The 57018-nt window shown below is 63.7% G+C and carries 47 protein-coding genes and 5 pseudogenes (1 of these 52 only partly in view); 36 read left to right on the top strand and 16 right to left on the bottom strand.

Translation table 11 applies throughout. The features are described 5' to 3' along the window. The 6 genes and pseudogenes from E4Q23_RS03665 to E4Q23_RS03635 all read left to right on the top strand — a co-directional run. On the top strand, positions 1 to 263 hold the 3' portion of the coding sequence (locus E4Q23_RS03665) for a porin (protein ID WP_169065371.1). It extends 928 nt beyond the left edge of the window; only the last 263 of its 1191 coding nucleotides appear in the window; the start codon falls outside the window, past its left edge; its stop codon occupies positions 261 to 263. A 374-nt stretch (positions 264 to 637) separates the two neighbouring features. Beyond that, positions 638 to 1765: pseudogene (locus E4Q23_RS03660) on the top strand (porin). Positions 1766 to 1941: 176 nt separating this feature from the next. Next, entirely contained in the window at positions 1942 to 2208 is a 267-nt protein-coding gene (rpsT, locus tag E4Q23_RS03650) for a 30S ribosomal protein S20 (RefSeq protein WP_169065369.1), read from the top strand. 308 nt (positions 2209 to 2516) lie between these two features. Further along, the gene (locus E4Q23_RS03645; protein WP_169065413.1) at positions 2517 to 3170 is read left to right on the top strand and encodes a protein-L-isoaspartate O-methyltransferase family protein; all 654 of its coding nucleotides are present in this window, start codon (positions 2517 to 2519) and stop codon (positions 3168 to 3170) included. 18 nt (positions 3171 to 3188) lie between these two features. Beyond that, positions 3189 to 3542, top strand: coding sequence for a rhodanese-like domain-containing protein (locus E4Q23_RS03640; RefSeq protein ID WP_169065368.1), 354 nt, complete (start codon positions 3189 to 3191; stop codon positions 3540 to 3542). Positions 3543 to 3559: 17 nt separating this feature from the next. Beyond that, positions 3560 to 4903 carry a TolC family outer membrane protein gene (locus tag E4Q23_RS03635; RefSeq protein ID WP_169065367.1) on the top strand — a complete coding sequence of 448 codons (1344 nt, stop codon included), beginning with the start codon at positions 3560 to 3562 and terminating at the stop codon, positions 4901 to 4903. A gap of 39 nt (positions 4904 to 4942) precedes the next feature. On the opposite strand, the gene waaA is transcribed toward E4Q23_RS03635, so the two are convergent. Beyond that, on the bottom strand, positions 4943 to 6292 hold the full coding sequence (gene waaA, locus E4Q23_RS03630) for a lipid IV(A) 3-deoxy-D-manno-octulosonic acid transferase (RefSeq protein ID WP_169065366.1): 1350 nt from the start codon (positions 6290 to 6292) through the stop codon (positions 4943 to 4945). Then, positions 6292 to 7245 carry a lipopolysaccharide heptosyltransferase I gene (gene waaC, locus E4Q23_RS03625; RefSeq protein ID WP_169065365.1) on the bottom strand — a complete coding sequence of 318 codons (954 nt, stop codon included), beginning with the start codon at positions 7243 to 7245 and terminating at the stop codon, positions 6292 to 6294. Before waaC ends, waaA begins: the two co-directional genes overlap by 1 nt. Before the next feature lie 235 nt (positions 7246 to 7480). On the opposite strand from waaC, the pseudogene E4Q23_RS03620 reads away from it, so the two are divergent. From E4Q23_RS03620 to E4Q23_RS03605, 4 genes and pseudogenes are all read left to right on the top strand, one after another. Next, positions 7481 to 8901, top strand: a pseudogene (locus E4Q23_RS03620) (mannose-1-phosphate guanylyltransferase/mannose-6-phosphate isomerase). A gap of 99 nt (positions 8902 to 9000) precedes the next feature. Then, positions 9001 to 10068 carry a dTDP-glucose 4,6-dehydratase gene (rfbB, locus tag E4Q23_RS03615; protein ID WP_169065364.1) on the top strand — a complete coding sequence of 356 codons (1068 nt, stop codon included), beginning with the start codon at positions 9001 to 9003 and terminating at the stop codon, positions 10066 to 10068. Between the two features lie 10 nt (positions 10069 to 10078). After that, positions 10079 to 10978, top strand: a complete 900-nt coding sequence (gene rfbD / locus E4Q23_RS03610) for a dTDP-4-dehydrorhamnose reductase (RefSeq protein WP_169065363.1) — start codon at positions 10079 to 10081, stop codon at positions 10976 to 10978. Positions 10979 to 11073: 95 nt separating this feature from the next. Beyond that, positions 11074 to 11874: a sulfite exporter TauE/SafE family protein gene (locus E4Q23_RS03605; RefSeq protein WP_169065362.1), complete on the top strand. Its 801-nt coding sequence runs from the start codon at positions 11074 to 11076 to the stop codon at positions 11872 to 11874. Positions 11875 to 11913: 39 nt separating this feature from the next. Here E4Q23_RS03605 and E4Q23_RS03600 read toward each other — a convergent pair whose 3' ends face one another. Beyond that, entirely contained in the window at positions 11914 to 12693 is a 780-nt protein-coding gene (locus E4Q23_RS03600) for an enoyl-CoA hydratase/isomerase family protein (RefSeq protein ID WP_169065361.1), read from the bottom strand. Next, a pseudogene (locus E4Q23_RS03595) lies at positions 12690 to 13362 on the bottom strand (GntR family transcriptional regulator). The gene E4Q23_RS03600 and the pseudogene E4Q23_RS03595 overlap by 4 nt, the downstream one beginning before the upstream one ends. A gap of 210 nt (positions 13363 to 13572) precedes the next feature. On the opposite strand from E4Q23_RS03595, the gene scpA reads away from it, so the two are divergent. From scpA to accC, 4 genes are all read left to right on the top strand, one after another. Then, a complete protein-coding gene (scpA, locus tag E4Q23_RS03590; RefSeq protein ID WP_169065360.1) occupies positions 13573 to 15747 on the top strand; it encodes a methylmalonyl-CoA mutase in 2175 nt (724 codons plus the stop codon). Positions 15748 to 15773: 26 nt separating this feature from the next. Then, positions 15774 to 16772 carry a methylmalonyl Co-A mutase-associated GTPase MeaB gene (gene meaB, locus E4Q23_RS03585; RefSeq protein WP_169065359.1) on the top strand — a complete coding sequence of 333 codons (999 nt, stop codon included), beginning with the start codon at positions 15774 to 15776 and terminating at the stop codon, positions 16770 to 16772. 92 nt (positions 16773 to 16864) lie between these two features. Then, positions 16865 to 18397 (top strand): acyl-CoA carboxylase subunit beta, encoded by a 1533-nt coding sequence (locus tag E4Q23_RS03580; protein WP_169065358.1) that lies wholly within the window; start codon positions 16865 to 16867, stop codon positions 18395 to 18397. 19 nt (positions 18398 to 18416) lie between these two features. After that, positions 18417 to 20405, top strand: a complete 1989-nt coding sequence (accC, locus tag E4Q23_RS03575; RefSeq protein WP_169065357.1) for an acetyl-CoA carboxylase biotin carboxylase subunit — start codon at positions 18417 to 18419, stop codon at positions 20403 to 20405. A gap of 229 nt (positions 20406 to 20634) precedes the next feature. On the opposite strand, the gene E4Q23_RS03570 is transcribed toward accC, so the two are convergent. The 4 genes from E4Q23_RS03570 to polA all read right to left on the bottom strand — a co-directional run bounded on the left by E4Q23_RS03570 (position 20635) and on the right by polA (position 26405). Then, complete coding sequence (locus tag E4Q23_RS03570; RefSeq protein WP_291995796.1) at positions 20635 to 21219, bottom strand: DUF2242 domain-containing protein; 585 nt, start codon at positions 21217 to 21219, stop codon at positions 20635 to 20637. Between the two features lie 153 nt (positions 21220 to 21372). Next, a complete protein-coding gene (locus E4Q23_RS03565) occupies positions 21373 to 22053 on the bottom strand; it encodes a glutathione S-transferase family protein (protein ID WP_169065411.1) in 681 nt (226 codons plus the stop codon). A gap of 89 nt (positions 22054 to 22142) precedes the next feature. Continuing rightward, the gene (locus tag E4Q23_RS03560) at positions 22143 to 23540 is read right to left on the bottom strand and encodes a glutamate decarboxylase (RefSeq protein WP_169065356.1); all 1398 of its coding nucleotides are present in this window, start codon (positions 23538 to 23540) and stop codon (positions 22143 to 22145) included. An 81-nt stretch (positions 23541 to 23621) separates the two neighbouring features. Further along, the gene (polA, locus tag E4Q23_RS03555; protein ID WP_169065355.1) at positions 23622 to 26405 is read right to left on the bottom strand and encodes a DNA polymerase I; all 2784 of its coding nucleotides are present in this window, start codon (positions 26403 to 26405) and stop codon (positions 23622 to 23624) included. A gap of 260 nt (positions 26406 to 26665) precedes the next feature. Between polA and E4Q23_RS03550 the strand changes: the two genes are divergently transcribed. The 10 genes from E4Q23_RS03550 to E4Q23_RS03505 all read left to right on the top strand — a co-directional run bounded on the left by E4Q23_RS03550 (position 26666) and on the right by E4Q23_RS03505 (position 33966). Next, the gene (locus tag E4Q23_RS03550; protein WP_169065354.1) at positions 26666 to 27016 is read left to right on the top strand and encodes a DUF2782 domain-containing protein; all 351 of its coding nucleotides are present in this window, start codon (positions 26666 to 26668) and stop codon (positions 27014 to 27016) included. A 103-nt stretch (positions 27017 to 27119) separates the two neighbouring features. Continuing rightward, positions 27120 to 28085 (top strand): homoserine kinase, encoded by a 966-nt coding sequence (locus tag E4Q23_RS03545; protein WP_169065353.1) that lies wholly within the window; start codon positions 27120 to 27122, stop codon positions 28083 to 28085. A gap of 33 nt (positions 28086 to 28118) precedes the next feature. Beyond that, the gene (locus E4Q23_RS03540) at positions 28119 to 28856 is read left to right on the top strand and encodes a BPSS1780 family membrane protein (protein WP_248595217.1); all 738 of its coding nucleotides are present in this window, start codon (positions 28119 to 28121) and stop codon (positions 28854 to 28856) included. 17 nt (positions 28857 to 28873) lie between these two features. Beyond that, positions 28874 to 29653 carry a BPSS1780 family membrane protein gene (locus tag E4Q23_RS03535; RefSeq protein WP_169065351.1) on the top strand — a complete coding sequence of 260 codons (780 nt, stop codon included), beginning with the start codon at positions 28874 to 28876 and terminating at the stop codon, positions 29651 to 29653. Next, the gene (gene nadD / locus E4Q23_RS03530) at positions 29646 to 30320 is read left to right on the top strand and encodes a nicotinate-nucleotide adenylyltransferase (protein WP_169065350.1); all 675 of its coding nucleotides are present in this window, start codon (positions 29646 to 29648) and stop codon (positions 30318 to 30320) included. Before E4Q23_RS03535 ends, nadD begins: the two co-directional genes overlap by 8 nt. 7 nt (positions 30321 to 30327) lie before the next feature. Beyond that, on the top strand, positions 30328 to 30711 hold the full coding sequence (gene rsfS, locus E4Q23_RS03525; protein WP_169065349.1) for a ribosome silencing factor: 384 nt from the start codon (positions 30328 to 30330) through the stop codon (positions 30709 to 30711). After that, positions 30708 to 31178 carry a 23S rRNA (pseudouridine(1915)-N(3))-methyltransferase RlmH gene (gene rlmH / locus E4Q23_RS03520; protein WP_169065348.1) on the top strand — a complete coding sequence of 157 codons (471 nt, stop codon included), beginning with the start codon at positions 30708 to 30710 and terminating at the stop codon, positions 31176 to 31178. Before rsfS ends, rlmH begins: the two co-directional genes overlap by 4 nt. Further along, positions 31178 to 31804 carry a Maf family protein gene (locus E4Q23_RS03515; protein WP_169065347.1) on the top strand — a complete coding sequence of 209 codons (627 nt, stop codon included), beginning with the start codon at positions 31178 to 31180 and terminating at the stop codon, positions 31802 to 31804. The genes rlmH and E4Q23_RS03515 overlap by 1 nt, the downstream gene beginning before the upstream one ends. Before the next feature lie 39 nt (positions 31805 to 31843). Beyond that, positions 31844 to 32506 carry a response regulator gene (locus tag E4Q23_RS03510; RefSeq protein ID WP_169065346.1) on the top strand — a complete coding sequence of 221 codons (663 nt, stop codon included), beginning with the start codon at positions 31844 to 31846 and terminating at the stop codon, positions 32504 to 32506. Further along, on the top strand, positions 32506 to 33966 hold the full coding sequence (locus tag E4Q23_RS03505) for an ATP-binding protein (protein ID WP_169065345.1): 1461 nt from the start codon (positions 32506 to 32508) through the stop codon (positions 33964 to 33966). The genes E4Q23_RS03510 and E4Q23_RS03505 overlap by 1 nt, the downstream gene beginning before the upstream one ends. Before the next feature lie 204 nt (positions 33967 to 34170). Here E4Q23_RS03505 and ubiB read toward each other — a convergent pair whose 3' ends face one another. Then, positions 34171 to 35718: a ubiquinone biosynthesis regulatory protein kinase UbiB gene (gene ubiB / locus E4Q23_RS03500; RefSeq protein ID WP_169065344.1), complete on the bottom strand. Its 1548-nt coding sequence runs from the start codon at positions 35716 to 35718 to the stop codon at positions 34171 to 34173. A gap of 138 nt (positions 35719 to 35856) precedes the next feature. Here ubiB and argS point away from each other — a divergent pair. The 4 genes and pseudogenes from argS to E4Q23_RS03480 all read left to right on the top strand — a co-directional run bounded on the left by argS (position 35857) and on the right by E4Q23_RS03480 (position 39933). After that, positions 35857 to 37640, top strand: a pseudogene (gene argS / locus E4Q23_RS03495) (arginine--tRNA ligase). 30 nt (positions 37641 to 37670) lie between these two features. Beyond that, on the top strand, positions 37671 to 38405 hold the full coding sequence (locus E4Q23_RS03490; protein WP_248595216.1) for an SPOR domain-containing protein: 735 nt from the start codon (positions 37671 to 37673) through the stop codon (positions 38403 to 38405). Positions 38406 to 38471: 66 nt separating this feature from the next. Further along, positions 38472 to 39119 (top strand): thiol:disulfide interchange protein DsbA/DsbL, encoded by a 648-nt coding sequence (locus E4Q23_RS03485; RefSeq protein WP_169065342.1) that lies wholly within the window; start codon positions 38472 to 38474, stop codon positions 39117 to 39119. Positions 39120 to 39153: 34 nt separating this feature from the next. Then, a complete protein-coding gene (locus E4Q23_RS03480) occupies positions 39154 to 39933 on the top strand; it encodes an SDR family oxidoreductase (protein WP_211203627.1) in 780 nt (259 codons plus the stop codon). Between the two features lie 40 nt (positions 39934 to 39973). Here the strand turns inward: E4Q23_RS03480 and E4Q23_RS03475 are convergent, their stop codons facing one another. After that, complete coding sequence (locus E4Q23_RS03475; RefSeq protein WP_169065340.1) at positions 39974 to 40699, bottom strand: SDR family NAD(P)-dependent oxidoreductase; 726 nt, start codon at positions 40697 to 40699, stop codon at positions 39974 to 39976. 37 nt (positions 40700 to 40736) lie between these two features. Here E4Q23_RS03475 and E4Q23_RS03470 point away from each other — a divergent pair, with 37 nt between their 5' ends. The 5 genes and pseudogenes from E4Q23_RS03470 (at position 40737) to E4Q23_RS03450 (ending at position 45263) form a co-directional block, all read left to right on the top strand. Next, positions 40737 to 41543, top strand: coding sequence for a helical backbone metal receptor (locus E4Q23_RS03470; protein WP_169065339.1), 807 nt, complete (start codon positions 40737 to 40739; stop codon positions 41541 to 41543). A gap of 97 nt (positions 41544 to 41640) precedes the next feature. Next, positions 41641 to 42653 (top strand): annotated as a pseudogene (gene ubiU / locus E4Q23_RS03465) (ubiquinone anaerobic biosynthesis protein UbiU). A gap of 110 nt (positions 42654 to 42763) precedes the next feature. Then, on the top strand, positions 42764 to 43699 hold the full coding sequence (locus E4Q23_RS03460; RefSeq protein ID WP_169065409.1) for a U32 family peptidase: 936 nt from the start codon (positions 42764 to 42766) through the stop codon (positions 43697 to 43699). A gap of 97 nt (positions 43700 to 43796) precedes the next feature. Beyond that, positions 43797 to 44258, top strand: coding sequence for a ubiquinone anaerobic biosynthesis accessory factor UbiT (ubiT, locus tag E4Q23_RS03455; protein WP_169065338.1), 462 nt, complete (start codon positions 43797 to 43799; stop codon positions 44256 to 44258). A 24-nt stretch (positions 44259 to 44282) separates the two neighbouring features. After that, a complete protein-coding gene (locus E4Q23_RS03450) occupies positions 44283 to 45263 on the top strand; it encodes a DMT family transporter (RefSeq protein WP_291995783.1) in 981 nt (326 codons plus the stop codon). An 85-nt stretch (positions 45264 to 45348) separates the two neighbouring features. Here E4Q23_RS03450 and crcB read toward each other — a convergent pair whose 3' ends face one another. From crcB to E4Q23_RS03420, 6 genes are all read right to left on the bottom strand, one after another. Further along, complete coding sequence (gene crcB, locus E4Q23_RS03445) at positions 45349 to 45735, bottom strand: fluoride efflux transporter CrcB (protein WP_169065337.1); 387 nt, start codon at positions 45733 to 45735, stop codon at positions 45349 to 45351. Between the two features lie 189 nt (positions 45736 to 45924). Then, positions 45925 to 46425, bottom strand: coding sequence for a hydrogenase maturation protease (locus E4Q23_RS03440; RefSeq protein ID WP_169065336.1), 501 nt, complete (start codon positions 46423 to 46425; stop codon positions 45925 to 45927). Positions 46426 to 46444: 19 nt separating this feature from the next. Continuing rightward, positions 46445 to 47938, bottom strand: coding sequence for a Ni/Fe hydrogenase subunit alpha (locus E4Q23_RS03435; protein WP_169065335.1), 1494 nt, complete (start codon positions 47936 to 47938; stop codon positions 46445 to 46447). A 10-nt stretch (positions 47939 to 47948) separates the two neighbouring features. After that, positions 47949 to 48515, bottom strand: a complete 567-nt coding sequence (locus E4Q23_RS03430; protein WP_169065334.1) for an NADP oxidoreductase — start codon at positions 48513 to 48515, stop codon at positions 47949 to 47951. Position 48516: 1 nt separating this feature from the next. Then, on the bottom strand, positions 48517 to 49245 hold the full coding sequence (locus E4Q23_RS03425) for a 2Fe-2S iron-sulfur cluster-binding protein (RefSeq protein WP_169065333.1): 729 nt from the start codon (positions 49243 to 49245) through the stop codon (positions 48517 to 48519). Further along, the gene (locus tag E4Q23_RS03420; RefSeq protein WP_169065332.1) at positions 49242 to 51095 is read right to left on the bottom strand and encodes an NAD(P)H-dependent oxidoreductase subunit E; all 1854 of its coding nucleotides are present in this window, start codon (positions 51093 to 51095) and stop codon (positions 49242 to 49244) included. The genes E4Q23_RS03425 and E4Q23_RS03420 overlap by 4 nt, the downstream gene beginning before the upstream one ends. Before the next feature lie 212 nt (positions 51096 to 51307). Here E4Q23_RS03420 and E4Q23_RS03415 point away from each other — a divergent pair, with 212 nt between their 5' ends. From E4Q23_RS03415 to E4Q23_RS03405, 3 genes are all read left to right on the top strand, one after another. Then, positions 51308 to 52726, top strand: a complete 1419-nt coding sequence (locus E4Q23_RS03415; protein WP_169065331.1) for a bifunctional enoyl-CoA hydratase/phosphate acetyltransferase — start codon at positions 51308 to 51310, stop codon at positions 52724 to 52726. A gap of 471 nt (positions 52727 to 53197) precedes the next feature. Next, a complete protein-coding gene (locus E4Q23_RS03410; protein ID WP_169065330.1) occupies positions 53198 to 56083 on the top strand; it encodes an adenosylcobalamin-dependent ribonucleoside-diphosphate reductase in 2886 nt (961 codons plus the stop codon). Positions 56084 to 56227: 144 nt separating this feature from the next. Then, positions 56228 to 56476, top strand: a complete 249-nt coding sequence (locus tag E4Q23_RS03405) for a hypothetical protein (protein WP_169065329.1) — start codon at positions 56228 to 56230, stop codon at positions 56474 to 56476. Positions 56477 to 57018 lie beyond the last annotated feature (542 nt).

The raw sequence follows: 57018 nt of genomic DNA, 5'->3' as shown, positions 1-57018 counted from the left end.
CTGCCAGCAATGTACTCCTGACCTATGGTCAGCTCGAGATGGATGCAGGCCCACGTGGTTCCAGAGTTGACGGCAAGAGCAACACCGCAACTCTCGCCTGGACGACCGCCATGTCCAAGCGCACCACCCTGTACGCCGGCTATGTCTGGGTCGACAACGACAAGATGAGCCTGCCGATCCGCTTCTCTGGCGTTCCTGCCGGTGTTGGCCAGGTCAACGAGACCAACAACACCTTCGCCGCTGGTGTTAACCACACGTTCTAATTCGACTTCGGTCAGTTAGTTTGAGAAACGGGCGCTTCGGCGCCCGTTTTTTTTCGCCCGCGTTCGGGTACAGCCGCTCGTCGATCCTTACAACGCCTGTCGCGGAGCAGTTCCGCGGACAAATGCTGAACGACGGACGGGGAGCGCCTTGCGCCAAGCTCCCATGGCCGGCAGCAAAGCGTATTTCGGCGACCCACCTGTGACAAAAATGCAACAACCGCCGTCAGGGCGCCGAAATGGTGGCCAGCACGCTTGCTCGTAGTCTGGCCGTCTGCGATGATCGTTGCCAGCACATCGCAAAATTCTCTTGCCAATGAATCAATCTGGCGGAGCAGATTTAATCTTGGCGTTTCTGGAAAATAAGGAGATTCATCATGCAAAGGAAAATTATCGCACTGGCTGTTGCCAGCCTGGCTTCGGGCGCCGCCCTCGCGCAGACCAACGTCACCGTGTACGGCGTCGTGGATGCCGGCTACCTTTACTCATCGGGCAACCAGCCGGGTGGGGGTTCCAACACCTTCAGCGGCCTTTCTTCCGGCATCAGTGCTGGCAACCGTATCGGCTTCAAGGGCTCGGAAGCGCTGGGCAATGGCCTGAGCGCTGTGTTCACGCTTGAGTACGGCCTGGACATCGATAGCAACCAAGGCATCGGTACCGGCGGCCTCAACGCCCGCCAGCAATTCGTCGGCCTCGCCAGCGACAAGCTCGGCACCGTCGCTCTCGGTCGTCAATATGCCCCGGGCTTCAACGCCTCGGCACGCAACTCGGCCCTCGACGCAACCAACCTGGCCATCCAGTCGAACCTTAGCGTTCTGTCCGGCATGTCGATCACTCCGAACAGCCCCGCGCGCTTCAACAATGCCATCACCTATACCAGCAACAACTACTCCGGCCTTAGCTTCAGCGCGATCTACGGATTCGGTGAAGAAGGTGTCGAGAACAGCACGAGCGACGGGGGCAAGTATGGTGTTGGCGCCAACTACGCCAATGGTCCGATCAACGTCGACCTGGTATACCAGGGCCGCCAGGACGTCGTGATTCCCGCGACCGACACCACACCCAAGAACCCTACGGGCAAGGACATCAACGAGTGGTATCTCGGCGGTAGCTACGATTTCAAAGTCGTCAAGCTGTTCGCCAGCTATCAGGAGCTGTATAGCTAGACCACCCAGGCGACGCCCACTTTTAAAGGGAGCGATCTCTGGACGGTAGGCATCAATGCACCGATCGGTGCCGGCACGGCCTCCCTGAGCTACGGCGAACTGTCATTGGATAACACGAAGATGAAGGACGGCAGCAGCTGGGGAGCGGGCACCATGTACAGCTACCCGCTGTCGAAGCGGACCTCTGTATATGCCGCATACAGCTACTTCAGCAACGACAAGTACTCGCTGCCCATGCAGACGCAATTGGCGCCAATCACCGGCGGTGGCCAGATCGGCATCGGCGCGGTCGGCGAGAGCAACTATGCCATCGGTGCGGGCATGACGCACAGCTTCTAGGTTCTTTGGGTCGCAGAAGGAACGGGCGCCTGGCGCCCGTTTTTTTTGCTTCCCGGCTACGCCTCCTTATCAGGATCCTGACATCCAGGGCTCGGCCCCTTGCGTCGCCGTGCCTGACTCTGTACAATCCTCGCCTTTCAAGTTCTTCATCAGCTTTTTCATAGGGACAAACATTCATGGCCAATAGCGCACAAGCTCGCAAGCGAGCCCGCCAAGGCGTCAAACAACGCATCCACAACGCCGGCCTGCGCTCGACGCTGCGGACCGCCGTGAAGCGCGTTCAGAAAGCGATCATCGCTGGCGACAAAACGGCGGCTCAGAGTATTTTCCAGGAATCAGTCGCGGTGATTGACCGCATCGCTGACAAGAATATCATTCACAAGAACAAGGCCGCTCGGCAGAAGAGCCGGCTCTCGGCTCAGATCAAGGGCCTGGCCGCTTAGTCCAGCGGCAGGGCAGCAGAAATAGCGGAAGCGGCACCTCAGGGTGCCGTTTTTTTTTTGCCTGCGAGTCCGCTGCTGCTGCCATCTTGATGCGACTTTCGGCGACCCAGAACGTCGCGCGAAACCACGCGGCAGGCGGAATCTATAGCTTCCATACGGCGTGCAACACGACACTGGCGCCCAGCCGTGCGCGACAAAGGCTTCGCCGCGACCGTCGGCAGATACCGGGGTATAATCTCGCTGCAGATCGAATATTAGATCGCACTAATATTGCAATTGTGATGGGGAATGCTATGACAGCGGTGACGATGGATATGGAACAGGCTCGCTTCAACATGATAGAGCAGCAGATCCGCCCCTGGGAGGTGCTGGATCCGGAAGTACTGGCAGTTCTTGATGCGGTCAAGCGTGAACACTTCGTGCCAGCGGCCCACCAGATGCTGGCGTTTGCCGACATCGAAATGCCCATCGGCAATGGCCAGACCATGCTGCAACCGAAGATCGAGGCACGCATTCTCCAGGAGCTGGGCGTCAAGAACACCGATATCGTGCTTGAGGTCGGTACCGGTAGCGGCCACATGGCCGCCCTTCTGGCGACCAAGGCGGAGTACGTTTATAGCGTCGAGATCGATCCGCTCCTGGCCGAAACCGCCAAGCGCAATCTGCAACAGGCGGGCGTCGCCAACGTCAGCGTCGAAACTGGCGACGCCTCCGAGGGCTGGCCTGCGCACGGCCCCTATGACGTGATTGTCATCTCCGGTTCCCTCTCCGAGCTACCCGAAGCTTTCCTGCAGCAATTGAAGATCGGTGGCCGTCTAACGGCGTTCATCGGTGAAGCACCGGCGATGCAGGCCCGCTTGACGACGCACAGCGACGAGAATGCCTTCAACACCATCAATCTTTTCGAGACCGTCGTCGCACCACTACGAACGGCAAAGCCGCGCCAGCGCTTCGTTTTCTGACACCCGGGCGACGACGCGATGCAGCAGCTCTCGGCGACTCAGTTGGCAGAATGGTTGGCAGCCAGCAGTGCGGCCCCCGAAAGTGGTGCTGGCGGCTGGCGACAACGACCGCTGCTGCTCGATGTCCGGGAACCCTGGGAGTTCGAGCTGTGCCACCTTGACGGCTCTCGCCTGCTGCCAATGCAGAGCCTGGCCGCGCGCATCGATGAACTCCCGATAGATGCCGATATCGTCGTCATCTGCCATCACGGCGTGCGTAGTCGACAGGTCGGCGGCTTTCTGGAGCGACAGGGCTTCAGTTCAATCTACAACCTCAGCGGCGGCGTCGACGCCTGGGCGAATGACGTCGATCCGGCAATGCACAAATATTGAAAGCGAGTTCAGAAAAGATGCCTGTAAAACCCCGCCCCCTCAAGCTCGGCCTCCTGCTGGCGGCTCTCCTTTCTGCAGCTCCCGGATACGCCACCGACCTGCTGCAGCTGTATCACGATGCCCTGAGCTACGACGCGCAGTACGCGGCTGCACGCGCCACCGCGGCTGCCGGACGCGAGAAAGAGCCGCAAGCACTGGCCGGTTTGCTGCCAACCATTGCGGCGACGGGCAACACCTTCTGGAACGACACCGACTACAGGGTCAGGATCGACTCAAGCAGGGAATCGTATAGCAACAAGTACAATAGCAACACCTATGGGGTGAACCTGACGCAGCCGCTGTTCCGCTGGCAGAATTTCGTTCAGTACGACCAGTCGAAGCTGCTGGTCATGCAGAGCGAGGCCAATTTCGCTCAGGCCGGCCAGGATCTGATCCTGCGCGTCGCGCAAGCCTACTTCGATGTCCTCTTCGCCATCGAGAACCTGCGCGCGGTGCAGGCCAACAAGACAGCGATTGCACAACAACTGGCACAGGCCAAGAAGAACTTCGAGGTCGGCATCGCCACGGTCACCGATACCTACGAGTCGCAGTCGCGCTTCGACCTGGCAACCGCGCAGGAGGTTGCCGCCGAAAGCGAGCTTGCCGTCAAGCGTTATGCGCTGAGCGTGGTCGTCGGCAAGGAAACCGGCGAGTTGAACCGGCTCAAGCCGCAGGCGGTAATGCAACCGCCGCAGCCGGCAAACATGGAGCAATGGGTGACGGCTGCCGAAGAGGACAGCTTTGTCGTCCAGGCGCAAAAGGCAGCTGCCGAAGCGGCCGCCAAGGCGGTAGAGGTGAGCAGGGCGGGGCACTATCCGACTCTGGACATGGTCGCCAACGTCAACCAGAACAACGGCCCGGGCCAGTTTGGTGTCGGCTCGATCGATAACCGCACCAATCAGATTGGTCTGCAGCTCAATATCCCGATTTTTCAGGGCGGTTCGGTGAACTCGAAGACTCGCGAAGCGATCGCCAGGCTTGACGCCGAAAAGGCTGCGCTTGACAATGCCCGGCGCACGTCGACGCTCAACGCACGTCAGTCCTATCTGGGGGTCGTCAATGGCCTCTCCGGCGTACGAGCCCTGGAAGCGGCACTGGTTTCCGGCCGCAGTTCGCTGGAATCGAACCGGCTCGGTTACGAGGTTGGCGTACGCATCAACATCGACGTGCTCAACGCCGAGAATCAGGTCTTCGTCACCCGCCGCGATCTGGCCAAAGCGCGTTTCGACACCCTGCTTTCCCAACTCAAACTGAAAGCCGCAGTCGGCGCGCTCGCTGAAACCGACCTGGAGCAGATCAACAGCCTTTTCGAGGCGCCATGAAGGTGATGACCGTCGAGACAACCCAGATCATGAAAGCCATCACCGTTCCCCTCTTCCCCTGACCCTTCTCCCGCAAGGGGAGACGGGAGTTTCGTGAGTCGCTTGCGCGACTTTCACATTAAGCCCTTCGATCAGCGCCACGGTACGCGCCGTGGCGCCGCGGTGCGCCTGGCTGAACGCAGTCGCCGCGGCGCGCATGACGAGCAGGTCCGCCGGCTGCGCGAAGAGCGCGTGCGCCGCCAGCGCTGCCTGACGGGCGTCAGGCACGCGCCGGCCAGCACCACAGGCGATCGCATCCGCACTGGCCTGGGCGAAATTGAAAGTGTGCGGACCAAGGAGCAGCGGACAGCCACAGGCCGCCGCCTCGATCAGGTTCTGGCCGCCAAACGGCAACAAGCTCCCGCCCATCACAACCAGGTCCGCCAGCGCATAGTAGGCGGCCATTTCACCCATGCTGTCGCCCAGCCAGACCTGGGTCTCGCTACCCGGCAGTTCGGCTGAGCTGCGCCGGCAGAAGCTCAGGCCGCGACTGGCAAGCAGGGCGGCGACCTCGGCAAATCGTTGTGGGTGCCGGGGAACCAGCACCAGCAATAGATCGGCAACAGCCACCGTGGCCAAGGCATCGAGCAGCAGCGCTTCCTCGCCTTCCCGGCTACTGGCCAACAAGCACACCGGCCGCGGCCCAATGGCTTGCCGCCAGTCTGCGCCGAGCTGCAACTTGTCTGCGGCCGGCGTGACGTCGAATTTCAGATTCCCGCATACCGTTGGCTGGCGGGCACCAAGCTGCTGCAGGCGCTCGGCGTCGGCGGTCGTTTGCGCGGCAACGGCACTCAGCGACGCCAGCGCCGGTCGGATCAGGGTGCGCAGGCGCATATAGCCACCTAGGGAGCGCGCCGACAAGCGCCCGTTGATCAGCGCAAGCGGCAGCTGCCGCCTTCTCGCCGCGGCGATCAGGTTTGGCCACAGCTCGGTTTCCATCAGCAGCCCGATGCGCGGCTGAAAGTGATCGAGGAAACGTCCACAGGCATCGGGCAGGTCATAGGGCAGGTAAGCCTGCGTCAGGCGTTCAGGGCGAGCCGCCAGCAGCTCGCCGCCCGTTTCGCGGCCGGTAGGCGTCATATGGGTCAGCAACAGGTCATGGTCCGGATAGGCCTCCAGCAGCGCATCGATCAGCGGCACGGCCGCACGTGTCTCACCGACCGAAACGGCATGCAACCAGATCAACGGCCGCTGCCCACAGCGCAGCGCTTGTCGATAGAGCGCGTGGCGCTCGCCAAAATGTTGTCGATACGCCGGCTGCCGACGTCCTCGCCAGAGCAGCCGCAACCAGACCAGGGGCATTGCCAGGTAGAAAAGCAGCGAATAGGCCAGAAGTGCCAGACGCGCCATCACCGCAGCGCCTGCTCGGCAACGGTCAGCACCTCGGCGGTCGACGGCGGCGCGCCACAGCGGCCGAGATTGCGCACAAAGCCACGGCCATAGACGCCGGTCAAAGCGGGATCTGTCGCTACGTAAAGGGCGATCACCGGCACCCGTAAGGCAGCCGCGAGGTGTGCCAGGCCGGTATCGACGCCGACCGCCAAATCTGCCCGTGCGATCAGGGCGGCGACCTGCGCTAACGGCAGCGGCGGCGGCACAATAGCCCCTGGCAAGGCGGCAGCGATACGCTCGGCACGCTGCCGCTCGAGCGCATTGCCGGCCGGAAGGACCGGCGTCAGGCCGCGCTCGAGCAGGGCTCGACCAAGGACGCGCCAGTTCGCCTCATCCCACAGCTTGTCGTCGCGACTGGTCGCCGTCAGCAGAATGACCAGCCGCTCTGACGACCGGCAAGCGTCGTCGATTGGCGGCGCCGAAATACCGTAGTCAAGGGCCAGGTCGACCGGATAATCGAAGGCTGCGGCGGCCAGCCAGCGGTTGCGTTCGACAGCGTGCGCATTGCGCGGGATGACAAAAGTCTCCTCATAAAAGCGCGCCGCGACCGGCTCACGCGCCGATTCGGCAGCATAGCCGTAGCGCCTGCCTTGGGCTTGCCGGGCAATCAGCGCGCTCTTCAGCAAGCCCTGCGTGTCGAGCACGGCGTCGTAGCTCGGGGCACGGATGCGGGCGCGGAAGTTGCGCACTTCGCGCCACGTGGCCAGACTGCCAAGCGTTTTCCGCCAGCGCCTGACGGCCACCGGAATGACCTGGTCGACAGCCGGGTGCAGGCGCGGAATATCGGCAAAGCCTTCCTCGACACACCAGTCGATTGCCGCTTCCGGAAAACACTGCCGCAAATCACTGAGCACCGGCAGATTGTGGATTACGTCACCAAGCGACGAGGTTTTTACCAATAGGATGCGCATCGGTGGGCCAGTTCCGGGGAAGATGGGCGGCAAGCAGGAAGAGCGCATTATAGAAGATGGCGCGCACAGCCACCCGCCTTGCGTGGCTCGGCAAACGGCAGGCCTTTGGCGAGCGCTGACCGCTCGCCGCCGCCCACTGCCGGCATCAGCGCCTACCGGCAATCCACGGCGGCGGTATAATGCCGTCCCTCAAAGCCCCATGGCGGCAAGCCTGCACCTACTGGAGACCGTTTAAATGAACACCTCTGTCATTCGCCCGGTAATTCTCTGTGGAGGGTCGGGCACCCGTCTGTGGCCGCTGTCGCGGACGCATTACCCGAAGCAGTTTCTCCGCCTGGTCGACGACTTTTCGCTGCTGCAGAACACGCTGCGCCGCCTCGACGGGGTCTCCGGGCTGGGTGAAGCCATTGCCGTCGCCAACGAAAACCACCGCTTCCTGGTTGCCGAACAGCTTCACGAAATCGGCCAGAAGGCCGACATTCTCCTCGAACCGGCCGCACGCAACACCGCACCGGCCGTCGCCGCAGCCGCGGTGCACGCCCTCCGCACCGGCATTCACCAAGAGCCGCCGCTACTCCTCGTCCTGCCATCGGATCATGTCATCGCCAACGTGCCTGCTTTCCAGAAGGCGATCAGTGCGGCGATTCCACACGCCCGCGCGGCGCCCTGGTCACCTTTGGCGTCGTCCCCGATCGTGCCGAAACCGGCTACGGTTACATCCGTCGCGGTGAGGTCGTCGAGGGTGGTTATGCGCTCGACCGCTTCGTCGAGAAGCCCGACGCGGAAACTGCGCAACGCTACCTTGATTCCGGCGACTACTACTGGAACAGCGGCATGTTCCTCTTCGGCGCCAACACCTACCTCGAAGCCCTCGACCGCTATGCGCCGGGAATCCGCGAGTGCGTGACTGCGGCCGTCGCCAGCGAACGCTGCGACCTGGACTTCGTGCGCCTCGATCACGCGGCTTTTCTCGCCAGCCCGTCAAAATCGATCGACTATGCCGTCATGGAGAAAACCGACCATGGCGTCGTCATTCCGCTCGATGCGGGCTGGAACGACATCGGCGCCTGGGATGCAATGGCTGCGCTTGGTCAGGCCGACGACAACGGCAACACGCAGCGCGGTGACGTACTGAGTATCGACACCCACGATTCGATCCTTCTCGCTGACGGGCAATTGCTGGCCACCGTCGGCGTCAGCGGACTGATCGTCGTTGCCACGCCAGATGCGATCCTGGTAGCCGACAAAGCGAAGGCGCAGGAAGTCAAGGCGCTGGTCGAGGCCTTGAAGCGTTCGGCGCGCAGCGAAACCGAACTGAGGCACATCGTCCATCGCCCCTGGGGAAGCTACGAGGGGCTGGCGCATGCGCCGCGCTATCAGGTCAAGCGCATCCTGGTAAAAGCCGGTGCCAGCCTCAGTCTGCAAAAACACCATCACCGTGCCGAGCACTGGGTCGTCGTCAAGGGCACGGCGCTGATCGTCCGTGGCGAAGAAACGCTGTTGCTCTCCGAAAACCAATCGACCTATATCCCGCTCGGCGTCGTCCATCGTCTGGAAAATCCGGGCAAGATCGACCTCGAAATGATCGAGGTCCAGTCCGGCAGCTATCTTGGCGAGGATGACATCGTCCGCCTGCAGGACAGCTACGGCCGCTGACCCGATGAGCGTCGCGCCGGCCGCACGCTGGCGGTGCCTGATGGCTGACTACGCTGAGCCCTCTTTGCCTCTCCACCCTCCCTCTGAAAAGGTCCGCACATGATTCTGGTCACCGGCGGCGCCGGCTTCATCGGCGCAAATTTCGTGCTCGACTGGCTGGCACAATGCGACGAGGCGCTGCTCAACCTCGACAAACTGACCTACGCGGGCAATCGCGAGAACCTCGCGTCGCTGCTCGACGACCCGCGGCATATCTTCGTGCACGGCGACATCGGCGACAGCCAGCTCGCCACCAGCCTCCTGGCGCAATACCAGCCACGGGCGATCGTCAACTTTGCTGCCGAGTCGCATGTCGATCGCTCGATCCATGGTCCCGAGGACTTCATCCAGACCAACATCGTCGGCAGCTTCCATCTCCTTGAAGCGACGCGCGCCTATTGGGGGACGCTGGCTGGCGAGGCCAAAGAGCGCTTCCGCTTTCTGCACGTGTCGACGGACGAGGTCTATGGTTCCCTGGCCAGCGATGAGCCGGCTTTCAGCGAAACGCACGCCTATGAACCGAACAGCCCCTACTCGGCAAGCAAGGCCGCGAGCGACCATCTGGTGCGCGCCTACCACCACACTTACGGGCTGCCGGTGCTGACCACCAACTGCTCGAACAACTACGGTCCCTATCATTTCCCGGAAAAACTGATCCCGCTGATGATCGTCAATGCCCTCGCCGGCAAAGCCCTGCCGGTGTATGGCGACGGCCAGCAGATTCGCGACTGGCTGTACGTCAAGGATCACTGCACGGCAATCAGGCGCGTGTTGGAAGCCGGCCGCCCAGGCGAGACCTACAACGTCGGCGGCTGGAACGAGCAGCCCAACCTCGATATCGTGCACACCGTCTGCGACCTGCTCGACGAACTTCGCCCACGTTCGGACGGCCGCCCCTACCGCGAGCAGATCACCACGGTTGCCGACCGCCCCGGCCACGACCGGCGCTACGCCATCGACGCGCGCAAGATCGAAAACGAGCTGGGCTGGAAACCGGCAGAGACTTTCGCCACCGGCATTCGCAAGACCGTCCTCTGGTACCTGGAGAATCAGCAGTGGGTACAGCACGTGCAATCCGGCGCCTACCGCGATTGGGTCGAAAAGAACTATGGCGGGCGCAAGCCATGAAAATAAAGCGATGAAAATACTGCTCTTCGGCAAGCGCGGACAGGTCGGCTGGGAATTGCAACGCAGCCTGGCTCCGCTCGGAACCGTGATCGCCCTGGATCACGAAGGCGATGGCCCACTGTGCGGCAGCTTCACTGACCTCGCCGGCCTGGCAGCCTGCGTGCGCGCGGTTGCACCGGACGTGATCGTCAATGCCGCCGCCCACACGGCGGTCGACAAGGCCGAATCGGAACCCCAACTGGCGGGAACGCTCAACGCCCTGGCTCCCGGCGTGCTCGCCGAGGAAGCCAGCCGCCTCGGCGCCTGGCTGGTGCACTACTCGACCGACTACGTATTCGCAGGCAGCGGCGAAAAGCCCTGGCAGGAATGCGACGCGACCGCGCCCCTGAGCGTCTACGGTAAAACCAAGCTCGCCGGCGAACAGGCGGTCGCCGCAGCCTGCACCAAGCACCTCATCTTTCGCACCAGTTGGGTGTACGCCGCGCGCGGCAACAACTTTGCGCGCACCATGCTGCGCCTGGCGAGCGAACGCGATCAGCTCAAGGTAATCGCCGATCAGATAGGCGCGCCGACCGGCGCCGAATTGCTGGCCGACGTGACTGCGCACGCCATTCGCAGCGCCTGGCAACAACCAGCGCTCGCCGGCCTCTACCATCTGGTGGCTGGCGGCGAGACCAGCTGGCATGGCTACGCCCGGCACGTCATCGACTTCGCCCGGCAAGCCGGCGAGGCCATCCGCGTCGCGCCGACAGCCATCGAGGCGGTGCCAAGCAGCGCCTACCCCTTGCCCGCCCCACGCCCGCACAACTCCCGCCTGGACACGCGCAAGCTGCAAGCTGCCTTCGATCTGCGCCTGCCCGACTGGCAGGTCGGCGTGAACCGCATGCTCGTCGAAGTTCTCGGGCAATGAGCCCTGCGACGTCGCTACTGGCACCGAACGGCTGTGAGGCACCGAATCGTGGGATGATGGAGCCCTCGTTGCACAGATCCTGAAGGGAGTCCGCGTTGCTCTGGTGGCTGGCATATATCGCGCTGGGTCTGTTTACCGGCTTGTTCGCCGGCATGCTCGGCATCGGCGGCGGACTGCTCATGGTCCCGACCTTGACCATGATGTTTGCCGCGCAGGCGGGATTTCCGGCGACCGAGGTCCTGCATCTGGCGCTCGGCACATCGATGGCCGCGATCCTGTTTACGTCGCTTGCCAGCCTGCGCGCCCACCACCAGCATCAGGCCGTGCTGTGGAAGGTGGTTGGCCAGATCACCCCCGGGATTCTCGCCGGCACGCTGATCGGCACACTGTTCGCCGGCAGCGTGCCGTCCAGACCTCTGGCGCTCTTCTTCATGGTCTTCGTCTGCGTGGTCGCGGTGCAGATGATCCTTGACCTGAAACCCAAGGCCTCGCGCGAGTTACCCGGCGCGTTCGGCGTCTTTGGCGTCGGCACCGGCATCGGCGCGCTGTCGGCGCTGGTCGCCATCGGCGGGGGGTCCCTCACGGTACCCTTCCTGACCTGGTGCAACGTCCGCGTGCAGCATGCAATAGGAACGTCGGCGGCGGTCGGCTTCCCGATCGCCATCGGCGGTTCGCTGGGTTACATTTTCAACGGCTGGGAGCACCCCGGCCTGCCACCGTGGAGCGTCGGCTACGTGTACCTGCCGGCGCTGCTGTGGCTGGTGCCATCGAGCATGCTCATCGCACCCCTCGGCGCCCGCCTGGCGCACCGCTTGCCGGTGGCCACCCTGAAGCGTCTTTTCGCCGCCATCCTGATTCTCCTGGCAGCCAAGATGATGTGGGGTCTGTCCGTTTGATGTGCGGGTCGCAGGCCCCTTTCACGGCAAAGGCGGCGATCAGCGGCCTCTGAATTCCGGCTTGCGCTTCTCGATGAATGCCGACAGGCCTTCGCGATAGTCCTCGGTCGCGAGAAAGGCGAACGAAGCACGCAGTTCCTCGTCACTCAGCGGCGCACCCTGCTGCAGTCGACGCAGCCATTGCTTGTGCCAACGGGCAACCAGCGGCGCGCCGGCGCAAATGCGGCGAGCACTGGCGTAAGCCTCGTTAACCACTTCGTCCTCCGTCACCACCCGGGTAAGGAGGCCTTTGGCGAGCGCCTCATGCGCACCGAGAATGCGCCCTTCGAGCAGGATTTCCAGCAGGCATGCTGGTCCGGCCAGACGCAGCAGACTGGCCATCTCCGCGGGATACATCGAAAAACCGAGCTTGTTGATGGGCGCACCGAAACGCGACGACTGCGCGGCGATGCGCAGGTCGCACTGCGCGGCAATCTCCAGCCCACCACCGATGCATGCTCCCTGCAGCAACGCGATCGTCGGCTGACGACAGTCGGCCAGAGCTTGCAGAGCGGCGCCCGCCTGCGCATGGTAGGCCATTGCGCGCTCTACTGTGTCGCGCCTGCTGAGAAACTCGTCGATGTCGCCACCGGCGGCGAACGCTTGATCACCGTCGCCACGGACCACTACGCAGCGTATCTCTTCGTCGCCCGACAATTCAGCGACGATCTCGGCCAGGCTCTGCCACATGGCAAAGTCGATGGCGTTGAGTTTGCCCGGATTCGAAAGGGTCACTGTGGCGACCCTTTCGGCGTGCGTGCATAGAATACGCCCGCTCATGTCGGCAGTTCTTGAGTGGCGTTGCTCCTGGCCAGCGCCTGGCGTCCGGAAAGAATGTGATCGTGCATCGCGACTTGCGCGCCCGCCGCGTCGCCGGCCTTGATCGCCGCCAGGATGATCGCGTGTTCGGCGAGCGACTGCTGCACACGACCGTCGATGCTCAGCGAAAACCGGCGCGTCAGTTTGAGCACCTTGCGCAGGTCCTGGATCACCTGACGCAACCTGCGGTTTCCCGACATTTCCTGGATCTGGTAGTGAAACGCCTGATTGACCTCAAAAAAAGTGCTCGATCTCCTTAGTCTCGGCAAAGCGCTGTAGTTCCGCGTGCAGCGCATCGAGCCTGGCCAGATCGTCGGGCTGTGCCCGGGTCGTCGCCTCGAGTGCGCAACGCCCTTCGAGCATGGCCATCAAGGGAAAAATGTCATCCAGGTCCTGCTCCGAGATTTCGGTGACGAAGCAGCCGCGACGTGGCCGCAAGGTCACCAGGCCTTCGGCGGCAAGGACCTTCAGCGCTTCGCGTAGCGGCGTGCGGCTGATCCCGTAATCGGTTGCCAGAGCCTGTTCGTCGATTCTGGCTCCCGGGGCTAACTGATGCGCGAAAATTCTCTGCCGTAGTCTTTCAGCGACCTCCTGGTAGAGGGCCGTCTGGGCGATTTGACTGGGATCCATCGATCTCTTTTTTTTCTACTGATTCGTTCAGGGTCTCAGACGAGACCTTGCTTTCATAATTATGGATACAGTATTATTCGTCGAGCGGGGTGTCAAGTGCTAGCGATCTTTGTCTGCCATAGCGGCTCGCTTGGTCGGTATAATTCCTTGGCTCGTCGGGGCGAATTTCCCACCCCACCCCATCCCACTGATTTCGTGAAAGGTTCCGTAATGTCCAACGCGAACAATCCTGCATTAGCTGATTCATCCAACCTCGATGACTGGAAGAAGGCTGCCGCCAAAGCACTGCGCGGTGCCGAACTCGAAACGCTGAACTGGGTAACGCCCGAAGGCGTGGTCGTCAAGCCCCTCTATACCAGGAAGGATCTGGAAGGCCTGCCCTACACCGACACCCTGCCAGGCTTGGCCCCATTCGTCCGCGGCCCGCAGGCAACGATGTACACCGGCCGGCCATGGACCATCCGCCAATACGCCGGCTTCTCCACCGCTGAAGCGTCGAATGCCTTCTATCGCAAGGCGCTGGCGGCCGGCGGTCAGGGCGTCTCGGTAGCCTTCGACCTGGCCACCCACCGCGGCTACGACTCCGACCATGCGCGCGTCACCGGCGACGTCGGCAAGGCAGGCGTGGCGATCGACTCGGTCGAAGACATGAAGATTCTGTTCGACGGCATCCCTCTCGAGAAAATCTCGGTGTCGATGACCATGAACGGTGCCGTGCTGCCGATTCTTGCCGGCTACATCGTCGCCGCCGAAGAACAGGGCGTGCCGCAGGACAAGCTCTCGGGGACCATCCAGAACGACATCCTCAAGGAGTTCATGGTCCGCAACACCTACATCTATCCGCCGCAGCCGTCGATGAAGATCATCTCCGACATCATCGGCTACACCGCGCAGCACATGCCGAAGTTCAACTCGATCTCGATTTCGGGTTACCACATGCAGGAAGCCGGCGCCACGCAGGCGCTCGAACTGGCGTTCACCATTGCCGACGGTCGCGACTACGTGCGCACGGCGATTGCTTCCGGCCTGGACGTCGACGCCTTCGCCGGCCGGCTCTCGTTCTTCTTCGCCATCGGCATGAACTTCTACCTGGAAGTGGCCAAGCTGCGCGCTGCCCGCCTGTTGTGGTGGAAAGCGATGCAGGAGTTCGAGCCAAAGAATGCGAAATCGAGCATGCTGCGCACGCACTGCCAAACCTCGGGCTGGTCGCTGACCGAGCAGGATCCCTACAACAACGTCGTGCGTACGACCATCGAAGCGATGGCCGCGGTTTTTGGCGGGACGCAGTCGCTGCACACCAATGCCCTTGACGAAGCCATCGCCCTGCCAACCGAGTTCTCTTCGCGTATTGCCCGCAACACGCAGCTGGTGATCCAGGAAGAGACGCACATCACCAACGTCATCGACCCCTGGGCCGGTTCCTACATGATGGAGAGGCTGACCCAGGATCTCGCCGACGAGGCGTGGAAGATCATCGAGGAAGTCGACAGCATGGGCGGCATGACGCACGCCGTCGAATCCGGCTGGGCGAAGATGAAGATCGAGGGCTGCGCGGCCGACAAGCAGGCGCGCATCGACTCCGCCAAGGACGTCATCGTCGGCGTGAACAAGTACAAGCTGGCCAAGCAAGACGACCTCGAAATCCGCGACATCGACAACAATGCCGTCCGCGACTCGCAGATCGCCCGCCTGAAGAGCGTTCGCGCCGGCCGCGATAACGAAAAGGTCAATGCCGCACTGGCCGACCTGACACGCTGCGCCGAGAGCAAGGAAGGCAACCTGCTCGACCTGGCGATCAAGGCGATGCGCCTGCGCGCCTCGGTTGGCGAAGTTTCCGACGCCCTGGAAGCAGTTTACGGGCGTTTCCGCGCCACTCAACAGACTGTTTCCGGTGTCTACGGCGCGGTCGTCGAAGGGATCGCCAGCTGGGAGGCGCTGAAAGCCGAAATCGCCCAGTTCAACGAAGACGAAGGCCGGCGGCCGCGGATCATGGTCGCCAAACTCGGCCAGGATGGCCACGACCGTGGTGCCAAGGTGGTGGCCACGGCCTTTGCCGACCTCGGCTTCGACATCGACGTCGGCCCGCTCTTCCAGACCCCGGAAGAAGCGGCGCGGCTGGCCATCGAGAACGACGTGCATGCAATCGGTGTATCGTCCCTCGCGGCCGGACACAAGACGCTGTTGCCGGCGCTGGTCAAGGCGCTCAAGGATCAGGGAGCCGACGACATCATCGTTTTTGCAGGCGGGGTGATCCCGGCGCAGGACTATGACTTCCTGTACAAGTCTGGCGCCAAGGCCATTTTCGGACCGGGAACGCGTATCGAGGATTCGGCGATGACCATCGTCAGCGAGATCCGCAAAGCGCGCGCCGCCGCCTCTGCCTGAGCCACGCACTGCTGTCAGCCATGGATATGACCCACTCTTCAACCACCAGCATGGCCACGGCTGACCAGCATCTCGTCGACGGCGTCCTCGCCTGCCGTCGACGGGCCTTGGCCAAAGCCATCACCCTCGTCGAATCGACGCGCACTGATCATCAGCGTCGCGCCCGACAGGTGCTCACGGCGCTGCTCCCGCACACCGGACGAACCATCCGCGTCGGCATCTCTGGCGCACCCGGTGCCGGCAAATCAACTTTTATCGAATCGCTCGGCCTGTTCCTGATCGGCGCAGGCAAACGCGTCGCCGTGCTCGCCGTCGACCCCTCGTCGTCAGTCTCCGGCGGTTCGATTCTCGGTGACAAGACGCGCATGGAACTGCTCTGCCAGCGCGACGAAGCCTTCATCCGTCCCAGCCCGTCCTCGGGTTCGCTGGGCGGAGTCGCCGACAAGACACGCGAGGCGATGCTGCTCTGCGAAGCCGGCGGCTTTGACGTGATCATCGTCGAGACCGTCGGCGTCGGTCAATCCGAAACGACGGTAGCCGGCATGGTCGATGCGTTCGTCCTGCTGCAGTTACCCAGCCAGGGCGATGACCTGCAGGCCATCAAGAAGGGAATTGTCGAAATTGCCGACCTGATCATCTTCAACAAGGCCGATATCGACGAACGCGCCGCGGCCGCCGCGCGCAGTCAGATGCGTACCGCACTGACCATGCTGCGCAGCGCCAGCCCGAACTGGCGGCCGCCGGTGCTCACCTGCAGCGCGCTTGGCAAGCGCGGCATCGCCGAGTTCTGGGCCGAAATCGAGCGCTACCAGGGGCTCATGAAGGCAAGCGGCGAATTCGAACAAAAGCGCCGCCGGCAGGCGGTGGACTGGATGTGGAGCCTGATAGATTCCGGTCTGCGCCGCTACTTCCGCGCCCATCCGGCCATACGAGCGGCCCTGCCCGAGCTTTCCAGTGATGTCGCCGAGGGGCGGACGACGCCCGGCGCGGCTGCCGCACGGCTGCTGACGCTGATGAAGGAATGATTTCTTGAGTCGGATCAGGATCGTCCGACTCGCAAGCGTAGTTCTGATGTTTGAGTAGTTCTGATTGACCCGACCGTTAGGGAGTAAACCTTATGCACGACATTATTCGCCAGCTTGCAGAAAAGCGTGCGGCGGCGTGTCTGGGTGGTGGCCAGAAACGCATCGATAACCAGCACAGCAAGGGCAAACTGTCCGCCCGCGAGCGCATCGAGCTCTTGCTCGACAGCGGTTCCTTCGAAGAATGGGACATGTTCAAGGAACACCGTTGTCACGACTTCGGCATGGCCGAACAGTCGGTCCCCGGCGACGGTGTGGTGATTGGCTGCGGAACCATCAACGGCCGCCTGATGTTCGTCTTTTCGCAGGACTTCACCGTCTTCGGCGGTTCGCTGTCCGAAGCGCATGCTGAAAAAATCTGCAAGGTCATGGACCACGCGATCAAGGTGGGAGCGCCGGTGATCGGCCTCAACGACTCGGGCGGCGCACGCATCCAGGAAGGAGTCGCTTCGCTGGCCGGTTATGCCGACGTTTTCCAGCGCAACGTTCTCGCCTCGGGCGTCGTTCCGCAGATCTCGCTGATCATGGGACCTTGTGCCGGCGGCGCCGTCTATAGCCCCTCGATGACCGACTTCATCTTCATGGTCAAGGACTCGTCGTACATGTTCGTCACCGGCCCGGAAGTGGTCAAGACGGTGACCCATGAAGACGTCACCGCCGAAGAACTTGGCGGCGCCGTCACCCACACCAGCAAATCCGGGGTTGCCGACCTGGCTTTCGAAAATGATGTCGAGGCGCTGATGATGCTGCGCCGCTTCATCAGCTTCCTGCCTTCGAACAACCGTGAAAAGCCACCGCGCCTGCCCTCGCAGGATCCTGCCGAGCGCCTCGACTTCTCGCTCGACACCCTGGTACCGGACAATACCAACAAGCCGTACAACATCAAGGAACTGATCATCAAGGTCGCGGATGATGGCGACTTCTTCGAACTGCAGCGCGAGTACGCCAAGAACATCGTCATCGGCTTTGCGCGCCTGGACGGCTCGACCGTCGGCATCGTCGCCAACCAGCCGCTGGTCCTGGCCGGCTGCCTGGACATCAAGAGCTCGATCAAGGCGGCGCGCTTCGTGCGCTACTGCGACGCTTTCAACATTCCGGTGGTGACCTTTGTCGACGTTCCCGGTTTCATGCCCGGCACCTCGCAGGAGTACGGCGGCATCATCAAGCACGGCGCCAAGCTGCTCTACGCCTACGCCGAGTGCACGGTGCCCAAGATCACCGTGATCACCCGCAAGGCCTACGGCGGTGCCTACGACGTGATGGCCTCCAAGCACCTGCGTGGCGACGTCAACTTCGCCTGGCCATCGGCCGAAATCGCCGTCATGGGTCCGAAAGGCGCGGTCGAGATCATTTTCCGCGAGGAGAAGAATGACCCGGAGAAACTGGCCGCACGCGAAGCGGAATACAAGGCCAAGTTCGCCAACCCCTTCGTCGCCGGAGCCCGCGGCTTCATCGACGACGTGATCATGCCGCACGAGACCCGCAAGCGCATCTGCCGCTCACTGGCCATGTTGCGGGACAAGAAACTGGAAAACCCGTGGCGCAAGCACGGCAACATTCCGCTTTGATCCACGGGGAGAAATAGAGATGTTCAAGAAAATACTGATCGCCAACCGCGGCGAAATTGCCTGCCGGGTCATGAAGACCGCCAAGCAGATGGGTATCCTGACGGTCGCCGTCTATTCCGAAGCCGACAAGGACTCGATGCACGTGCTGATGGCCGACGAAGCCGTGTGTATCGGCCCGGCAGCGTCCAAGGAATCGTACCTGGCGATGGACAAGATCATCGCCGCCTGCAAACAGACCGGCGCCGAAGCGGTGCACCCTGGCTACGGCTTCCTCTCCGAGAACGAGGAGTTCTCGCGTCGTCTCGAAGAAAGCGGCATCATCTTCATCGGCCCGAAGCACCATTCGATCGCCGCCATGGGCGACAAAATTGCCTCGAAGACGCTGGCTCAAGAAGCCAAGGTCAACACCATCCCCGGCTACAACGCGGCCATCGAAGATTCCGCTACCGCCGTCGGCATCGCCAAGGATATCGGTTACCCGGTCATGATCAAGGCCTCTGCCGGTGGTGGCGGCAAGGGACTGCGCGTCGCCTACAACGACGCGGAGGCCGCCGAAGGCTTTGATGCCTGCCGCAACGAGGCGCGCAACAGCTTTGGCGACGATCGCGTGTTCATCGAGAAGTTTGTCGAGGGACCGCACCATATCGAAATACAGCTCATTGCCGACTCCTTTGGCAACACCGTCTATCTGCTCGAACGCGAGTGTTCGATTCAGCGACGGCACCAGAAAGTCATCGAGGAAGCCCCGTCGCCCTTTATCGACGACAGCATCCGCAAAGCCATGGGTGAGCAGGCCGTGGCACTGGCCAAGGCGGTGAAGTATCAAAGCGCTGGTACCGTCGAGTTCGTCGTCGGTTCCGACAAGTCGTTCTACTTCCTGGAAATGAATACTCGCCTGCAGGTCGAGCATCCGGTCACCGAAATGATCACCGGCGTCGATCTCGTCGAGTTGATGATCCGCGTCGCCGCCGGCGAGAAACTGCCTTTCGTGCAGGACGATATCAAGGCCAATGGCTGGGCCATCGAGTGCCGGATCAACGCCGAAGACCCCTTCCGCGGCTTCCTGCCGTCGATCGGGCGCCTGGTCAAGTATCGGCCACCGGAAGCCGTCGAAGGGGAAGTCCGGGTCGATACCGGGGTCTTCGAAGGTGGCGAGATTTCGATGTATTACGACTCGATGATCGCCAAGCTGATCTGCCACGGCTCGACCCGCGAGCAGGCGGTCAATCGCATGCGCGACGCACTGAACGCCTTCGTGATCCGCGGCATCAGTTCGAACATTCCATTCCAGGCCGCGCTGATGCAGAACAAGCGTTTCCTGTCGGGGATTTTCACCACTTCTTTCCTGGCCGACGAGTTCCCGAGCGGCTTCGTCGCCAGCGACGTGGTGCACCAGGATCCGGGCCTGCTTGCCGCCGTCGCCGCCTTCGGGCGTCGTCGCTACATCGACCGGGCAGTCCAGGTCAGTGGTCAGATGCCCGGGCACGAGCGCAAGGTCGGCAGCGGCTGGGTGGTGCAGATGGAAGGCAAGGACTACCCAGTGGTGGTCACGCCGATCCCCGGCGGCTACTCGGTCACCTACGGCGCGGATCGCTACGATCTCGTTTCCGACTGGCGGTTCGGCGAACAGGTCTTCCACGGTACCTGTAACGGCGAACCGCTATGCCTGCAACTCGAACGCATCGGCCTGCTCTATCGCGTCGTCCACTTCGGCAAGCAGGTCAAGGCGACGGTAATGACCGCCAATGCTGCCCGCATGCTGGCGCTGATGCCGAAGAAGGTGCCGCCGGATCTCTCCAAGTTCCTGCTCTCGCCGATGCCGGGCTTGCTGCGTGAAGTTTCGGTCAGCGTCGGCCAGCAGGTCAGCGCCGGCGAAAAGCTGGCTGTCATCGAAGCGATGAAGATGGAGAACGTTCTCCGCGCCGAGCTTGACTGCAAGGTCAAGAAGATCCTTACCGAGCCGGGCGAGAGCCTGGCGGTCGATCAGGTGATCATCGAGTTCGAATGAGTCTGACGCAGCGACAGTTCGGCGACCGTCGAAGCCCGCCTCCCGGCGGGCTTTTTTGTTTCACGGAGCGATCGCGAAGAAGATCCTTGCGGCTTTGCCGGTCCCCAGACCATCCGGGCCAACAGTTGCGCGAAAACCCCCCATGGCGCCTTCACGCCATGAGGACTGGGGGGAGTCATCCTATCGGTTTGTTGCTGCAAGCACCCTGCCCGGCAGCCGCGAACCGACCCTAGCGCATGTCCTCCGGCGCCGGCAGATTGTGCTGCATAAGTACGAAGAAACGATCGTAGAAGGGCCCGGCCGGGATCGTTTCGCTGGCCACCTTGACCAGCGAATCCTCGGTCGCCGAGAGCGGTATCGACAAGGTGCCGAGCGCTGCGACGCCGACGCTCGCCGAACTCGGGTTCTTCTTGAGCGCGTAGCGGTCCTGGACTGCGCTGACATAAGCGGTCGCCAACTTGCCCCCCGTACCCACCGGAGCGCAAACAACATTGAAAACGATCTGCACATGCACCTCACCCTCGGGCTGGAAGCTCTTGGTTGCGCTTAGGAAATCGTGCACCTGGGCAGTCATTCGGTAACCCTGGCTGAGCAAGGCGCGGCGTGCCGCTTCGCAGGTCTCCTCGACGCCGGCGTCGAAGAGACGTGAAAACGTCTCGTCGGCCGCGAAGCCTTCCCGCTGGTAAACGGTGGCGCGGTCGGGCGAACTGGTGCAAGCAGCCAGCACGCCAAGCAGCAGCATTCCGGCCAGCCCCTGGCGAACAGAAAGTGACCGACAGCAGCTCGACAGCCAGCTCACTTCATTGTCTGCCACAGGTTTCCTGCACGTAGGCATCGCCATTCTCCGGTCGGCGGCAGGGCAGATAGCACCCTACTCCAAAGCGATTCGGCGCCGCAAGCATCGCGCAAGCTGGCGAGTTGAGCCAGGTCAAGCCAGATACTCCACCATCAATCGCGGCACACCGTTTCAGGCGCACGTTCGATACGGCTCCTCGAAGTCCAGGAAGTCGTGCTCGGCCAGCGCGCCCTCGCTCCAGGCAAGGACTCCCGGCAGCGCCTGCACGCGCTCGATATAGGCAGCAATGGCCGCCGGCACCGGCACCGCGTAGCTCACCAGGCGCTTGACCACTGGCGCGAAGAAAGCGTCAGCAATGGAAAACTTGCCGAACAGCAGCGGCCCGCCGTGCGCGACCAGCAACTCGCTCCACATCTGCACCAGCCGATCGACGTCTGCACGTACTGCCGCCTGTTCGCGCAAGACGCGTTGCCCGATCTCCGGCAACGCCGCTTCGATGTTCATCGGCAAGTGACTGCGCAAGGCACCGAAACCGGCGTGCATCTCGGCACAGACGCTGCGCGCGCGGGCGCGCGCTTGCCGCTCGACGGGCCACAGCTGCCGATCAGGATATTTCTCGGCCAGGTACTCGGCAATCGCCAGCGTGTCCCAGACCGCAAAACCGTCATCCACCAACACCGGCACGCGGCCGGCCGGGCTGTGCCGGGCGAGTTCGGTCTTGAACTTCGAGTCGGGCGTGAAGGCATCGAAGCGCAGCATCACCTCGGCGAAAGGAATTTCTGCCTGACGTAGCAGCACCCACGGGCGCATCGACCAGGACGAGTAGTTTTTGTTGCCGATAAAGAGCTGCATGGACATGGTGATTCACCTTTCATTGACAGGACAATCGCGCTGCCGCCGGACTCGGTGTGCAGAGTGCACTCCGGCAAACGCCGCCTTTCTCAGTGATGGAAGCCGGAAGCTTCGGCGGCGCTCAGCGGCGCCGGCAGCCGGTGTTTGGCAAAGTACTCGAGTGCGCGCCGGATGTCTTCCACCAGCAACGTCGCCAGGTCGCGGCTGACTCCGTGCCGCACGAGGATGCGCTGGATTGCGAGATCCTGACGATTGGCCGGCAAGGCATAGGCGGGCACTTGCCAGCCACGACTGCGCAGGCGGTCGGCCAGATCGTAAAGGCTGAAGCCCGGATCGGCGCCCTCCTTCATCTTCCAGCACAAGGCCGGGATGCCGGCGTCGCGATCGCCGCCGTAGATGATCTCGAAAGGTCCGAGTTCGGCGATTCTGGCGGCGAGGTAAGCGGCGGTGTCGTAGCAGGCGCCGTGAATCTTGCCATAGCCCTCCCTGCCCAAACGCAGGAAATTGTAGTACTGGCAAACCACCTGCCCGCCCGGCCGCGAGAAGTTCAGGGCGATGTCGCGCATGTTGCCACCCAGGTAATTCACCCAGAAGACCATTTCATCGGGCAGGTCGGCAGCTTCCCGCCAGATGACCCAGCCGACACCGAGCAGCGACAGACCGAACTTGTGGCCCGAGGTGTTGATCGACTTGACGCGCGGAATACGGAAATCCCAGACCAGATCCGGGGCACAGAAGGGCGCCAGAAAACCACCGCTGGCGCCGTCGACATGCATCGGGATGTCCAGTCCCTGCTCTTCATGCAACTGATCGAGCGCGTCGGCGACCGCCTTGACCGGCTCGTACTGGCAGGTGAAAGTCACCCCCAAGGTCGCTACGACACCGATGGTGTTCTCGTCACAGCGCTTGAGCACTTCCTCGGCAGTCATCAGCAGACGTTCGCCTTCGAGAGGAATCTCGCGCAGCTCGATGTCCCAATAGCGGGCGAACTTGTGCCAGCAGATCTGCACCGGGCCGGTAATCAGATTCGGCTTGTCGATCGGCTTGCCGGCCGCTTTTCGTTGGCCCTCCCAGCGCCGCTTCATGGCCATGCCGCCAAGCATCGCCGCTTCGCTCGAACCGGTCGTCGAGCAGCCGACGGTATTCGCCGCCGTCGGCGAGTTCCAGAGATCGGCGAGCATGTGCACACAACGGGCCTCGATTTCGGCGGTCTGCGGGTACTCATCCTTGTCGACCATGTTCTTGTCCATGCACTCATCCATCAGCTGATGGACTTCGGGCTCGGCCCAGGTCTGACAGAAGGTCGCCAGGTTCTGCCGCGCGTTGCCGTCGAGCATCAACTCGTCGTGGACCACCGAGTAGGCATGGCGCGGATCGTGTTCCGACGCCGGGAACCTGTACTTGGGCATGCTGACCGACAAATCGGCCGAGGCGTACACCTCGTCCTCGAGTTTCTCGCGAATGCTTTCTTTCTCGTGGAGGGGCATGCTGTTGTGCCTTTCGCTGTTGGATGAAATACGTCGCGTGCTGCGTTCTGATCGCGCGTCGCGCTACCGCCTGCCCTGGCCTCAGTGCGCCTGGTCCCAATTGGCGCCAACACCGACATCGACCACTAGCGGCACGCGCAGGGTCGCCCAGTCGGTCATCAGTCCCGGCAACGCGGCGCGCACACGCGCCAGCTCGCCGTCGGGAACTTCGAGCACCAGTTCGTCATGCACCTGCATCAGCAGGCGCGTCTGCAGGCCCTCGGCGTCGAGCCAGCCCTGGACGACAATCATCGCCGACTTGATCAGGTCCGCCGCCGAGCCCTGCATCGGCGCGTTGATCGCCGCGCGTTCGGCACCCTGGCGACGCGCAGCCTGGCTGGAGCGAATTTCGGGAAGCCATAGGCGACGCCCGAAAACGGTGTCGACGTAGCCCTGCGTCCTGGCCATCTCGCGCGTCCTGGCCATGTAGCCGGCGACACCCGGATAGCGTGCAAAATAGCGCTCGATATAGGCTTGCGCGGCGCTACGTTCGAGGTCCAGTTGCCGGGCCAGCCCGAAAGCACTCATGCCGTAGATCAGGCCAAAGTTGATGACCTTGGCGACGCGCCGCTGATCCGGGCCGACGTCGCCCGCACTGACGCCGAAGATCTCGGCAGCGGTTGCCCGATGCACATCCTCGCCCTGCGCGAAAGCTTCCAGCAGACGCGGGTCCTCCGAGAGGTGGGCCATGATCCGCAGTTCGATCTGCGAATAGTCCGCCGATACAATGCTGCAGCCGGCGGGAGCAATGAAGGCCGCGCGGATGCGCCTTCCTTCGGGCGTGCGCACCGGGATGTTCTGCAGGTTGGGATCGCTCGACGCCAAGCGGCCGGTGACTGCTACCGCCTGCGCGTAGCTGGTATGTACCCGTCCGCTCTGGGCATTGACCATTTTCGGCAGCTTGTCGCTATAGGTGCTCTTGAGCTTGGCCAGTTGTCGCGATTCGAGCAGGATCTTGGGCAGCGGGTAGTCCAGTGCCAACTCCGAGAGCACTTCTTCGTCGGTCGACGGCGACCCGGAGGGCGTTTTCTTCTTCACCGGCAGACCCAGCGTGCCGAAGAGGATTTCCGCCAGCTGCTTCGGCGAGTTGACATTGAACGGCTGCCCGGCCGCCGCGTGTGCCTGCGCTTCGAGCTCGAGCAGGCGCTTGCCGATCTCGGAACTCTGTTCGCTGAGCAACTGCGCATCGATCAGCACGCCGGTCCGCTCCATGCGCAACAGGATCTCGCGCACCGGCATCTCGATCGTCTCGTAGACCCGCAGTAGACCCGCATCGGCGGTGATCTGCGGATAAAGCCTGGCGTGCAGCCGCAGGCACAGATCGGCGTCCTCGGCAGCATATTCGGCGGCCTGCTCGATGGCCACCTGGGCAAAGCTGATCTGCTTGGCGCCCTTGCCGCACAGCGCTTCGTAGGGGATCGTCGCCAGCCCGAGATGGCGCGTCGCCAGGCGACCGAGGTCGTGGCCGCGAGCGCCGTCCTTGCCCGATTCGAGGACGTAGGATTGCAGCAGGGTATCGTGCGCGACGCCGGCCAGGGCAATGCCGTGGTTGGCCAGAACATGCTGGTCGTACTTGAGGTTCTGACCGATCTTGGCGTGTTTGGCGGATTCCAGCCAGGGCTTCAAACGCGCCAGCGTTGCGGCGCACGGTAACTGGTCCGGCCCGCCGGGATAGCAATGGGCCAGTGGCAGGTAGGCCGCTTCGCCTTCGGCGACCGCCAGAGAGAGGCCGACGATGCGCGCTGCAAAGGGGTCGAGGCTGGTGGTTTCGGTATCCAGGGCGGTCAGTGGGCTGGCGTCGATCTTCGCCAGCCAGCGCTCGAATGCCGCCTGGTCGAGGATCGTCTCGTAGTTCGCTCGATGCGCGTCGTCGGACAGGAGGCTCGCCTGCTCGGGCTGGGCAAGCGGCGGCAGCGGCGTGCTGCCCGCTGGCGTGCTCGACTGCGCGGCCTTCGCCGCGCCGCCCTCCGGAGTCTCCTGAATGTCGCGCAACCAGGAACGCATTTCGTAGTGTGCAAACAGCGCGGCCAGGCGTTCGCGGTCGACCGGGCGCGGCGCGAGGTCGGCGACTGCCAGGGGCAGCTCGAGGTCGCAGCGAACGGTGACCAGGCGCTGCGCCAGCGGCAGGAAGTCGAGCGCACGGCGCAGGTTCTGGCCGACGACGCCACCGATTTCGGCAGCGGCGGCAATGACGCCGGCGAGCGAACCATACTGGCTGAGCCACTTGACCGCCGTCTTGGCACCGACTTTGTCGACGCCGGGCACGTTGTCGACCGTATCACCGACCAGCGCCAGGTAGTCAACGATGCGCTCGGCGGCAACGCCGAACTTGGCGAGCACGCCGGCTTCATCGAGCACTTCGTTGCTCATGGTGTTGACCAGCTGTACCTGCGGAGCGACCAGTTGTGCGAGATCCTTGTCGCCGGTAGAGACCACCACGCTGACGCCCTGCGCCGCTGCCTGCTGCGCCAGCGTGCCGATCACGTCGTCCGCTTCGACCCCGTCGACGATCAACAGCGGCCAGCCCAGCGCGGCGATGGCGGCATGCAAGGGTTCGATCTGGCAGACCATATCCGCGGGCATCGGCGGCCGGTTGGCCTTGTACTGCGGGTACCAGTGGTCACGAAAAGTCTTGCCCTTGGCATCGAAAACACAGGCTTTGTAAGCGACATCGCGTGCCTGGTAGTCGCTTTCCAGTCGGCGCAGCATATTCAGCACGCCATGCAGCGCGCCAGTCGGCTCGCTGCGCGTCGTGCGCAGATCAGGCATGGCGTGGAAGGCACGGTAAAGGTAGGACGATCCGTCGACCAGGAGCAGGGTAGGCATCAGCGGGCCACCAGCGAGGAGAAAGAACTGAGGAAGAAGCACGAGCCAAACACTTGTTCGCCCCATCGCGAGGCCGTGGAGAAACCCCTGTCCGGCGAAGCAATGTTGGCGAATCGGCAAACATTATCGCAGACTTCGGCGAGGCCTCCGCGATCAGCGACATTACTGCCGACTACTTGCGTAGTCTTGTACTCGCTTGTACTCGCATCGACTTTGAACGATGATACTCACCGTTGGCTCAACCACCCGGAAACATCCCCATGCGTCGCATCCTATTGGCCCTCTTCGTACCATTTGTTCTGGCAATCGCTGCCCTGCCCGCTCTCGCGCAGGAGAGAACCGATCTGCAGCCCTTGCCCGCCGTCCCGCCACCGCCGCCGGAAATGGCGCCGTTCGACGAGAGCCTGGAACCCGAAGTGACGATCAAGAAACGCGAGGGCGACACCATCGAGGAGCACCGGATCAACGGCAAGCTGTTCAAGATCAAGGTAACCCCCGCCCACGGTGTTCCCTACACCCTGATCGACCGCAACGGCGACGGCAACTTTAGCCAGACGACAATGGGCTCGGCCGATGTCAGCGTCCCGCAATGGGTGATCGGCACCTTCTGACGCGCTGGCACTCACGCTCACCTGCCGGCCCGCTGTTAGCAGCGCTTTTACCAGCGCCCCTGCCAATCCTCCGCCACCCCTTTTCACAGCTCTCGGGAGAGCCATGTCGGTATTCACCCAGCTGACGACCGCGCAGGCGGCCGCCGGGCTCGAAGCCTATCCTCTGGGAAACCTCGAAGCGCTGACCGGGATCGCCGAAGGCGTGCAGAACTCCAACTTCTTCCTGAACACCAGCACCGGCGACTATGTGTTGACCCTCTTCGAAGAAGTGACAGCCGAGCAGGCCCCGTTCTACATTCAGCTGCTGGCCCATCTGGCGGCGCAGGGCTTGCCCTGCCCGGCCCCGGTCGCCAACCGCCGCGGCGCATTGTTGACCACCCTCGGCGACAAACCGGCGGTCATCGTCAGCCGCCTTGCCGGGCGCTCTGAAGACACGCCAAACCTGGCGCAGTGCGCCGCAGTGGGCGGCCTGCTGGCCGCGCTGCACCTCGCCGCGCGCTCCTTCCCGGCGCCACCAAGGCATCAGCGCGATATCGACTGGTGCGCAAGGGTGGCCGTCGAGATCGAATCCTGCCTCGCTGAAGACGACGCCCGGCTGCTGCGCGACGAGCTGCGCCAGCAACGGGCCCTGCGCCCGGACGATCTGCCGCGCGGGCTGATTCACGCCGATCTTTTTCGCGACAACGTCCTGTTCTCGGGCGATCGCATCAGCGGCGTGCTCGACTTCTACTTCGCCGGCGTCGACGATCTGCTTTTTGATCTGGCGGTGACCGTCAACGACTGGTGCCTGACCGCCGACGCGGCGCTCGACAGTGAGCGCTGCGCCGCCCTGCTCGGCGCCTATGACGCCCAACGACCGCTGTTGCCAGCCGAGCAAGCGGCATGGCCGACGCTGCTGCGCGCTGCGGCGCTGCGCTTCTGGATCTCGCGCCTGCAGGACTACCATTTGCCGCGGACCGGAGACCTGGTCCTTATGCGTGACCCGGACGCCTACCGCTCGATCCTGCTGGCGCGCATCGCGTCGGGCAGCAAAGTGCCCTGGCTTGCCTCACCCGCCCAGGGCGACTAGCATTTGCACTCTATTCTCGACACGAGCATGAGCATGCCTTCCTTCCCTATCCCGGCACCGCAGTTCAACGGCGCCTGCCGCCGCGTCGCGGCCGGCAGCGCACTGAGCTGGCTGAAGCAGGGCTGGGCCCTGTTCATCGCCAATCCCGGGGCCTGGATCGCAATGATGGTCATCGTTATCGTCATCTACATCGGCCTGGCGATAGTCCCCTTGATTGGCCCACTCGCCGCCCACCTGCTGACGCCGGTACTGGCAGCCGGCATGCTGGTCGCCTGCCACAAGCTGGCGCGTGAGCAGGGGCTCGAAATCAGCGACCTCTTCGCCGGTTTCCAGCAGCACACGGCGGCGTTGCTGACGCTCGGCGTGCTGTACATGCTGGTCCTGCTGGCGCTGTTCGTGCTGGTGATGCTGCTCGCCGGCAGCGGCATGGCCGGCGCCATGATGATGCAAAGCCCCATGGCGGCGGGCATCGCTTTCGGCGGGGTGGCGCTGGCCGGGGTGCTCTGGCTGCTGCTCTCGGTGCCCATCGTGATGGCCATCTGGTTTGCCCCGGCGCTGGTCATTTTCAACGCCATGCAGCCAGTCGACGCGCTCAAGGCAAGCTTCAACGCCTGCCTCAGGAACGTCGTCGAGTTTCTGGTCTATGGCCTGCTGGTCATGGTCCTGTGTTTTTTTGCCGCACTGCCGGTCGGTCTCGGATTCCTGGTCCTCGGACCAGTCCTGGCCGGCTCCGTGTATGCTGCGTACCGTGACATTTTTCTCGCCGCCTGAACGCAACTGACGACAACATGCAAGCACTGACTCTTAACGCGGCGCACGGCTGGCGCTGGCTGGCCGAAGGCTTCCGGATTTTCCGGAAGAACCACCTCATGCTGACCTTCCTGGTCGTCAGCTACTGGATGTTGATGGCCATCGTCAATGTCATCCCGGTGATCGGCACCATCGCCACCACGCTGTGCATCCCGGCTTTTTCGGTCAGTCTGATGAACGCCTGCCGGAACATCGACAAAGGTGGGCCGCTTGGCCCGCAAACCCTGTTCTCGGGTTTTCAGAAGAACCCGCGCGCACTGATCACCCTGGGCGCCATTTACCTGGCGGCGACAGTCGGCATTCTCGCCATCTCGTCACTCGCCGATGGCGGCGCGCTGATGCAACTGATGCTCGCCGGCCGCACGCCGGATGCAGAGGTGCTCGCCAGTGGTGACGTAATGCTCGCCCTGCAGGTGGCGCTGATTCTCCTCTGCCCGCTGATCATGGCTTACTGGTATGCGCCAATTCTTGCCGCCTGGCATGGACTGTCGCCGGCCAAGGCGCTGTTCTTCAGTTTCATCGCCTGCGCCCGCAACTGGCGCGCTTTCCTGGTCTATTCACTGGCCCTCCTGGTCGCCGCAACGCTGCTCCCGGGGCTGCTGCTCGGCACCCTCGCCGCGCTGCTGCCGGACGGCGCGGCCCTGCTTACCGTCGTGCTCACCGTCTTGCTGGTCCTGATCCTGGCACCAACCGTGTTCGCCAGCTTCTACGTCAGCTACCGGGACGTCTTCGTCACGGCTACGGAAAGCGATGCCTGAGAAGCAAGGCGAGCAGCCACTGGGAATTTTTGGCGGCACTTTCGACCCGGTTCATTTCGGACACCTGCGGCTCGCCGAAGAAGCGGCCGACCACCTCCAGCTGGCCGCCGTGCGCTGGATTCCGGCCGGGCAGCCGCTGCTGCGCGCAGCGCCCCAGGTGAGCGCGCGCCACCGTCTGGCGATGGTGCACCTGGCCACAGCCGGGAATCCCGGCTTCGAAGTTGACGCCGCCGAAGTCGACGCCGCCCAGGCGAGTTACACCGTGCTCACCCTCGAACGCCTGCGCCAGGCCAATCAACTGGGCAAGCGGCGACCCCTGGTCCTGCTGCTCGGTGCCGACGCTTTCGCCGCCCTGCCCAACTGGCACCGCTGGCAGTCGCTGCTCGAACTGGTGCACATCGGCGTCGCCCATAGATCCGGCTTTCCGATCGACGTCGGCAAGCTGCCGGAAACGCTGACCGCCTGCTATCGTGAACGCTTGTGCACGCAGCCGACGGCCTTGCACGAATCGGCAGCCGGCCGTATCGCCACTTTTGCAATGACCCCGCTGGGCATTTCGGCAACGCAGATTCGCACGCTGCTGGCAAGCGGCAGCAGTCCGCGCTATCTGCTCCCCGATGAAGTCATCGCCTACATCCGCAAGCACAACCTTTACCCGGAGTACTGACTCGCCAATGAAACTCGCGCAGCTGGAAAAGCTCGTCGTCGACGCGCTCGAAGACATCAAGGGCCGTGACGTCGAAGTCATCAACACCACCAAACTGACCTCGCTATTTGACGCCATCGTCGTCGCCTGCGGCGACTCGAACCGCCAGGTCAGATCACTGGCCCGCAACGTTCAGGACAAGGCCCGCGAAGCGGGCGTTCATGTCCTCTCCTGCGAAGGCGAAGAAACCGGCGAATGGGTACTGGTCGACCTCGGCGACGTCGTCGTCCATGTCATGCAGCCGGCGATTCGCAGCTACTACCGGCTTGAAGAACTGTGGGGCGGCAAAGGCCCGGAGCGGGTCCGCCGGGCGAGCGCAGCGACTAAAGAGGCGGCCACCGGCGAGGAATGAAACTGGCCATCCTTGCCGTCGGCCACAAGCCGCCCGCATGGGTCGCGCAAGGCTGTGCCGAGTACCTCAAGCGCATGCCGCGCGAACTGCCCCTGGTGATCGTCGAGATCAAGCCCGAAGCGCGCGGCTCGAAGACCCGCGAGCAACTGCTGGCCGCCGAAAGGACCCGCCTGCTGGCCGCGCTGAACGGCTATCAGCGACTGATCGTCCTCGACGAACGCGGCGCCGACCTGAGCACCGTGCAGCTTGCCGAACGCCTGCAGGACTGGATGCGTAGCGGCGGCGCGACGGCTTTCGTGATCGGCGGCGCCGACGGTATCGACGCCGAACTCAAGGGACAAGCCGATGAAACCATCCGCCTCTCGAGCCTGACCCTGCCGCACGCCGTCGCCCGGCTAATCCTCTGCGAACAGCTCTATCGCGCCATCAGCGTCGTTCGCAACCACCCCTACCACCGGGAAGGCTGATGTCATTATTCTCTTTGCAGCACCGACGGGTGCACCTGGCGTCGCGCAGCCCGCGCCGACGCGAATTGCTGACCCAGATCGGCGTCGGCTTCGACACCATCGCCTTCCGCGATGCTCAGCGCGGCGACCCGGAACTCGACGAAACGCCGCTGCCCAAGGAAGCGCCGACGGCCTACGTCGAACGCCTCGCCCGCAACAAGGCGAGCCTGGGCTGGCGCATCGTCAACTGGCGCGGCCTGCTGCTGCAGCCCGTGCTGGCCGCCGATACGACCATCGAACTGGCGGGCGAACTGATTGGAAAACCGCTCGACGTCGACGACGCGCAGCGCATCCTGCGCCGCCTTTCCGGCCAGACACACCGCGTGCTGACCGCCGTCGCGGTCAGCTTCGACGAGCGCACCGAACTCCTCTGCTCGATCAGCGAAGTACGTTTTCGCGAACTCGATGACGACGAGATTGCGCGCTACGTCGCCAGCGGCGAGCCGATGGACAAAGCCGGCGCCTACGGCATCCAGGGGCGGGCGGCAATGTTCGTCGAACATATCGCCGGCAGCTACAGCGGCGTAATGGGGCTGCCGCTGTGCGAAGCGGCGCAACTCCTGAAACGCTTCGGCTACCAGGTGTAGCCCTAACAGACCGCCCCACGGAGAAAGGAAACCGGTTCAGTGCGCATTCTGCTGGTCGAAGATGATGCCTTGCTCGGCGACGGTATTCGTGCCGGTCTCAAGCTCGCCGACTACGCGGTGGACTGGGTGCGCGACGGCACGGCTGCGCGCCTGGCCCTGCTCGATCACGACTATCAGGCCTGCGTTCTCGATATCGGCCTGCCCAAGCGCGATGGCCTGTCGGTACTCAAGGAGCTGCGCGGACGCGGCAGTCAGCTGCCAGTGCTGATCCTCACCGCGCGCGACACCAGTGCCGACAAGATTGCCGGCCTGGACAGCGGCGCCGACGACTACCTGACAAAACCCTTTGATCTGCCCGAACTGCAAGCACGGCTGCGCGCCCTGATTCGCCGTGCGGGCGGCGCCGCGACGCCCACCCTGACGCACGCCGGCCTGGTCCTCGACCCGGCGAGCAAGCGGGTCACCCGGGACGGTCAGGCGATCAGCCTGTCGGCCCGCGAATACGCGCTGCTGCTCGACCTGCTGCGCCACAAAAAACACATCCGCAGCCGCCGCCAGATCGAGGAAAGCCTCTACGCCTGGGGCGAGGAAACCGGCAGCAACACCGTCGAAGTCCACATCCACAACCTGCGCCGCAAGCTCGGTGCCGACTTCATCCGCACCGTGCGCGGCCTCGGCTACCGACTGAGCGACGACGCCTGATGGGCAGCGGCCGCCCGCGCGCGCGCTTGCAGTCGCTGCGCTGGCGCCTGCTCGGCACCGTCTGCATCGCCGCTCTGCTGGGCCTGGTAATCAGCGGAGTACTCAGTTACGGGCAGGCGCAGCACGAAGCCGAAGAGTTGATGGACGGACATCTGACGCAATCGGCCCGACTCCTGCTGGCACTGGTACACGATAACGAAGACTATCTGGCAGAACTGGCGAAGCGCCTGGCGACGGTCAGCAACGAGCAGGCCCATCCCTACGAGCAATCGCTGGAGTTCCAGATTGGACGCGCCGACGGCTCCCTGCTGCTGCGCTCGGCGCATGCGCCCGACACGCCCTTGTCCAGCGAACCGGGCTACCGCGTCATCGAACACGACGGCCATCCCTGGCGGATGCTGACCCTGGCGGCGAGCACCGCCGGGCACTCGGACTACCACGTCCAGGTCGGCCAGTCGATCGCGCTACGCGACCGCGCGGCACTGGAAGTAGCCGGCCAGGCGGTGCTGCCGATCGCTTTGATCTCTCCGCTGCTGCTGCTCCTGCTCTACTTCTCGGTGCGGCGCGGGCTGAAGCCTCTCGACGATCTGGCCGCCGACGTTGCTTCACGTTCGCCGGAAAATCTCGGGCCACTGGCCAGTGTCGATGCGCCGCTGGAAGCGCAACCGCTACTGGCGGCGCTCAACCGCCTCCTGGGCCGGCTGCGCGACACACTGAGCAACGAAAGACGTTTTACTGCCGACGCCGCGCACGAGTTGCGAACACCACTGGCAGCCGTCCGGATTCAGGCACAGGTCGCCCAGCTCAGCAAGGACGCCAAAGACCGCCAGCACGCGCTGACGCAGATCCTGGCGAGCAGCGACCGAGCCACGCGCGTCCTCGAACAACTGTTGCGCCTGGCCCGCCTCGACCCGCTGGCCGGACTGCCCAGCCCTGAAGAAATCGACCTCGCCGCTCTGGCACAACAGGTGTTGGCCGATGGCGAAGAGTACCGTGAGCGTAGCGCGAGCACAGAGGCGTCAGAGGGCTGCGCGATTCGGCTCGAGGCCGATGCGTCACCTTTATCGCTCTTATTACCCTTTTCGCCCTTGCTGCTCAGGGGCGACGCCGAGCTGCTGGCGATAGCGCTGCGCAATCTGCTCGATAACGCCTTGCGCCATACCCCGCCGGGCAGCACGATCACCGTTTTCGCGCGGCGGCAGGGCAATGCCTTGGCGCTAGGAGTGGCCGACGATGGGCCCGGCGTAGCGCCCGCGGACTTGCCGCGACTCGTCGAACGCTTCTATCGTGGTCGCGACGCGCACGGCGAAGGAAGTGGCCTTGGCCTGGCCATCGTGCAGCGCGTCGCCGAACTGCACAACGCCTGCCTGCAGCTGGAAAACCTCGACGGCGGCGGTTTCACGGCCTACCTGCGCTGGCCCTTGCCGCCAGCGGTGAAGGTAGCAGTCCCTGGCGCTTGACCGTTAATGTGAAAGTCGCGCATGCGACTCACGAACCTCCCTTCTCCCCCTGCGGGAGAAGGGCCGGGGGTGAGACGGGGAATTCTGGGCGCATGCGCCCAGCCCGTCGAACGATTCCGGCGTGCAAACCGGAATGCGCACTGCAAGCGAGAGGGAAAACGGTCATGACTTTCATGATCTGAGGTGTATCGATTGTCATGACCGTTAGCCGAAGCGCAGTCCGAAATACTGGCTGAGCAGCAGCGCAGTCAGGAGCACGACGATGATCGCCAGCAAGCGGTTCTGCTGGCGCTGCGTGCGCACCAGTCTTGCCAGCTGCGGCGCCACATTGGGCGCCTCTGGCCGGGCCAGCGCCTGGTGCACCAGACGCGGCAGCTGCGGCAGCATGCGCGCCCAGTTTGGCGCCTCCTGCTCGACGCCACGCTGGAAGGCACGCCGGCCTACCTGTTCGTTCATCCAGCGTTCAAGAAAGGGCTTGGCGGTTTTCCAGAGGTCAAGATTGGGATCAAGCTGACGGCCGAGGCCCTCGATATTGAGCAGCGTTTTCTGCAGCATCACCAGCTGCGGCTGGATCTCGACGTTGAAGCGGCGCGAGGTCTGGAACAGCCGCAGCAGCACGCGACCGAAGGAGATTTCGTGCAGCGGGCGGTCGAAGATCGGCTCACAGACGGCACGCACGGCGGCTTCGAACTCGTCGGCGCGGGTATCGGGCGGCGCCCAGCCGGCTTCGATGTGCGCCGTCGCCACGCGTTTGTAATCGCGCTGAAAAAAAGCAAGGAAGTTCTGGGCCAGGTAATTCTTGTCGGTATCGGTCAGCGTCCCGACGATGCCGAAGTCGAGCGCGATGTAGCGGCCGTGGTGCTCCGGGTCGGTGGCAATGAAGATGTTGCCGGGGTGCATGTCGGCGTGAAAGAAACCGTCACGGAAGACCTGCGTGAAGAAGATCTCGACGCCGGCGCGCGACAAGGCCGGCAGGTCGATGCCGGCGACGATCAGCGCCCCGGTCTGACTGATCGGGATGCCACGCATCCGTTCCATGACCATCACCGTCGTCGTGCACTGGTCCCAGTACACTTCGGGAACCTGCAGCAGCTGCGAGCCATGGAAGTTGCGCCGCAGCTGCGAGCAGTTGGCGGCTTCGCGCATCAAGTCGAGTTCGTCGTAGAGATACTTGGCGAACTCGGCGACGACTTCGCGCGGCTTCAGGCGTTTGCCGTCCGACCATACCGTTTCGAGCAATCCGGCGAGGGTGTCGAGGAGCGCCAGGTCATTGGCGATGACGCTGCGCATTTCCGGACGCAGCACCTTGACCGCTACCTCCTGGCCGCCGTCTTCCGGACGCAGGCGCGCGAAGTGTACCTGTGCTATCGACGCACTGGCGACCGGCGTCGCGTCGAATTCGGCGAACACTTCGCTGGCCGGCCGGCCGTAGGCGGCCTCGATCTGCGCCAGCGCCAGCTCGGACGAGAACGGCGGCACGCGATCCTGCAATTTGGCCAGTTCGTCGGCAATGTCCGGGCGCAGCAGGTCGCGCCGCGTCGACAGCACCTGCCCGAACTTGACGAAAATCGGCCCCAGTGCTTCCAGGGCCAGACGCAGACGAACCGCCGAGGGCGTATCGAAGCGGCGCCAGAAGTGCAGCGTCCGCGATAGCGCGGCCAGACGACCGCTGGGCTCGTGTTCGAGAATCATCTCGTCGAGACCGAAGCGGCTGGCAATACTGAGGATTTTGGCGAGGCGGAAAAGTCGCACGGAAGAGGGGCGCCCTGTGGTCGGCAAAGTATCGAGTTTACACAGAAACGAGCTTCATCGCGCCGGCTATCGTCGCTGCTCGAGCCCTGGCAACGTATAATCGACGGCTCAACCGAATCCACGACCCGACGCGCCCTGATGAGCCAAGACCTGAAATCCCACCTTGCCGAGCTGATGCGTGCCGCACTGCGCAGCGTTGCGCCTGCCGAGGTGGCTACGAGCGAAATCCACATCGAAAGGCCAAAGCAGGCCACGCATGGCGATTTCTCCTGCAACCTGGCCATGCAGCTGGCGCGCACGCTGAAACGCAATCCCCGCCAGCTGGCGCAGCTGCTGCTGGCCGAATTGCCGAAGTCGGCACTGCTCAGCAGCGCCGAAATCGCCGGCGCCGGCTTCATCAACTTTCGCCTGCACCCCACTGCCCGGCTCGAAGCCGTGCGCCGCGTCCTCGAGGACGGGCCGTCCTTTGGCTGCTCGGCAGCCGGCGGCAGGAAGAAAGTGCTCGTCGAATTCGTTTCCGCCAACCCGACCGGGCCGCTGCATGTCGGCCACGGCCGCGGCGCAGCTACGGAGGCAGCCTCTGCCAGCTGCTCGCCTGCGCCGGCTGGGAGGTGACCAGCGAATACTACGTCAATGATGCCGGCCGGCAGATGGACATTCTGGCCGTGTCGACCTGGCTGCGCTATCTGGCACTGGCCGACCACGGAAGCAACGCCAGCGAGCCCATCCCTTTTCCGAGCAACGCCTACAAGGGCGCCTATGTCACAGAGATGGCCAGGCAGTTGCTGGCCACGCAGGGCGAGCGCTATCTGCGTTCGGCAGCCAGCGCCATCGCCGGCACGCCCGGCCTGCCCGACTCCGCGCGCACCGACGCCGAAGCTGCGCAGCAGCGCGAAGCGCATCTCGACGCCCTGATTGCGAATGCCAAGCAGCTGCTCGGCGGCGACTGGAAAGACGTGCACAACTACGTGCTCAGCGAACAGCTCGCCGACTGCCGCAGCGACCTCGAAGAGTCGGGAGTACATTTTGACGTCTGGTTTTCCGAAGAGTCGCTGTTCGCAAGCGGATTGGTGGCCCGCTGCGTCGAGCAACTCGACAAGGCCGGACATCTCTACCAACAGGACGGCGCCTGCTGGTTCAGGTCGACCACTTTTGGCGACGAAAAAGATCGCGTCGTGCAACGCGAAAATGGCCAGTACACCTACTTTGCGTCGGATATCGCCTATCACCTCAACAAGTACGACCGCGGTTTCCAGCGGCTGATCAATGTCTGGGGTGCCGACCATCACGGCTACATCCCGCGCGTCAAAGGCGCCCTCGCGGCGCTCGGGCTCGATCCAGACACGCTGGATGTGGCGCTGGTTCAGTTTGCAGTGCTCTATCGCTCGGGCCGCAAGGCGCAGATGTCCACCCGTTCCGGCGAGTTCGTAACCCTGCGCACCCTGCGCGAAGATGTCGGCAACGACGCCTGCCGCTTCTTCTACGTTCTACGCAAGTCGGACCAGCACCTCGATTTCGACCTCGACCTGGCCAAGAGCCAGTCCAACGAGAACCCGGTCTACTACATTCAGTACGCGCATGCTCGCGTCTGCTCGCTGCTGGCCCTGTGGGGAGGCGAGCCGCAAACGCTCGCCAGCACCGATCTCGGCCGCCTCGATGGCAGCCATGAACTGGCGCTCGCCGCCCGACTGGGCGAATTCCCGGAGACCGTCGAGACCGCCGCCGGCGAACTGGCGCCGCACCTGATCGCTTTCTATCTCAAGGAACTGGCGGCCGAATTTCACAGCTACTACAACGCCGAACGCATGCTGGTTGATGAACCCGCGCTGCGCGATGCGCGCATCGCGCTGGCGGCGGCGGTCAGACAAGTGATTCGCAACGGTATGGCCATTCTCGGCGTCAGCTGCCCTGAATCGATGTAATCAAAGGAACAAACGGTCATGAGTCGAGACATGAAACAACCCCGTAGAACGCCTCCCCGCAAGACCTCGGGCGGCGGCACTCTGCTTGGACTGTTCATTGGCCTAGTCGTCGGCGTCATTGCCGTGGCTGGCGTGGTCTGGTACGTCAACAAAGTGCCATTGCCTTTCACCACCACCGGCCAGCAAGCGAAATTGCCGTCACCGGTCAGCGACGCGCCGCGCCCGGAACCGACGCCGGAAATAGCGGCGCCCGCCCCCCCGGCACCGGTTGCGCTGCCTGGTAAGCCTGGCGATTCGACGACCCCCGAAAAACCGCGCTTTGACTTCTACAAGATCCTGCCCGGCAACGCCGAAGCCATTCCCGACCCGACACAGCGCGTACCCCGCGTGACCGAACGCCTGCCGGCGACCATCCCGCCGCTGGAGGGAAAACCGCTCGAAATCAAGCCGATCGACGTTCGGCCGCCGGAAGACAGGAAGGCCGAGGACAAGAAGCCCGAAGACAAGAAGGCCGAAGCGGAAGCGCTGCTCAAGAAGCCCATTTACCTGCAAGCCGGCTCGTTCCAGAATGTGGCTGAAGCGGACAACCAGAAGGCTCGGCTGGCGTTGATGGGCGTTGAGGCACGAATTCAACAGGTGATGCTGCAGGACAAGGTGTGGTACCGCGTTCGCCTGGGTCCCTACCCACGCATGGAAGAAGTCAGCATCCTGCGTGGCGAGTTGGCCAGGCAGGGTATCGATGCCCGTGTCGTCAAGAAGGACTGAGTCCGCTACGCAAACACTCAGACGCACAAGCACTCTGAGACGCTAACAAGGAAGGAGAACAAGACAATGCAAAGACGCATCAGTGGATGCTTGGCCGTGATCGCCCTGGTGGTACTGGCCATGGCCTTACCGGCGCGCGCCGAAGTGGTGGCCGATCGTGATTACGTGGCCATCGTCCCGGCGCAGGTCACCGACAATCCGGCCAAGACCGAAGTGCTCGAATTCTTCTCCTACGGCTGCCCGCATTGCGCAGACTTTGACCCGCTGGTCAGCAAGTGGGCCAAAGGCTTGCCGAGCGACGTGGTCTTCAAACGCGTCCCGATCTCCTTCGGACGCCCACAGTGGGCCAGCCTGGCGCGGCTGTATTACGCGCTGGAAGCGAGCGGCGAACTGGCCAAGCTCGATGCGGCCATATTCCGCGCCCTGCATCAGGAGAACAAGCGCCTCTTCGACGACAAGAGCATCATCGCCTGGGTGAGCGCACAGGGTATCGATGAGGCGAAGTTCACCGCCACCTACAACTCCTTCGGAGTTCTCAGCCAGGCCAAGCGTGCGGATCAGATGGCGCACGCCTACAAGATAAAGGGAGTTCCGGCTCTCGCCGTAGACGGCAAGTATCTCGTCTCCAGCAAGGAGCTCAAGGGCTACGGCGATCTCCTGGCCTTGACCGAGCAGGTGATCGACAAGGCGCGCAGCGAGAAGCCGAAGAAGTGAGCCGGCAGGCGCGATGAGCGCCCGCGGAGCCGCCATGCCGGCGCCCCCCGCCAAGCTGTTCATCACCGGTGCCTCGTCGGGAATCGGCCAGGCACTGGCCGACTACTACGCCGCGCAAGGGGCGCAGCTCGGGCTTTGCGCGCGCCGCTCCGAACCGCTGCAACAGCTGGCCGCGCGCTGGCCAGGGCAGGTCCATTGCTACCCGCTTGACGTCACCGACGCTGCCGCCTTGCGTGCCGCCGGCGAAGACTTCATGGCCGATCGCGGCGTTCCCGATATCGTCATTGCCAACGCCGGCATCTCGATGGGCACGCTGAGCGAGCACGCCGAAGACCTGGATGCCATTCGCCGGATCATGGACACCAATTTCTTCGGAATGGCGGCGACCTTCTCGCCTTTCATCGGCCCCATGCGCCGCGCCGGTCGCGGGCGGCTGGTCGGCATCGCCTCGGTCGCCGGCATCCGCGGCCTGCCCGGTTCCGAGGCCTACAGCGCCTCGAAAGCGGCGGTGATTGCTTATCTCGAAAGCCTGCGTGTCGAACTGCGCGCTTCGGGAGTCAAGGTGGTGACACTCTCTCCCGGCTACATCAGCACGCCGATGACCGCTGTCAACCCCTTCCCGATGCCCTTCCTGATGTCCGCCGAGGCCGCCGCACCGCGCTTTGCGCGGGCCATCGCCAAGGGTTGCAGCTATGTCGTCGTTCCCTGGCAAATGGGCGTCCTTGCCCGTTTGCTACGGCTGCTGCCGAACGCTGTCTATGACCGGCTGATGGTCGCTGCCCCACGCAAACCACGACAAGCCGCAGCCGAGTAGGCGACCACCGAGCACATCTCCGCTGGCAGCTCGCGCAGCCCTACCAGTCGATCGGCTGGCCATCGCGAAAGAAACCACCGCTCGGGCCGTCGTCAGGCAAGAGCGCGGCCCAGACGATCCCTTTCGCCCCCTCATCGGCACTACGGCTGGCGTCCTTGCCGCCCATCTCCGTCTGACACCAGCCGGGGCAAACCGAATTGACCTTGATCGGAGTCGCCGCGAGTTCGGCAGCGGTCAGGCAGGTCAAGGCATTGAGCGCCGCTTTCGACATTCGATAACCGGGCCAGGAGCCGCCCATGTCGGACAACTGCCCCATCCCCGACGAAACATTGACGATGCGCCCGTAGCCGTTTTCGCGCATCAGAGGAACAATTGCCTGAATCAGACGCAGCGGTCCCAGCGCGTTGCAGGCGTAGGTGGCGGCGACCATCTCCGCATCGACAACCAGTACGCTGCCGGCCTGTGGCTGTGCGAAGTTTTTGCGTTCGAGAAACACGCCGGCATTGTTGACGAGAATATCGACGCGCCCGAACTCGCGGCGCAGGCGGGCGGCGAGGGCCGCGACGGCACCGGCGTCAGTCACGTCAGCAGTGTGCGGAAAGACGTCGTGGCCACTCTCGCGCAGCTGCCGGGCCGCGTCTTCGATCGCTTCGGTATTGCGGCCAACCATCAAGACCCAGCATCCGGCCGCTGCCAAATCGCGTGCCACCGACAGGCCAAGCCCACGCGCGGCACCGGTAACGACGGCAAGTTTTTGCGCTAGCATTTGTCTCCCCCCATTCTCTCACCTCAAAACGCCAATCATGCAATGGTCTGACGCGATCGGCAAGCGACACGATCGCTACGCGGAGACGCCGCGAATCGTCTCTCTGGTGCCCAGCCTCACCGAACTGCTGGTCGATCTTGGCCTCGCCGAGCACCTCGTTGGCCGCACCGGCTTCTGCGTCCATCCGCGACATGTCGTTCGCCGGCTGCCGAAGCTTGGCGGCACCAAGGGTTTTGCGATCGAAAAACTACGCGCGCTGGCGCCAACGCACGTGCTCGTCAATATCGACGAAAACCGCCGCGAAGAAGTCGCCGCCCTGCATGCCTTCGTGCCGCAGGTGATCGTTACCCACCCCTTGGCGGTACGCGACAACCTCGCGCTTTACCAGTTGCTCGGCGGCATCTTCGGCCGCGACCCGCAGGTCGAAGCACGGGCGCGTGCACTGGCGGCCGATTTCGAGCGCGAATCGGCGGCCCTGAGCGCACAGACCGCGACCCTGCCGCGACAAAAGGTGCTCTACCTGATCTGGCAGCAGCCCTGGCTCAGCGTCGCCCGCGACACCTATATTTCGCAAATGCTGGCCGCCGCCGGCTGGGATAGCCTGCCGGTCGAAAGCGCGCTGCGCTACCCGGAAGTCGATTTGCCGGCACTGGCCGGGCAAGCGGATTGGCTACTGCTTTCCAGCGAACCCTACCCGTTTCGCGAAAAACACCTGCGCCAACTGGCGGAGCAGCTGCCGAGCACACGCGCCACGCTGATCGACGGTGAAATGGTTTCCTGGTATGGCAGTCGGGCGATACGCGGGCTGGCGTATCTGCGCCGCCTGCGTGCCCGCCTGCCCTAAGGCGATTGCTGCGAACTTGACCCGAATCAAGAGCCGGATGGCCGCCCTGACTATACTGGCCAGTTCTCTTCACTGACCCGCTTCGCCGAGGTTTCGCATGTCGTGCACGCACGTTCCCGAACTGATTTGCCCCGCTGGCAGCCTGCCGGCACTAAAAGCCGCAGTCGACCACGGCGCCGACGCGGTTTACCTCGCTTCCGCGACGACACCAACGCGCGCAACTTCGCCGGCCTCAATTTCGACCGCAAGGCGATGGTCGAAGGACTGCGCTACGCCCATTCGCGGCAGCGCAAGGTGTTGATGGCGATCAACACTTTCGCCCAGCCCGGACGCGCCGCCGATTGGCAGCGCGCTGTCGATGGCGCGGCCGATCTCGGCGTCGATGCGGTGATCCTCGCCGACGTCGGCTTGCTCGACTATGCCAACCGCCGCCACCCCGAGCTGCGTCTGCACCTCTCGGTGCAGGGTTCGGCGACCAGCTACGAAGCGGTCAATTTTGCGCAGCGCGAATTCGGTGTCCGCCGCGCGGTGCTGCCGCGCGTGCTGACGCTGGCGCAAGTCGAGACGGTGATCCGCAACACACCGGTCGAAATCGAGGTTTTCGGCTTCGGCAGTCTGTGTGTAATGAATGAAGGCCGCTGCTGGCTGTCCTCCTACGCGACTGGCGAATCGCCGAATACCGTTGGCGCCTGTTCGCCAGCGAAGTACGTCAAGTGGGAGAAGTCGCCCGGCGAGATGAGCACCCGCCTCAACGGCATTCTCATCGACCGCTTCGGCGACGCCGAGCCGGCGGGTTATCCGACGCTGTGCAAGGGACGCTTCGAGGTCAATGGCGACACCTATTACGCGCTCGAAGAACCGACCAGCCTGAATGTCCTTGAAGTCCTGCCGGAGATTGCCGCCATCGGCGTCGCAGCAATCAAGGTCGAGGGACGACAGCGCAGCCCGGCCTACGTTGCGCAAGTGACGCGCGCCCTGCGCGCAGCGCTCGACGAACTGGCGAGAGATCCCGACAACTTCCACGTCAAACCCGCCTGGCAGGCCGAGCTGGCGCACGTTTCCGAAGGCAGCCAGGTCACCCTTGGCGCCTACAACCGCCCGTGGCGCTAGCGGTCATGAAAGTCATGACCGTTTCCCTCTTCCCCTGCCCCTTCTCCCGCAAGGGAGAAGGGAGTTTCGTGAGTCGCTTGCGCGACTTTCACATTAAGGCCAGGAACACCATGAAACTCTCTCTTGGGCCGCTGCTCTACTTCTGGCCAAAACACGAAGTCTTCGAGTTCTACGCCGAAATGGCTCACAACCCGGCGATCGATATCATTTACATCGGTGAAGTGGTCTGCTCGCGGCGCCAGCAGATTCGCGTCACCGACTGGCTGGCGCTGGCGCGCGACCTCGCCGACGCCGGCAAGGAAGTCGTCCTTTCCGCACAGGCACTGCTCGAATCCGAGGGCGACCTGAAAATGCTGCGGCGCCTCTGTGCCGAGCTCGGCGAAATCCCCGGTTGTCGCCTCGAAGCCAACGATCTCGGCGCAGTGAATGTCGCCGCCGGCAGCCCTTTTGTCGCCGGAGCGCACCTGAATATCTACAACGAAGTCACCCTGGCGACCTATGCCCGCTACGGCATGCAACGCTGGGTGCCGCCGCTCGAAGGGGACCGCCGCCTGATCGAGACGCTGCACCGCAGCCGCCCGGCCGGCGTCGAAACCGAGGTCTTCGTTTTCGGCAAGCTGCCGCTGGCCTTCTCGGCGCGCTGCTTCACGGCGCGCTACTACGGCCTCAACAAGGACGACTGCCAGTTCAAGTGTCTCGATCATCCCGAGGGGATGACCCTGCGCACACGCGAAGGACAGCCATTTCTGGCCATCAACGGCATCCAGACGATGTCCGCGCAGACCTACAATCTGTTGCCACAGGTGCCGGAACTGCTCAAGATGGGCGTCGAGGTGCTGCGCATCAGCCCACAGCCGCAGGCCATGACAGCCATCATCGCCGCTTTCGACGCCGCCCGGAACGGGCAAGAGCCAGCACCCGACACCAGCACCTGGGCCAGTGAAGGCCTGGTCAACGGCTACTGGTTCGGCGACGCCGGTATCGCGTGCCATCAGCCGACTACGGACGTAGGAATGAACGGTCATGAACGGTCGAAACACCCCTGATCATGACCTTCCCCCCTCTTCCCCTGACCCTTCTCCCGCGAGGGAGAAGGGAGTTTCGTGAGTCGCATACGCGACTTTCGCATTAAGGAGTGTGTTCATGAGCCAGGGTTTTTCAATACCCCGTTTCAAACTACCGGCGCTGGTCGCTTCGCTCGGCACGCGCCTGCCGCAGTGGCCGCACTCGCTGGCGCTGGCCACGGGGCTGAATGCCGCCGCCAGGATCGGCCTGCTGCCCGACGACAGTCTGGCACTGCTCGAAGGGCGCAGCTTTCTGGTTGAGGTGCTCGACGCCGGAGGGCAGGCACGCTTCACTTACCGCGACGGCCTGTTCCGGCCGTTGTGGAAAGCGCCAAAGTCACCCGAAACACCCGACCTGTCGTTCAGCGCCAACCTCTCGGCTTTTCTGCAGTTGCTGGCGCGCCAGGAGGACCCGGACACCCTGTTCTTCAGCCGCGAGCTGTCGATCGTCGGCGACACCGAACTGGGCCTGGTGATCAAGAACATGCTCGACGCCGTCGAACTGCCCCAGCTACCCAGCCTGGCCGCTTTTCGCTCCTAGCCTGCTGAGCAGACGGCGCTGACCGTGGCTGCCAAGGCCAGCTTGCCGCGTGCCCGGCCGCCGCTGCCCGCCGGGCGCGTCCTGCTCGAAGGGGTGAGCTGCGCACTCGGCGCCGGCCTGCTCTGGGGACTCGTTTTCGTCGTCCCGCTGATGCTGCCCGACTATCCGCCGGCGATGCTTTCTTTCGGGCGCTATCTGAGCTTCGGGGTGATTGCCCTGCTGCTGGCCTGCACCGACTGGCCACGACTGCAAAGCCTGCAGCGACAGGACTGGGAAAAGGCTTTCGAACTGGCACTGGTCGGCAACATCCTCTACTACCTCTTCCTGTCGGCCGCCGTCCAGCTCGCCGACGCCCCGCTGCCGACGATGCTCATCGGCACCTTGCCGATCGTCATCGCCATCGTCGCCAACTTCAGCGCCGCAGCGCTGCCCTGGCGCCGGCTGCTACCGTCGCTGCTGGTCATCGCCACAGGTATCGCTTTGGTGAACCGCCACGAGATGGCGCTCCTTGACGACCGCCACAGCGCACAGGACTACTTCCTGGGAACGCTGTTCGCCCTGGCGGCGGTCGCGGCCTGGACCTGGTACCCGCTGCGCAATTCGCGCTGGTTGCAGCAACGACCTGCGCTGGCTTCCGGCACCTGGGCCATCGCCCAGGGACTGGCGACACTGCCGCTGGCGCTGCTTGGCATGGCCGCTGCCGGGCTGTATTTCCAGTCGCATGGCGGCTTCGATTTTCCGCTCGGCGCCAGCGCCGGGCGCTACGTCGGCCTGATGCTGATCCTCGGATTCTGCGCTTCGTGGCTCGGCACCCTGCTCTGGAATCGGGCCAGCCGCTTGCTGCCCGCCGCCCTCGTCGGCCAACTGATCGTCTTCGAAACCCTGGCCGCTTTCGCCTATGCTTTCATCCTGCGCGGTGCGCTACCCGGCAGCACCGCACTGATCGGTATCGCCCTGCTGGTCGGCGGCGTCATCCTCGGCGTGCGCGCCTTCCGCGGCGGCTGATTCCCGCGGACCGGCGCACCAACCCGCCGACGCGATACCGGCCTCCTGCCGACCGCGGCTATCGCAAGGCCGGAGGATCCGCCAATCAGGACCCAGCGCGCGCCCAGGCGACGGTGGCGATGCCGGCGAAGGTCATCAACACCGAACCCACCACATGTGCCGCCACCGCGCCGAGCGCCCAGGAAGTCCGTCCCTGCTGCAGCAACATCGTGAGTTCGACGGAGAAGGCCGAGAAGGTCGTCAGCCCGCCACAGAAACCGGTAATGATCAGCAGCCGCCATTCCGGCGAGATCGCCGAGAGCGAAGTGAAGAACGCGACCGCCAGGCCGATCAGGTAGGCGCCGACCAGATTGGCGACCAGCGTGCCCGGCGGAATGGTCGGAAACAGGCTGTTGAGCCGGATGCCAAGCTGCCAGCGCAGGAGTGCGCCAAGCGCCGCGCCGATCGAAATGGCGAGAACTGATTTCCACATACATTGCCCTGAAAACGCATCGCCGATGCGGAGCAAGGAAGAAACACTGCGCACCGAACCCGGATAAAGCAGGCATGATAAGCCGAAAAGCGGCCGTTGGCGGCTGGGCCCTGCTCCCCGGGCAAGCAACAGCAGCCTGGAACAGCAGCCCGGAACTGAAGCGCTGAACGAGCACCGCCAGGCGCCTATTCACGTCAGCTGACTCATCCAGGCCTCAAGCTTGGCGACCCGACACAAGGCTTGCAAGAGTTCAAACGCACACTCGGCATGGCTGCTCGCCGCAGGGCTCAAGCCCGCGCCCAAGGCGAAGCACTCCGCGCGCACGCAGAGCACGAAAGCCGGCGGCGGCGCGGCGTGATTGATGCGCGCCAGCACCGCCAGCACGGCCTCGGGTGACAGGGCATGCGTGCCGGGGTTGGCGAGATCGCGGCCAGCAGCAGCGCGCGCCTGACGAAAGACGAAAGGCGCCGCGCTCTGCTCACCCGCGTCGATGAACAGCACCAGCCGCCTGCCGACGAGGTCCAGCGCATGCTCGATCTGCAACTGGAAGTCGCGGATCAAATCGAAGCCGGCGGCCAGGCCAGCACTGTCCAGCCAGTTTTGCAGACGCTCGAGAAGCAGCGGCCCGAGCGCGTCGTCGCCGCGGCTGGGGTTGCCGCAGGCGAGAATCAGGACCGGAGGCAGCGACATCGGCGTCTCCCCGCGTGCTTCACGAAGCGCTGCGCAGGCGCCCGACCACTTCACCCGCCGCATCCTGAAGTTCGAGTTGCAGCGGCATCTTGCCAAGCGCGTGCGTGGCGCAGGACAGGCAGGGGTCGAAGGCGCGGATGGCGACTTCGATGTGGTTGAGCAGGCCTTCCGTGAGCTCTCGCCCGTTGAGGTAGCGGCGCGCAACCCGGCGGATCGCTTCGTTCATCGGCTGATTATTGTGGGTCGTCGACACGATCAGGTTGCAACTGCTGACCAGATCGTCGTCATCGACCTGATAGTGGTGGATCAAGGTGCCGCGCGGCGCCTCGATAACGCCAATCCCTTCGCGCTTGCGCTGGCCAGCGGTGATCAAGTCGCTGCCCGACAGATCATCGTCGTGAAGCAGTTCGGCGATCGTCTCGGCGGCGTGCAACAGTTCAATCATGCGTGCCCAGTGATAGGCCAGCGGCGCGTGCACCGGCTTGCCCTGGCCGTAGTCGATGAACTCGCGGCGCTCGACTTCGGCGAACGGGGTCGGAATGAAGTCGCAATTCTGCACCCGCGCCAGCGGCCCGACCTTGTACCAGCCCTGCTCGGGGCCAAGCGCCAGGAGGAAGGGAAACTTCATGTAGCTCCAGGCTTTGACTTCCTCGCGAATCAGCTGGTGATAGTTCTGTGCGTCGAAGCCGTCAACGAAAATGCCGCCGTCGGCGTCACGAACGCGCAACTGACCGTCGTAAAAGTCAAGCGCGCCGGCGGCGCCGACCAGCGACAGGATGTTCGAGCGGAAAGCGCCGAAAACGTCGTAGAGCGCCGGGTCGGCGGCGTGCAGACGCTTGACCAGCTGCACCGCATCGCGGCTCCAGCCGACGATCTGGCCGATGTCGGCGAGCAGGCCGTCGCGGTCCTCGCGGCTCAGCGCGCGATTGACGCCACCCGGAATCGCGCCGGTACCATGCACCCGCTTGCCGGCGGTCAGGCGAATCACCTCCTGGCCAAACTTGCGCAACAACACCCCTTGCCGGGCGACTTCAGGGAAGGCCGCGGCGACACCGACGATGTTGCGCCGGCCGGCCTCGCTCTCGAAGCCGAAGAGCAGGTCCGGTGACGAGAGGTGAAAGAAGTGCAGGGCATGCGACTGCAGGATCTGCCCATAGTGCATCAGCCGGCGCAGCTTCTCGGCGCTCGCCGTCAGGCGGCTGGCGCCGACGACATGATCGAGCGCCTTGGCGGCCGCCAGATGATGCGATACCGGACAAATGCCGCACAGACGCTGCACCATCACCGGCACTTCCCAGTACGGCCGGCCCTGGATGAATTTCTCGAAACCGCGGAATTCGACGATGTGCAGGCGCACCTGCTGCACCTGGTCCTTGTCGTCGAGCAGCAGTGTCACCTTGCCATGTCCCTCGACTCGCGACACCGGGTCAATGGCGACGCGGCGCAGTGCGCCTGCGTCGGCGGACGCGGTCTCCAGTTCGAAATTCCTGCCTGCTCCTGTACCTGTGCGCATGGCGACGCCCTCAGTCGAAATGCAGCAGTGGATGCCCGAGACGCGGCGTGCGCCCCTCGAGAAGATCGGTCAGGAACTTCCAGAGGGCGTCGCCCGATGGCGGGCAGCCGGGGATGAAGTAATCGATGCGCACGATCTCGTGGATCGGATGCACCTTGTCGAGCGGCAGCGGCAGTTCCGGGTCGTTGGGGATCTGGCCGCCGACGATGTCCGGCGCCGTCAGGTAGATCTCCTGCAGGCACTGGCCGAGGTCGAGATGATTGCGCTGCGCCGGCAGGCCGCCATTGACCGCGCAGGCACCGACGGCGATGAGCACCTTGCAGTGGCGGCGAAACTCGCGCAGCACATGCACGTTCTCGGCATTGCAGATGCCGCCCTCGATCAGGCCGATGTCGCAGGGACCGCAGTGCTTGATGTCGGTGAGCGGCGAGCGGTCGAAATCGACGCGTTCGAGGAGCTCGAAGAGGCGTTCGTCGATGTCCAGCAAGGACATGTGACAGCCAAAACAACCGGCCAGCGAAGCGGTCGCCAGACGCACTTTCCTGCGCACTTCGGTGTTTCCTGCGCCAGCATCCATCTCAGCTCTCCTCATCGGCGCGACGCGCCGCCAGGCGCTCGACCTGCCTGGCGATCGGCTCGACGTCGTAGCGGCGCTTGCCTATCGGCACCGCGAAGCCGCTGCGCTTCTTGAGGATCACGCCGACCGGGCAGACGTGCGCCGCCGTGTCGGCCCAGGAAAAATCGGTGTCGGCCAGCCGCCCGGACTCGGCATTGACAATCAGGTGCTTGGTGATGCCGCGCCCGGACAGCGAAAAGACGCTCTTGCCGTCAAGGTCGCGACTGGCCCGCACGCAGAGCTCGCAGAGAATGCAGCGATTGAAATCGAGCAGCACCTCCGGGTGCGACGCATCGACCGGCCGGTTGGGATAGAACTGGTCGAAGTGCGGACTGAGCATCTCCAGCTCGTAGGCCAGCGCCTGCAGCATACAATTGCCGCTTTTTTCGCACGAAGGGCAGAAGTGATTGCCTTCGACGAAGAGCATCTGCAACAAGGTGCGTCGCTTGTCGTTGAGATCCGGCGAGTTGTTCTCGACCTCCATGCCGTCGCGCGCCGGCAGGGTGCACGCCGACACGTAGCGCCCGTTGGCCTTGACCGTGCACAGCTTGCAACTGCCCTGCGGCTTGAACTCGGGATGATGGCAAAGGTGCGGAATAAAGATGTCGGCGGCCATCGCCGCGTCCATGATCGTCTGCCCGTCGACGAAAGGCACCGGCAGACCGTCGAGGAGGATACTGGGCTGGTTCATGGGGCCACTCCCGGAAGTCTGGCGGCGAGACCGAAATGTGCCGCCGGGTCGTCACGACCGGTCATCTGGCGCGCCGCCGCCAGCGCCTGATCGAGGTCGAAAGCCGGCTCGAAGTCGAGCGAGCACAGCCGCCGCTCGTAGGCCGGACGAAACTTCTGCAGGGTATCGAAGAGCGGGTTGCACGCTGCCTGGCCGAGGCCGCAATGGCTGGCCGCATGCAGCAGGCGATGAATCCTGAAGATCTGGTTGATCTCGTACTGCGTGCCCAGGCCCTTGCCGATCTTGTCCATGCAGTTGGCGACCAGCGACGTACCAACCCGGCAGGGCGTGCAGAAGCCACAGCTTTCGTGTTTGAAAAAATGCGCAAAATTGCGCGCCACTTCGAACATGTCGCGATGCGTCCCGAAGACCATGAAGGCGCCCGCCGTCGGCACATCCTCGAAAGCGATGCTGCGCGAAAATTCGTGCATTGCCAGACAAACGCCCGAAGGTCCGCTGACCTGCACCGCCTGCGCATTGCCGGCACCGCAGTCCTGGAGCACCTGCTCCACCGAAACGCCGAAGGGGTACTCGTAGATCCCCGGCCTCTCGACATCACCCGCAATCGACAGCAGCTTGCTACCGGTCGATTGCTTGGTGCCGAGACCGGCAAACCAGGCACCGCCCCGGATGGCGATCAGCGCCGCCTTGCACAGCGTCTCGACGTTGTTCACCACCGTCGGCTGACCGCGATAGCCGGCGGTGACCGGGAACGGCGGGCGAATGCGCGGGATCCCGCGCTTGCCTTCGAGCGACTCGAGTAGCGCGCTTTCCTCGCCGCAGACGTAGGCGCCGGCACCGAGATGGATGTCGATCTCGAAGTCCAGGCCGGCCTGATCGCACAGGGCGCGGCCGAGCAGGCCGCTACGTCGGCGCCGCTCGAGATTCTCGCGCAGCGCCGGCAGCAAATAGGCGTACTCGCCACGCAGATAGAGCAGGCCCTTACTGGCACCAATGGCGAAACCGGCAACGCTCATGCCATCGAAGACCAGGTCGGCATAGCTGCTGAGCAGCACGCGATCCTTGAAAGTGCCGGGCTCGCCCTCGTCGGCGTTGCAGACGACGTAGCGCGCACCGGCCTGACCGTCTGCCTCGGCATGGCATTCGGCGCGACGCGCCGACTCCCATTTGATGGCGGTGGTGAAACCGGCGCCGCCACGCCCGCGCAGATTCGAAAGCTTCATTTCGGCAAGCATCGCTTCGCTGCCGCGGGCAATCGCCGCCCGCAGCGCTTCGCCGGCGGCCCACTCGGCAGAGAGCAGGGTATCGCGGCGACGGATGTTGTCCGCCACCCGAAAGTACTCGGCCGGCCAGTCGCCCAGCGGCACCTGGGCGCGAATCAGCTCGCTGATACGGTCTATGCGTTCGCCCGAGAGGCGGGTCAGCGGCTGGCCATTGAGCAGCAGCGCCGGCCCCTGATCGCACATGCCGGTACACGAGGTGGTGTCGACGCTGAGCAGGCCGTCCTCGGAGACCTTGCCGCGCTCGATCCACAGCTTGTTGCACAGGCGATCGCGCAGTTCGCCGCTGCCGAGCATGCGATCAGTGATGTTGTCCGAGAACAACACCCGGTAGCGGCCGGGCGGCGTCAGATGGAAGAAGGAGTAGAAACCGGCAACGCCTTCAACCTGCGCCCGCGGCAACTTGAGCGCCCGGGCAATGGCGGTCAGCAAGGCCGCCGGCAGATGGCCGACGACTTCCTGCGCCTCGCGCAGGATCTGCACCAGCTGCAGTGGATCACCCTTGTGGCGGTCGACGACCGGCCGTAGCAGCTCCTCAAGTCGTTCCGCGTCAAAGCATTCCTTGCTCATCACCGTCTCCAGTACGACAGCGCCCTTGCCGATTTCCTGGCCAAGCCTAGAGCCTCCGACGGCGGCAGGTGCTGATGCAGGTCAACAAGCGTGACGGCCATCAGGCAAAAGGCCACTGGACTGCCATCTCGCTACGCGCCATAAATCGCTCTACATTTTCGTGCTGCGTTGCAGCATAATGCGCGCTGATCAGTCCCCTTGGGAGCACCACCATGCACTTCGAAACCCCCCTGGAATTCCTCGAAAGCCGAACCTACGACGAAATCAACGTCGGTGACAGCTCGTCGCTGGTACGTACGCTGCGCCCGGAAGACGTCAAGCTGTTCGCGCTGATGTCGGGCGACATGAATCCGGCACTGGCCAACGCCGATTTCAGTCACAGCGGCGTTTTCCAGGACTTCATCGCGCACGGCATGTGGTGCGCCTCGCTGCTGTCGACCATGCTCGGCACGCAATTCCCCGGCCCGGGGACAGTGATGGTCGAATCGTCGCTGCATTTCGCGCGGCCGGTGGCGATCGGCGACACGCTCACGGTAACCGTCACCGTCGGCCAGAAATTCGCCCGCAACCGGCACATCCTGCTTGACTGCAACTGCCACAACCAGGACCAGCTGCTGGTCGTCTCGGGCAGCGCCGAAGTTCTGGCGCCGCGCGAAAAAATCATCACCAAGCGCAAGGCGATGCCGGAAATCACCATTTCGGACAAATACGCGCGCCTGCAGACCCTGGTGTCGCGCGCCGAGGGCCTGGCACCGATCGACATGGCGGTGGTGCACCCCTGCGATCGCGAATCGCTCAAGGGCGCGCTGCTGGCCGCCGAAGCCAGGCTCATCGACCCCATCCTGATCGGACCCGAGCAGCGCATCCGCGCCGTCGCCGAGGAAAATGGCCTGGACCTCAAGGACTACCGCATCGTGAACTGCAAGCACAGCCACGAATCGGCGGCGATGGCGGTGACCCTGATTCGCAGCGGTGACGCCGAAGCACTCATGAAAGGCAGCCTGCATACCGACGAACTGATGGCCGAAGTCATCTCCAGCCGTTCGGGTCTGCGCACCGGCCGGCGTATCAGCCACGTTTTCCTGATGGACGTTCCCACCTATCCACGGCCGATCATGATCACCGACGCCGCGATCAACATCGCGCCGACGCTGATGGAGAAAGTCGATATCGTGCAGAACGCCATCGACCTGGCGCACATCATCGGCACGCCCGAACCCAAGGTGGCGATTCTCTCGGCGGTGGAAACAGTCAGCGACAAGATCCAGTCCACCCTCGACGCCGCCGCACTGTGCAAAATGGCCGACCGCGGCCAGATCAGGGGCGGCCTGGTCGATGGCCCGCTGGCTTTCGATAACGCTGTTTCTCTGGTCGCCGCCAAGACCAAGGGCATCGTCTCGGCGGTCGCCGGTCGCGCCGACATACTGGTCGTTCCCGACCTCGAATCGGGCAACATGATCGCCAAGCAGCTCGAATACCTGGCCAACGCCTTGAGCGCCGGCATCGTCCTCGGTGCGAGCGTGCCAATCGTCCTCACCAGCCGCGCCGATACCTCCGAAACGCGCATCGCCTCCTGCGTCATCGCCGCACTGATGGCGCACGCCGCGCGCGCCAAGCAGGCGAGCACCTGAAACCACCTGCCGCACGCTTGGCCGGGGCGGGCTTCTCTCGCCTCGGCCGCTGCGCTGCGACGTAGTACATCTTTCTCCCCGCCCCTCGTGTGCTCTTCGCCGTGCCGCTCCGCCTGGCTACGCTCACGGCCGCGGCATCGCGGCTGCCGACGCTGCCCGCAGCGCAGCCGAAAAAAAAATTCTGCCGCCCTGGACTTCCGCAAGGCCGTGATTTCACGGCTTTTCCCGCGCCCCGGAAAGCCACGGCGCAAAAAACTACATTTAGTCAAGATATTGCCTTTGCACACTACATACAGTAGCTTTGCACTATTGCACTCGTAGCCGCAAAGGAGCCAAAGCCGACGCCAGCCAGCCCGCGTCAATAGGCTCGCCTCATGAATCGCCTGTCCGAGAAACGTAGCACCCGCAAGAACAATCGACCACACAAGTCGTCAACACGCCCACACAAAAAAAACACCGGAGGAATTACCCATGAGCCAGCTTGAACACCAGCTACCCCTGTCAGCCGTCGACGAGGCACCCGCCATCACGCCGCTTGCCGAGCAGGAAATCTCCGTCGAGGTGCTGGTCGAAAAGTACGCCAAGGGCAAGGAAACCTCGGTCCATGACGTGCGTCGCCGCGTCGCCCGCGCACTCGCCGCCAACGAGGACGAAAAGCAGCGCGCGCACTGGGAAGAGCGTTTTCTGTGGGCGCAGGAAACCGGCTTCGTCCCGGCCGGACGCATCAACTCGGCCGCCGGCACGACGCTGGCGGCAACGCTGATCAACTGCTTCGTGCAGCCGATCGGCGATTCGGTGGTGGAAATCGTCGATGGCAAGCCGGGCATCTACAGCGCGCTCGCCGAGGCCGCCGAAACCATGCGCCGCGGCGGCGGCGTCGGTTACGACTTCTCGTCGATCCGGCCGATGGGCGCGCTGGTCAAGGGCACGCAATCGCGCGCTTCCGGTCCGGTCTCCTACATGCGCGTCTTCGACCGCTCCTGCGAAACCGTCGAATCGGCCGGCGCCCGCCGCGGCGCCCAGATGGGTGTGCTGCGCTGCGACCACCCCGATATCGAAGTCTTCATCCACGCCAAGGACCACGGCGACCTCTCCAACTTCAACGTCTCGATCGCCGTCACCGACGGCTTCATGGAAGCCGTCGAAGCCGACGCCGAAGTCGAACTCTCACACCGCGCCGAGCCGAACAGCGACATGAAACGTGCCGGCGCCTTCCAGCGCGAAGACGGCATCTGGGTCTACCGCCGCGTGCGCGCCCGCGACCTGTGGGACCAGGTGATGAAGTCGACCTACGACCACGCCGAGCCGGGCATCCTCTTCCTCGACCGCATGAACAAGGACAACAACCTCTACTACTGCGAAGTGATCGAGGCCACCAACCCCTGCGCCGAACAGCCGCTGCCGCCGTACGGCTGCTGCTGCCTGGGGTCGATCAACCTGACGCCCTTCGTCAAGGACGCTTTCAGCCAGCGCGCCGAGTTCGACTTTACCGCTTTCGGCGAAGTGGTCAAGGTATCCACGCGCATGCTCGACAACGTCCTCGACGTCACCGCCTGGCCGCTCGAACGGCAGCGCGACGAAGCCAACAACAAGCGCCGCGTCGGCCTCGGCTTCACCGGCCTCGGCGACGCCCTGTGCATGCTGCGCCTGCGCTACGATCGCCCCGAAGCGACGGCGATGGGTGCGCGCATCTCCGAATACATGCGCGACAGCGCCTACCTGGCGTCGGTCGAGCTGGCCAGGGAGCGCGGCCACTTCCCGCTGTTCAACGCCGAACTCTATCTCTCCGGCGGCAACTTCGCCTCACGACTGCCGAACGACATCAAGAGCCAGATCCGCAAGCACGGCCTGCGCAACTCGCACCTGTTGTCGATCGCACCCACCGGCACCATCTCCCTGGCCTTCGCCGACAACGCCTCGAACGGCATCGAACCGCCGTTCTCCTGGACCTACAGCCGCAAGAAGCGCATGGCCGATGGCACGCTCAAGGAATACGCCGTCGAAGACTACGCCTGGCGGCTCTACAAGCACCTCGGCGGCGACGTTGAAAAACTCCCCGATTACTTCGTCACGGCGCTGGAAATCTCGGCCAAGGCGCACAAGGACATGGTCGCCGCCGTCGCCCCGTACATCGACACCTCGATCTCGAAGACGGTCAACGTCCCCGCCGACTACCCCTACGAGGAATTCCAGGGCCTCTACATGAGCGCCTGGAAAGCCGGCCTCAAGGGCCTCGCCACCTACCGCCCGAATAGCGTCATGGGCTCGGTGCTCTCGGTCGAATCGAAGAAGCAAGCCGAAGAGAAGAAGCAGCCGCAGGACTTCGTCAGCGGCGACGCCAACCGCCGCCTGTCGATCAAGACCCTGCCGGCGCCGGTGCTGGCCAGCCTGCGCTGGCCGAACCGCCCGAACCTGCCGGAAGGAAACATGGCCTGGACCTACATGATCGAGCACATGCACGGCAAGTTCGCGCTCTTCGTCGGTCACGTCGACCAGGAAGGTCGCAAGTGGCCTTTCGAAGTCTGGGTCAATGGCCCCGAGCAGCCGCGCGGCCTCGGCGCCGTCGCCAAGACGCTGTCCATGGACATGCGCGCCAACGACCACGGCTGGCTGGCGCTGAAGCTCGAATCCCTGGCCAAGACCCCCGGCGACGAAGGCTTCGAGATGGCTTTCCCGCCGCATGGCGAGCGCAAGCGCATGCCCTCGGTGGTCGCCGCCGTCGCGCAACTGATCCAGCACCGCGTCGAGAAAATCGGCGCCTTCAACCACGACGGCCCGACGCCCGTACTCGACGCCATGTTCAGCCTCAAGGAGCCAAAGACCGGCACCGACGGAACCCTCTCCTGGACCGTCGATGTCTTCAACCCGGCCACCGGCGAAGACTTCGTCCTCGGCCTCAAGGAGATCACCCTCCCCGACGGCGTCACCCGCCCCTACTCGGTATGGCTCGCCGGCAACTACCCGCGCGCCCTCGACGGCCTGACCAAGCTGCTCTCGCTCGACATGCGCGTCGTAGACCCGGCCTGGATCGGCATGAAGCTCAGAAAGCTGCTCGACTACCCCGAGCCCCTCGGCGACTTCATGGCCTTCGTCCCCGGCACCCGTCGCCAGACCAACTACACCTCCACCGTCGCCTATCTGGCGCAACTGATCATCCACCGCTACGCGATGCTCGGCATCCTCGACGAGAACGGCCTGCCATTGCAGCAGATGGGGATTCTCGAAGCGCCGGCTGGCGGGACGGCTGCGAAGCCGACGGCCGGGAAGCTGTGCGGGGAATGCGGCAACCGGACGATGATCAGGAAGGATGGCTGCGATTTTTGTACGGCTTGTGGGGCGGTGGGGAGTTGCGGGTGAGGTTGGCGGGTGCGGCTGGGGGCACGTCTGACGCCCTGCCCGCGTCAAGCCTAATGGGCGGCTTTGCCCGCCAGCCATGTTTGGTGTGCGATTTCAACTGTTTGGCAATTCCCTCCCCCAGGGATAGACTCAAGCAAAGGAGTCTTGGCCATGACCGACAACGTAGAAAATTTGATTCTTGAACACCTGCGCGCCTTGCGAGCCGGACAAGACCGCCTTGAGAGCGAAATGCGAGAGGTTGGTGCTCGCCTCACCAGCCTGGAAGCAGGCATGGCTGCCGGCCGGCGCGACGGCGCGCATAACCACGAAGAAATCATCCGGCAGCAGTCGAGTATCGACCAGATAAAGGCGCGCATCGACCGGATCGAGAGACGCTTGGAGATCGCCGGTTGAAATCTTACGGAGAGGGCAAAAGGAAAGACCTGACCACTTCCTGTTCAGTACGAAAAGCTCAAAGAATGTCGAGTCCAATGACCCGCTTGTGGATCGGAACCAGTTCCATACCGTCTCCTTTCGCAATAAACTTGAAAGCGGGAGGCGGTGGGTGCCAGAACCGAAGTTGCCTGAAGGCGACAGGTCGCCAACGGCCCTTTTAATGTGTGCGCTCGATGGCAGCAATCCGGGGTACGAGTCGGTTCAGCAGGTCACGTTAAAGTTCGGGGTCGAGCCGCCAAAGCTTTGCGCGACCTCTACCCATCGCTTCCCAACTCGAATTTTCTTTCATGATCCGGGGCGGCCGCAACTGCAATGACCGTTAATGTGAAAGTCGCGTATGCGACTCACGAACCTCCCTTCTCCCCCTGCGGGAGAAGGGGCAGGGGGAAGGAGGGAAACGGTCATGACTTTCATGATTTGGGGTGTCTCCACGTGTCATGACCGTTAATGTGAAAGTCGCGTATGCGACTCACGAAACGCCTTCTCCCTCGCGGGACGAA

This window comes from Candidatus Accumulibacter phosphatis, from assembly GCF_012939955.1.
GTDB lineage: Bacteria > Pseudomonadota > Gammaproteobacteria > Burkholderiales > Rhodocyclaceae > Accumulibacter > Accumulibacter delftensis.
Note: the sequence above shows the minus strand (reverse complement) of the source record. Positions and strands in the feature narration are given on the sequence as shown.

What these genes read in the sequence shown, in the direction of transcription:
- rpsT (WP_169065369.1), top strand. Translation starts at nt 1,942, where the DNA reads ATGGCCAATAGCGCACAAGCTCGCAAGCGAGCCCGCCAAGGCGTCAAA.
- E4Q23_RS03645 (WP_169065413.1), top strand. Translation starts at nt 2,517, where the DNA reads ATGGATATGGAACAGGCTCGCTTCAACATGATAGAGCAGCAGATCCGC.
- E4Q23_RS03640 (WP_169065368.1), top strand. Translation starts at nt 3,189, where the DNA reads ATGCAGCAGCTCTCGGCGACTCAGTTGGCAGAATGGTTGGCAGCCAGC.
- E4Q23_RS03635 (WP_169065367.1), top strand. Translation starts at nt 3,560, where the DNA reads ATGCCTGTAAAACCCCGCCCCCTCAAGCTCGGCCTCCTGCTGGCGGCT.
- waaA (WP_169065366.1), bottom strand. Translation starts at nt 6,292, where the DNA reads ATGGCGCGTCTGGCACTTCTGGCCTATTCGCTGCTTTTCTACCTGGCA.
- waaC (WP_169065365.1), bottom strand. Translation starts at nt 7,245, where the DNA reads ATGCGCATCCTATTGGTAAAAACCTCGTCGCTTGGTGACGTAATCCAC.
- rfbB (WP_169065364.1), top strand. Translation starts at nt 9,001, where the DNA reads ATGATTCTGGTCACCGGCGGCGCCGGCTTCATCGGCGCAAATTTCGTG.
- rfbD (WP_169065363.1), top strand. Translation starts at nt 10,079, where the DNA reads ATGAAAATACTGCTCTTCGGCAAGCGCGGACAGGTCGGCTGGGAATTG.
- E4Q23_RS03600 (WP_169065361.1), bottom strand. Translation starts at nt 12,693, where the DNA reads ATGAGCGGGCGTATTCTATGCACGCACGCCGAAAGGGTCGCCACAGTG.
- scpA (WP_169065360.1), top strand. Translation starts at nt 13,573, where the DNA reads ATGTCCAACGCGAACAATCCTGCATTAGCTGATTCATCCAACCTCGAT.
- meaB (WP_169065359.1), top strand. Translation starts at nt 15,774, where the DNA reads ATGACCCACTCTTCAACCACCAGCATGGCCACGGCTGACCAGCATCTC.
- E4Q23_RS03580 (WP_169065358.1), top strand. Translation starts at nt 16,865, where the DNA reads ATGCACGACATTATTCGCCAGCTTGCAGAAAAGCGTGCGGCGGCGTGT.
- accC (WP_169065357.1), top strand. Translation starts at nt 18,417, where the DNA reads ATGTTCAAGAAAATACTGATCGCCAACCGCGGCGAAATTGCCTGCCGG.
- E4Q23_RS03565 (WP_169065411.1), bottom strand. Translation starts at nt 22,053, where the DNA reads ATGCAGCTCTTTATCGGCAACAAAAACTACTCGTCCTGGTCGATGCGC.
- E4Q23_RS03560 (WP_169065356.1), bottom strand. Translation starts at nt 23,540, where the DNA reads ATGCCCCTCCACGAGAAAGAAAGCATTCGCGAGAAACTCGAGGACGAG.
- polA (WP_169065355.1), bottom strand. Translation starts at nt 26,405, where the DNA reads ATGCCTACCCTGCTCCTGGTCGACGGATCGTCCTACCTTTACCGTGCC.
- E4Q23_RS03550 (WP_169065354.1), top strand. Translation starts at nt 26,666, where the DNA reads ATGCGTCGCATCCTATTGGCCCTCTTCGTACCATTTGTTCTGGCAATC.
- E4Q23_RS03545 (WP_169065353.1), top strand. Translation starts at nt 27,120, where the DNA reads ATGTCGGTATTCACCCAGCTGACGACCGCGCAGGCGGCCGCCGGGCTC.
- E4Q23_RS03540 (WP_248595217.1), top strand. Translation starts at nt 28,119, where the DNA reads ATGCCTTCCTTCCCTATCCCGGCACCGCAGTTCAACGGCGCCTGCCGC.
- E4Q23_RS03535 (WP_169065351.1), top strand. Translation starts at nt 28,874, where the DNA reads ATGCAAGCACTGACTCTTAACGCGGCGCACGGCTGGCGCTGGCTGGCC.
- nadD (WP_169065350.1), top strand. Translation starts at nt 29,646, where the DNA reads ATGCCTGAGAAGCAAGGCGAGCAGCCACTGGGAATTTTTGGCGGCACT.
- rsfS (WP_169065349.1), top strand. Translation starts at nt 30,328, where the DNA reads ATGAAACTCGCGCAGCTGGAAAAGCTCGTCGTCGACGCGCTCGAAGAC.
- rlmH (WP_169065348.1), top strand. Translation starts at nt 30,708, where the DNA reads ATGAAACTGGCCATCCTTGCCGTCGGCCACAAGCCGCCCGCATGGGTC.
- E4Q23_RS03515 (WP_169065347.1), top strand. Translation starts at nt 31,178, where the DNA reads ATGTCATTATTCTCTTTGCAGCACCGACGGGTGCACCTGGCGTCGCGC.
- E4Q23_RS03505 (WP_169065345.1), top strand. Translation starts at nt 32,506, where the DNA reads ATGGGCAGCGGCCGCCCGCGCGCGCGCTTGCAGTCGCTGCGCTGGCGC.
- E4Q23_RS03490 (WP_248595216.1), top strand. Translation starts at nt 37,671, where the DNA reads ATGAAACAACCCCGTAGAACGCCTCCCCGCAAGACCTCGGGCGGCGGC.
- E4Q23_RS03485 (WP_169065342.1), top strand. Translation starts at nt 38,472, where the DNA reads ATGCAAAGACGCATCAGTGGATGCTTGGCCGTGATCGCCCTGGTGGTA.
- E4Q23_RS03480 (WP_211203627.1), top strand. Translation starts at nt 39,154, where the DNA reads ATGCCGGCGCCCCCCGCCAAGCTGTTCATCACCGGTGCCTCGTCGGGA.
- E4Q23_RS03475 (WP_169065340.1), bottom strand. Translation starts at nt 40,699, where the DNA reads ATGCTAGCGCAAAAACTTGCCGTCGTTACCGGTGCCGCGCGTGGGCTT.
- E4Q23_RS03470 (WP_169065339.1), top strand. Translation starts at nt 40,737, where the DNA reads ATGCAATGGTCTGACGCGATCGGCAAGCGACACGATCGCTACGCGGAG.
- E4Q23_RS03460 (WP_169065409.1), top strand. Translation starts at nt 42,764, where the DNA reads ATGAAACTCTCTCTTGGGCCGCTGCTCTACTTCTGGCCAAAACACGAA.
- ubiT (WP_169065338.1), top strand. Translation starts at nt 43,797, where the DNA reads ATGAGCCAGGGTTTTTCAATACCCCGTTTCAAACTACCGGCGCTGGTC.
- crcB (WP_169065337.1), bottom strand. Translation starts at nt 45,735, where the DNA reads ATGTGGAAATCAGTTCTCGCCATTTCGATCGGCGCGGCGCTTGGCGCA.
- E4Q23_RS03440 (WP_169065336.1), bottom strand. Translation starts at nt 46,425, where the DNA reads ATGTCGCTGCCTCCGGTCCTGATTCTCGCCTGCGGCAACCCCAGCCGC.
- E4Q23_RS03435 (WP_169065335.1), bottom strand. Translation starts at nt 47,938, where the DNA reads ATGCGCACAGGTACAGGAGCAGGCAGGAATTTCGAACTGGAGACCGCG.
- E4Q23_RS03430 (WP_169065334.1), bottom strand. Translation starts at nt 48,515, where the DNA reads ATGGATGCTGGCGCAGGAAACACCGAAGTGCGCAGGAAAGTGCGTCTG.
- E4Q23_RS03425 (WP_169065333.1), bottom strand. Translation starts at nt 49,245, where the DNA reads ATGAACCAGCCCAGTATCCTCCTCGACGGTCTGCCGGTGCCTTTCGTC.
- E4Q23_RS03420 (WP_169065332.1), bottom strand. Translation starts at nt 51,095, where the DNA reads ATGAGCAAGGAATGCTTTGACGCGGAACGACTTGAGGAGCTGCTACGG.
- E4Q23_RS03415 (WP_169065331.1), top strand. Translation starts at nt 51,308, where the DNA reads ATGCACTTCGAAACCCCCCTGGAATTCCTCGAAAGCCGAACCTACGAC.
- E4Q23_RS03410 (WP_169065330.1), top strand. Translation starts at nt 53,198, where the DNA reads ATGAGCCAGCTTGAACACCAGCTACCCCTGTCAGCCGTCGACGAGGCA.